This is a genomic window from Lysobacter dokdonensis DS-58, assembly GCF_000770795.1.
Lineage (GTDB): Bacteria > Pseudomonadota > Gammaproteobacteria > Xanthomonadales > Xanthomonadaceae > Noviluteimonas > Noviluteimonas dokdonensis.
Window position 1 is genome coordinate 1 of the sequence record NZ_JRKJ01000018.1, and the last position, 55,379, is coordinate 55,379.

Below are 55,379 nucleotides of genomic sequence, written 5' to 3' on the forward strand. Positions count from 1 at the left end.
GAAACCCGCCGCAAGGCGGGTTTCTTTTTGGGCGAAGGGACGCCACCGCCGGTTATCCTTCGCGACATTCGACCCAAGCGACGCACCATGCCCGCACTCGCCTCCAGCCTCGATCCCCGTTCGCAGGACTTCCAGGACAACGTCGCGTATCACCGCGCGTTGGTCGAAGAACTCGATGCGCGACTGCAGCGCGCGGCCGAAGGCGGCGGCGCGAAGGCGCGCGACAAGCACACCGAGCGCGGCAAGTTGCTGGTGCGCGACCGCATCACCGCCCTGCTCGACCCCGGCTCGCCGTTCCTTGAAATCGCACCGCTCGCCGCCGAAGGCATGTACGACGGCGCGGCGCCCGCCGCGGGCATCGTCGCCGGCATCGGCCGCGTGCATGGGCAGGAAGTGGTGATCGTCGCCAACGACGCGACGGTCAAGGGCGGCACGTATTTCCCGATGACGGTGAAGAAGCACCTGCGCGCGCAGGAAGTCGCGCGCGAGAACAAGTTGCCGTGCGTGTACCTCGTCGACTCGGGCGGCGCGTTCCTGCCGTTGCAGGACGAGGTCTTCCCGGACAAGGAACACTTCGGCCGCATCTTCTACAACCAGGCGCGGCTGAGCGCGGAAAACATCCCGCAGATCGCCGTGGTCATGGGCTCGTGCACCGCGGGCGGCGCGTACGTGCCGGCGATGTGCGATGAGTCGATCATCGTGCGCGAGCAAGGCACGATCTTCCTCGGCGGCCCGCCGCTGGTGAAGGCCGCCACCGGCGAAGTCGTCGATGCCGAATCGCTCGGCGGCGCGGACGTGCATACGTCGGTGTCGGGCGTGGCGGATCATTTCGCCGAAGACGACCGCGATGCCTTGCAGATCGCGCGCAACCTCGTCGCGCATCTCAACCGCAGCAAGACCGTGCCCGTCGCCACGCAACCGGCGCGCGAGCCGTTGTTCGCCAGCGAGGAGTTGTATGGCATCGTGCCGAAGGACACGCGGCGCCCGTTCGACATCCGCGAGGTGATCGCGCGCATCGTCGACGGCAGTGAGTTCCAGGAATTCAAGGCGCGCTACGGCAAGACGCTGGTGTGCGGCTTCGCGCACATCCACGGTTATCCGGTCGGCATCATCGCCAACAACGGCATCCTGTTTTCCGAGAGCGCGCTCAAGGGCGCGCACTTCATCGAACTGTGCAACCAGCGCGACATCCCGCTGGTGTTCCTGCAGAACATCACCGGCTTCATGGTCGGCCGCAAGTACGAGAACGCGGGCATCGCGAAGGACGGCGCGAAGATGGTGACGGCGGTTGCGTGTTCGCACGTGCCGAAGTTCACCGTCGTCATCGGCGGCAGCTTCGGCGCGGGCAATTACGCGATGTGCGGCCGCGCGTACGGCGGGCGCTTCCTGTGGATGTGGCCCAACGCGCGCATCAGCGTGATGGGCGGCGAACAGGCGGCGAGCGTGCTCTCCACGGTGAAGCGCGACGGCATCGAAGCCGCGGGCAAGACGTGGTCGCCCGAAGAGGAAGAAGGCTTCAAGGCGCCGATCCGCGACCAGTACGAATCGCAGGGCAATCCGTATTACGCAAGTGCGCGCCTGTGGGACGACGGCATCATCGATCCGGCCGATACGCGCCGCGTGCTGGGGCTGGGCCTCGCCGCTGCGCTCAATGCGCCGATCGAGAAGGGCCGATTCGGCATTTTCCGAATGTGATCGATGCACCGATGAATACGGGAAACCGTGAAATCAAGCTGTCCGCTGCCTGAAGAAAGCGCCCTTCGGGGCAGCGTCAAAACCGCGTGACGAGTGCTAGCCTCGACGTTCCCTCAAAGCAGCAGGATTCCGCGCCATGGCCCTTTGGAAAGATCAGGCTCCCGCCAAGCCCGCCACCGGCAACCCGCCTCCGTCGTCGCCGGAACCGGTCCGCATCCAGCCCGAAGCCGTCGCCACGCCGACGCCTGCCGCAACGCCTTCGCCGTCCGCCGCGCCCGCCGCGCGTCCCGTGCGCCAGGTGAGTGAATCGATCATCGCCGCCGACCTCACCATCGAAGGCAAGATCCACGGCACCGGCCACGTGCGCATCGCCGGCCAGTTCAAGGGCGACGTCAACGTCGAAGGCGACCTGACCATCGAGAAGGGCGCCAAGCTCACCGGTGGCGTCAAGGCGCAGAAGATCATCATCGCGGGCGAACTCGACGGCAACGTCGAATCCGCGCAGCGCGTCGAGCTGCTCGAAAGCGGCGTGCTCAACGGCGACCTCAAGGCCACCTCGTTCACCGTCGCCGCCGGCTCGCGCATGCGCGGTTCGGTCGAATTCGGCTTCGGCGACAAGGCCGACCGCAAGGGCGACGAAGCCTGAGCATGAGCGTTGCCGCGCGACCAGGCACGCCAGGCGCCACGCGCACCTGTCCGCACTGCAAGGCGACGATCCTCGAAAGCGCCAGCGTGTGCCCCGCCTGCCGGGGCCACCTGCGTTACGACGACGCGGCGATCGCGCGCGCGAAAACCGCGATCCAGCCGCTGCAGATCGAAGGCACGATCTCGCCCCCGGATGGCGACACCATCTACGAATACTCGATGGTGTTGTCGATCAAGAACGACCGCGGCGAGGAAGTCGCCAGGCAAGTGGTCGGCGTGGGCGCGTTGCAGCCCGATGAGAAGCGCACGTTCTCGGTGTTCGTCGAGATGACCGAGGCGACGGGGGCGAAGGCGAAGCGGCGACACTAGTCAGTGCGACGAGCACCCGTCGCAACTGCCGCACCCATCCGCCGGCTTCACCGCCGGCGCGATCCAGACGCCCACCTTCCGCATCCACTGCGGGCGCGATTGCCGCACCAGCGGCACCGCGCACGCGACGCGCAACTTACGCACGCCCGCGGGCCAGCGCGAATTGAGCACGTACACGCCACTCGCGGCGACGGCGATGCCGACCGCGACGTACTGGATGGCGACCCCTGCGTGCATCAGCCGCCTCCCAACGCGACGGCGACCTGATAGGTCACCAACGAGGCGAGATACGCCAGCGCGAACAGATATCCCGCGCTGATCGCCATCTGCTTCCACGACCCGGTTTCGCGCTTGATGGTGGCCAGCGTCGACAGGCACTGCGGCGCGTAGATGTACCAGACGAGCAGCGACAACGCGGTGGCCAGTGACCAACCGCTCGCGATGATCGGCGAGAGCGCCGCGCTCGCCGCCGCATCGTCGGCGGCCTGCAACGCGTAGACGGTGGCGAGCGACGACACCGCCACTTCGCGCGCCGCCAGGCCCGGGATCAGCGCGATGCAGATCTGCCAGTTGAAGCCGATCGGCGAGAACACCGTCTGCATCGCGCGGCCGATGTGGCCGGCGAAACTGTTGGTGACATCCGTACCGCCGTGCGGGAAATACAGCAGCACCCACAGCAGCACCGTCATCGCCAGGATGATGCCGCCCACGCGCTTGAGGAAGATCATCGCGCGTTCCCACAGGCCGAGCACGAGGTCGCGCGGATGCGGCATGCGGTAGGACGGTAGCTCGAGCATCAGCGGATGCTCGCTCTTGTCGCGACGCCACTTCTTCATCACCCACGCTACTGCGAGCGCGCTGAGGATGCCGGCGGCGTAGAGCGCGAACAGCACCAGCCCCTGCTGGTTGAACCAGCCGATCTTCTTCGCGGGAATGAACGCGCCGATCAGCAACGCATACACCGGCAGGCGCGCCGAGCACGTCATCAACGGCGCGACGATGATCGTCGCCAGTCGATCGCGCGGATCCTGGATCGAGCGCGTCGCCATGATCCCGGGGATCGCGCACGCGAACGACGACAGCAGCGGAATGAACGAACGGCCCGACAAGCCCGCCTTCGCCATCGTGCGATCCAGCAGGAACGCCGCGCGGGGCAGATAGCCGGATTCCTCGAGCGCGAGGATGAAGAGGAACAGGATGAGGATCTGCGGCAGGAACACGATCACGCCGCCGACGCCCGAGATGATGCCGTCGGCGAGCAGGCTGTTGAGCGGGCCGGCGGGGAGCGTCGTGCGCGCCCATTCGGCGAGCCACGACGTGCCGGCGTCGATGCCGTCCATCAACGGCGTCGCCCACGCGTACACGGCCTGGAAGATCAGGAACATCACCAGGCCCAGCGCGACGAGCCCGAAGACCGGATGCAGCAACCAGCGATCCAGCGCATCGTCGATTTCCGCCGTGCGGCGCGGCATCGTCACCGCGAGCGACAGCAGGCGGCGCGTTTCGGCATGCAGCGCATCGGGATCGACATCCGCCGCCGTCGACGCGACGCCCTGCGCGTTCGGCGACATCGAATCGAGCATCGACACCAGCGCACGCGCGCCATCGCGGCGCACGGCGATCGTCGGCACGACCGGCACGCCGAGTTCGCGCTCCAACGCGGGCAGGTCGACTTCGATGCCGCGACGCTTCGCCGCGTCCATCATGTTCACCGCGAGCACCATCGGCCGGCCGAGCGCGCGCACTTCGAGCGCGAAGCGCAGGTGGAGGCGCAGGTTGGTGGCATCGACGACGCACACGATCACGTCGGGCGCCGGTTCGCCGGGATAGAAGCCGCGGCACAGGTCCCGCGTGATCGCTTCGTCCAGGCTCGCCGCGTGCAGGCTATAGGCGCCCGGCAGATCGAGCAACGCGTACGAGCGGCCCGACGGCGCGTGGAAGCGGCCTTCCTTGCGCTCGACGGTGACGCCGGCGTAATTGGCGACCTTCTGCCGGCTGCCCGTCAGCAGGTTGAACAGCGCCGTCTTCCCGCAGTTGGGATTGCCGACGAGCGCCACGCGCAGCGGCGTTGCGAGCGCGGCGCTCACGCCAGGGCCTCGTCGCGGCGCACGACGATGCGATCGGCTTCCGCGCGGCGCAGGGCGAAGCGTGTAAATCCGACCTGCACCAGCAAGGGCTCGGCGCCGAGCGGACCGGCGGCCAACACCTCGACGGCCTCGCCCGCGACAAAGCCGAGTTCGCGCAAACGGCGCGCGATGGCGTCGTTGGGCGCATGGTCTTCGACGCGTTCGACGGCGGCGGCGATGCGGCGCGGCAGGTCGGTCAGCCTCACGGGGCGGGCATCCGGGCAAATAGGAATTGTTCTCAAGAATACCACTGGTGCGGGCCGGCTTATCATTCGGCCTCTTTCCCGGACGGACGGCCCGATGCGCGACAGTTTGCAGTTGCTCCGCGAGGGCGCCCTCGCCCGCCTGCGCCTGGCCCGGCCGCAGCTGCACAACGCGTTCGACGCCGCCCTCATCGCGGACCTGACGGAGACCTTGGCCGAAGTCGGGGCCGACGCCTCCGTCCGCGTTCTCGTACTCGAAGGCGAAGGCGCTTCCTTCTCCGCCGGCGCCGACCTGAACTGGATGCGCGGCATGGCCGCGGCCAGCGAGGAGGACAACCGCGCAGACTCGCTGAACCTCGCGCGCCTGATGCGCACGCTCGACGAACTCCCGAAGCCGACCATCGCCCGCGTCCACGGCGCGGCCTTCGGCGGCGGCGTGGGCCTGGTCGCCTGCTGCGACATCGCGATCGCCACCGCCAACGCCACCTTCGGCCTGACCGAAGCCCGCCTCGGCCTCCTGCCCGCCGTCATCTCGCCCTACGTGATCGCCGCCATCGGGCCGCGCCAGGCGCGGCGGTGGTTCGCAACGGCGGAACGGTTCGATGCGACCGAAGCGCACCGCATCGGCCTCGTGCACCAGGTCGTCGCCGACGAGATCGCGCTCGACCACGCGGTGCGCCAACAGGTCGAACTGCTGATGCAGGCCGGCCCGGTGGCCGCCTCCACCGCGAAGGCGCTCGTGCGCCGCATTGCGAACCCGCACGCCGCCCACACCCTCGATACGGAGAATGCGGCGCTCATCGCCGGGCTCCGCGTCTCGCCCGAAGGCCAGGAAGGCCTCGCGGCATTCCTCGACAAGCGCAAACCCGCCTGGACTCAACACTGATGTTCGATACGGTCCTCATCGCCAACCGCGGCGAAATCGCCTGCCGCGTGATCCGCACCTGCCGTCGCCTCGGCATCCGCACCATCGCGGTGTTCTCCGAAGCCGACGCCGATGCGCAGCACGTGCGCCTGGCCGACGCCGCGTATCCGATCGGCGGTCCGCGTCCGCAGGACAGCTACCTGCGTGGCGAGGCGATCATCGAGGTCGCCAAACAATCCGGCGCGCAGGCGATCCACCCCGGCTACGGGTTCCTGAGCGAGAACGCCGACTTCGCCGATGCGGTTGAAGCCGCGGGCATCACCTTCATCGGCCCGAAGGCCGCCTCGATGCGCCGCATGGGAAGCAAGGCGGGCGCGAAGGAACTGATGCAGGCGGCGCACGTGCCCGTCGTCCCCGGCTACACCGGCGCTGATCAAGCGCCCGACCTGCTCGCGCGCGAAGCGGCGCGCATCGGCTTCCCGCTGATGATCAAGGCGGCGCACGGCGGCGGTGGCAAGGGCATGCGCATCGTGCGCGTGCTCGACGAATTCCTCCCCGCCCTCGAATCCTGCCAGCGCGAAGCCCGCAACGCCTTCGGCCGCGACCGCGTGCTGCTCGAACGTTACGTCACGCGCCCGCGCCACATCGAAATCCAGGTCTTCGCCGACACGCACGGCAACACGCTGCACCTCAACGAACGCGAGTGCTCCGCGCAGCGCCGCTACCAGAAGGTGCTCGAGGAATCGCCGTCGGTGATCCTCTCGCCCGCGATGCGCAAGCAGATGGGCGATGCCGCCGTCGCCGCGGCGCAGGCGATCGACTACGTCAACGCCGGCACGGTCGAATTCATCGTCGAGTCCGACGAAAGCGGCACGCCGACCGGTTTCTACTTCATGGAAATCAACACGCGCCTGCAGGTCGAACACCCGGTCACCGAACTGGTGACGGGCCTGGACCTCGTCGAATGGCAATTGCGCGTCGCGGCGGGCGAACCGCTGCCGCTCGCGCAGGACGCGATCCGCCAGGACGGCCACGCCATCGAAGTGCGCCTGTATGCCGAAGACCCGGAAGCCGGCTTCCTGCCGGGCTCGGGCAAGCTCGAACGCCTGCGCCTGCCGGAGACGAACGCGCACGTACGCATCGATTCGGGCGTCATCGCCGGCGACACGGTGACGATCTTCTACGACCCGATGATCGCCAAGCTCATCGTGCACGACGCCGATCGCGCCTCGGCGCTGGCCCGCATGCGCGATGCGCTGTCGCAATGCGAGATCGGCGGGCCGAAGTCGAACATCGAATTCCTCGAACGCCTCGTCCGGCATCCGGCAGTGGTCAACGGCACCATCGACACCGCGTATCTCGATCGCCACCTCGACGAATTCATGCCGCAGGCCGAAGTCGACCGCGGCCTGCTGCTCGCCGCCGCGACCGCGCAATTGCTGTCGCAGGAAGGCGCCGCGCGCGACGCGGCCGCCGCATCGACCGATCCGACCTCGCCCTGGGCCATCGCCGACGGCTGGCGCCTCGGGCACGCGGGCAAGCGCGACCTCGCCTTCCTGCATCGCGGCGATCGGCTGCTGGTCTCCGCACATGGCAGCGGCGGGAACTACCGCATCGAGCACGACGGGGCCACGCACGACGTCGCCGGCGCCCGCCTGTCCGACGGCGAGCTGAGCGCGCGCTTCGACGGTGAGAGCCGCCGATTCACCATCGACCTCGACGCCCAGCGCACGGTCGCGCACGACGGCCAGCGCCGCCTGCGCCTGGAGCCGGTCGGGGTGTATCGTCGGGATGCGGGTGCGTCCGGCGATGGCGGCAACCGTGTCCTCGCACCGATGCCCGGCCGCGTTGTCGTCGTGAAGGCGCGCGCGGGCGACGAGGTCCGCGCCGGCGAGGAGGTCCTGGTGATCGAAGCGATGAAGATGGAACTGAGCCTCAAGGCGCCGCGCGACGGGCGCATCGGCGAAGTGCGTGCGGCCGCCGGCGATTTCGTCGACGCCGACGCCGTCCTCGTGACGCTGGAAACCTGAGCCCATGTCCGACGTCGTGCGCATCGTCGAAGTCGGCCCGCGCGACGGGCTGCAGAACGAGAAGACGCTGATTCCCACGCCGGCGAAGATCGAGCTGATCGATCGCCTGACGGCCACCGGTTTGTCGACGATCGAAGCCACGAGTTTCGTCAGCCCCAAGTGGGTGCCGCAACTCGCCGACGCCGCCGACGTGTTCGCCGGCATCACGCGCAAGCATGGCGTGCGCTATCCGGTGCTGGTGCCGAACGAACAGGGCTACGACCGTGCGCGCAGCGTCGGCGCCGACGAAGTCGCGGTGTTCACCGCCGCATCGGAAGCCTTCAACCAGAAGAACATCAACGCGACGATCGACGAATCGATCGAGCGTTTCCGCCCCGTGCTCGAGCGCGCGAACCGCGATGGCGTTCGCGTGCGCGGCTACGTCTCCACGGTGCTCGGCTGCCCGTACCAGGGCGAAGTCCCCGTCGCGGACGTCGTGCGCGTCGCCAAGCGCATGCATGACTTGGGCTGTTACGAGATCTCGCTCGGCGACACCATCGGCGTCGGCACGCCCGCCAAGGCGCGCGCGATGTTGCGCGCGGTGGCGCAGGAAGTGCCGATGCACGCGCTCGCCGTGCATTTCCACGACACCTACGGGCAAGCGCTGCCGAACCTGCTCGCGTGCCTCGAAGAAGGCGTCCGCGTCGCCGATGCGTCGGTCTCCGGCACCGGTGGCTGCCCGTACGCGAAGGGCGCGAGCGGCAACGTCGCCACAGAGGACGTCGTGTACATGCTGCACGGCATGGGCATGCAGACTGGCGTCGACCTCGACAGACTCGTCGACACCGGCCGCTGGCTCGCCGCATTGCTGGGGCGCGCCAGCAGCAGCAAGGTCACGCAAGCGCGGGCCGCTGCGTGAAGGACGACGCGCTCCGCCGGAAGCTTGCCGATGCGGAGGCCGCGCTCCAGGCCGCCAACGCGGCGCTCGAAGTGGAACGCAATCGGTTCCGCGCCTTGTTCGACGCAGTGCCCGACCCCGTCAGCATTCTCGACTGGGAAGGCACCGTGCTCGACCTCAACAAGGCGGGCATCGCGGCCTACAACCGCCCGCGCACCGACATCGTCGGCAAGAACATCGACACGCTCAATCCCGACCTCCCGCGCGACCACCTCGCGCCGGTGTGGGAAGTGCTCAATCGCGGCGGGACGTACGTCGTGGAAGTCACCAACATGCGCGCCGACGGCACGCGCTTCCCCGTCGAAGTGCACTCGGCCGGGTTCAGCGATGGCGGCGAGACGCGGATCGTCGCCGTCGCGCGCGACCTCAGCAAACGCCACGAAGCCGAAGTCCGCTATCGCGAACTGATGGAAGTCATCGACAAGGGCATCCTCGTGCGCAAGGCCGACGGCCGCGTGGCGTACGCCAACCCCGCCGCGATGCGCATCCTCGATATCCCGAAGGGCGCAAGCCTGGAAAAGGAACTCGCGCTCGACCACTGGCGCATCTTCGACGAACACGGCCAGGAACTCGACGACCAGGAACTGCCCTCCTTCCGCGCCCTGCGCACGGGCACGATTTCGCCGAGCACGGTGCTGGGGTTCCTCAACCTCAACACGCGCCGGTTGGTGTGGCTGTCGATCACGTCGGTGCCCCAATTCGCGCCGGGGCAGGATCATCCGCAACAGGTGCTGTCGCTGTTCTCCGATGTCACCGCGTTCAAGCGCGACATCACGCTGTTCGATCGCGTGCAGGACCTCGCGCACGTCGGCGGCTGGGAATGGGACGCCAACAGCGAGCACGTCTATCTCACCGGCGAGGCGCAGCGCATGCTCGGCCTGGCGCGCGCGTCGGCGAGCATCAGCGAACTGCAGGCGTGCCTGCGCGAAACCGAACGCAAGCGCTTCCACGATGCGCTGACGCGCGCGGTGGAGCACGGCGAAGGCTTCGAGATGGACTTGCAGGGCATCCGCGCCGACGGCCATACGCTGTGGATCCGCATCATCGGTGAATCCGAGGCCGCCGATCCCACCGGCACGCGCCTGACCGGCACGTTCCAGGACATCACCGAAACCAAGCAGGCCGAAGAAACCCTGCGCGTGCAGGCGCGCACCGACCCGCTAACGATGCTGCTCAATCGCGACGCGGTGCTGGAAGAACTGGAGGCGCGGCTGTCGGACCGCTCGCACAGCGACGTCGCCGTGCTCTACATCGACCTCGACCGCTTCAAGGTCGTCAACGATGTCCTCGGCCACGCGGCCGGCGACCAGGTGATCGCAAGCGCCGCGCGTCGCATCCAGCGCGCGGTGGCCACCGAAGGCCTGATCGCCCGCTTCGGCGGCGACGAATTCCTCGTCGTCTGCCAGACCGGCGACGACCCCGAACGTCCGCAACGCCTCGCCGCATCCATCCTCGACGCCTTCGGTGACGCCTTCCGCATGGCGGGAGAAGAATTCACGATCACCGCGAGCGTCGGCATCGCGCGCGCGCCGGAGCACGGCGATCGGCCGCAGCTGCTGATCCAGAACGCCGACGTCGCGATGTACGACAGCAAGCGCCGCGCGCGCAACGGCTGGCAGGATTTCAGCGCCGCACTGGCCGAGCAGCAACAGCAGCGCCTGCAGATGGAGACGCACTTGCGGCGTGCGGTGGACAACCGCGAGTTCAAGCTGGTCTACCAGCCGCAGGTCGAACTCGCCACGGGGCGCATCATCGGCGCGGAGGCGCTGATCCGCTGGCGCAACGACACGCTCGGCGAAATGCGGCCGGATCACTTCATCGGACATGCGGAGAACACCGGCGACATCGTGCGCATCGGTGGTTGGGTGCTGCGCGAGGCGTGCCAGCAGATGCGGCGCTGGCGCGACGAAGGCCTGCCGATCGAGCGCGTCGCGGTGAACGTGTCGTATCGCCAGTTCCTCGCCGAGGATCTCGCGGAAACCGTCTCCGAAGCGCTGGCAAGCGCGGGCCTGCCCGGCGACGCGCTCGAACTCGAATTCACCGAGCGCGTGCTGATCGAAGACGCGCCCGACACGCTGACCACGTTCGCCGGCCTGCGCATGTTGGGCGTGTTGTTGAGCATCGACGATTTCGGCGAAGGCTACAGCGCGCTCAACTATCTGCGCCGCCTGCCGATCCACGGCCTGAAATTGAGCCAGCAGTTCCTGACCGGCGTCCCGCACAACACCTCGGACGTCGCGATCTGCCAGGCCGTCGCCGGCATCGCACAGAGCCTCGGGCTCGGCCTGGTGGCCGAAGGCGTCGAGAACGACGCGCAACGCCAGTTCCTCATTCGCCTGGGCGTGAAGATCGGCCAAGGCTTCCTGTTCGCACCGGGCCTGACGCCCGACGAACTCGCATTGCGCATCGCGCACCATGAACCTTCGAGAGCCCATGCCTGACGTGTCCGTTCGCCTCATCCACGCGCGCGACGATGCGCGCATGGCGGAAATCATCCGCACCGTGATGCCGGAGTTCGGCGCGTGCGGCGCGGGGTTCGCGATCAACGATCCGGAAGTCGACTGGATGAGCCGTGCGTACGCGCAGCCGCGAAGCGCGTACTGGGTGGTCGAGCGCGATGGCGTCGTCGAGGGCGGCGGCGGTGTCGCACCGCTGGAAGGCGGCGACCCCGACACGTGCGAGCTGCGCAAGATGTACTTCCTGCCGACGTTGCGCGGCCTCGGCGCGGGCGCGGAAGTGATGCGCCTGTCGCTCGACACCGCGCGCCAATTCGGTTTCAAGCGTTGCTACCTCGAAACGCTCTCCGGCATGGATGCGGCGATGAAGTTGTACGAGCGCACCGGTTTCAAGCGCATCGACGCACCGATGGGCGATACCGGCCACGGCGGCTGCAACACGTTCTACCTGCTGGAGCTGTGACGATGCGTCGGATGCTCGCTGCATTGCTGGCGTTCGCGACGGTGCAAGCCTTCGCCGCCGATGCACCGAAACCGGCGTACCTGCTGCAGCCCGATCGCGTGTGGACGGGCGAAGGCGCATCGCACGCCGGATGGGCGGTGCTGGTGCGCGATGGCGCGATCGTTGCGGTCGGTGATGCATCGAAGATCGACGCCCCGGCGGACGTGCAACGCATCGCCCTGCCCGGCACCACGCTGGTGCCCGGGCTGATCGACCTGCATTCGCACGTCTTCCTGCATCCGTACAACGAAACGCTCTGGAACGACCAGGTGCTGAAGGAACCGACGGCCGAACGCGTGTTGCGCGCGGCGCGCCACGCGCACGACACCTTGCAGGCCGGCTGGACCACGCTGCGCGACCTCGGCACCGAAGGCGCGAACTACGACGACGTCGCGGTGAAGCACGCGATCGAGAAAGGATTGATCGACGGCCCGCGGTTGTTCGTCGCCACCAAGGCGATCGTCGCCACCGCGAGCTACGGGCCCGGCCCGCGCGGATTCCGCGACGACCTCGACCTGCCGCGCGGCGCGCAGGAAGTCAGTGGCGTCGACGCCGGCATCGCCGTCGTGCGCGACCAGGCGGGACACGGCGCGGATTGGATCAAGTTGTACGGCGACTTCCGCGTCGGCTCCGATGGCGGCATGCGCCCGACATTCACCTCGGCGGAACTGAAGGCGATGATCGACGCCGCGCATCTCTCCGGCCGTCCCGTCGCGGTACATGCGATGACCGACGAGGCGGTGCGCATGGCGGTGGACGCCGGCGCCGACACAATCGAACACGGATACGAAGTGTCGGAAGCCACGTTCCGTCGAATGAAGGAGCGCAACGTCGCGTGGCTGCCCACGCTCACGGCGACCGAGGCCTACGGCGAATACTTCGAACATTACGTGCCGGGCCAATCCGGACCGACGCAGGAAATGCGCGACGTCGCGGCGGCCTTCGCCCGCGCGCGCAAGGCCGGCGCGACGATCGCCTGCGGCAGCGACGTCGGCGTGTTCGCGCACGGCACCAACTATCGCGAACCCGAATGGCTCGTGCGCCTGGGCATGACCCCGGCCGAAGCGATGGCCGCGTGCACGACCGTGGCCGCGAAGGTGCTTCGCCAGGATGCGACGTTCGGCGCGATCCGCGTGGGCCTGCGCGCCGACCTGGCCGCATTCACGGGCGACCCGACGCAAGACATCGGGGCGCTGCGGCACCCGGTGTTCGTCATGAAGGACGGCACGGTCGCCCGCGCCCCTTAGGGTAAAATCCCGCTTCTTTTCCGCCCGCAGGGACTCCCCCATGCAGCTCTCCTCCACCCGCGCCCTGATCACCGGCGGCGTCTCCGGCCTCGGCTTCGCAGTCGCGCAGCACCTGGTCGCCAACGGCGCGAAGGTCGCGCTGTTCGACGTCAACGAAGAGAAGGGTGCCGCCGCCGTCGCGCAACTCGGCGCAGGCAACGCGCAGTTCTTCAAGACCGACGTCAGCGACGAGGCGGGCGTGGTCGCCAACGTCGCCGCCGCGAAGGACTTCCTCGGTGGCCTCAACGCCGCGATCAACTGCGCCGGCATCCTCGGCGCGGGCCGCGTGCTCGGCAAGGAAGCGCCGATGCCGTTGTCGCAGTTCTCCACCACGGTGATGGTCAACCTCGTCGGCAGCTTCAACGTCGCCAAGGCCGCGGCCAACCTGATGCAGCACAACGACGCCGGCACCGACGGCGAGCGCGGCGTGATCATCAACACCGCATCGGTCGCCGCCTATGAAGGCCAGATCGGCCAGGCCGCGTATTCGGCCTCGAAGGGCGGCGTGGTCGGCATGACGCTGCCGATGGCGCGCGAACTCGCGCGCTTCGGCATCCGCGTGATGACGATCGCCCCGGGCATCTTCTGGACGCCGATGGTCGACGGCATGCCGGAGAACGTGCAGCAGTCGCTCGCTGCCTCGATCCCGTTCCCCTCCCGCCTGGGCAAGCCCGAAGAGTTCGCCGACCTCGTCGCGTACATCCTCGGCAACACCTACCTCAACGGCGAAACCATCCGCCTCGACGGCGCCACGCGCCTCGCACCGAAGTGATCCCATGAAGGCTTACGACATCAAGAAGGGCAACGTCGTCGAACACAACGGCGGCGTGTACCAGATCCGCGACATCGAACGCAGCTCGCCGCAGGGCCGCGGCGGCAACGTGCGCTTCCGCTTCGTCATGTACAGCATCCCGGGCGGCACCAAGCTCGATGCGAGCTTCGACGGCGACGACAACCTGCGCGAAGTCGAGATGAGCCGCCGCGAAGCGACGTATTCGTACAAGGACGGCGATGCGTTCGTGTTCCTCGACGACGAGGACTACACGCCGTACACGCTCGACGCCGACGCGGTCGGCGACGCCGCCGGCTACATCGTCGACGATCTCACTGGCATCTATGTGCAGCTGATCGAAGACGCGCCCGTGGCGATCCAGTTGCCGCAGAGCGTGGCGATGGAAGTGATCGAAACGCCGCCGGAACTCAAGGGCGGCACGGCCACCAAGCGCCCGAAGCCGGCGAAGCTGCAGACCGGCCTGGAAATCATGGTGCCGGAGTACATCGGCAACGGCGAGAAGGTGTGGGTCAATACGACGACGGGCGAGTTCGCGGGTCGCGCCGAGTAAGCCACTTCCGGGCCATCCGCCGGACCGAGTCGTCCATCGACTCGTCGTCCACCAGCGACGCGATCGCACGCCATGCCAGCGCGTGCGATTCGTCGCTGACGACGAACTCCTCGCTCCCATTCGCACGCACGACGTATCGCACGTCGTAATGGACATGCGCCGGCACGCCCTTGTGTTCGGGGATCTCGTGCGCGTCGAGGTCGAAGATCCCGGCCTCGACCGACAAGTCCGACAGCCCCGATTCCTCCTGCGCCTCGGTCAGCGCCACGCGCGCGAAATCGCGCACGCCGTCGGCGTGCCCGCCCAGCTGCAACCAGCGATCGAGCTTGCGATGGTGCGTGAGCAGCACGCGCTCGCCCGTGCGGTCGACCAGCCAGGCCGAGGCGGTGAAGTGGCCCGCCAGCCGCTCGCGCACGAACGGATCCTGCGCATCGTCGAGCAGGGCGAGGAAGCGGCCGACGGTGGCCGCTTCGGCCGGCCAGCGCGCGCGATAGTCGGCCAGCGACAGGCGTGGTGCTTCTCCGGCATTCGGATCGAGGGACATCGGCTGCGGATCATTGGGGGGAAGACGGGATTATCGCCGCCCCCTGACGTTACTTGTGCGCCCGCGCCGCCGCGGGGTATGTTCGCGGGCGGCCCACGCCACCGCCGTTTCCGGCACCCGTGGGGCTCACTAATCAGCTCTCCGGGGAGAACCAAATGCTGTTCTGGCGTGTCAAGCCTCTGGATTTAATCCTGAAGACAGCCGAGAAGAAGGCGCTCAAGCGCCAGCTCGGCGCCTTCCAACTGACGATGCTCGGCATCGGCGCGATCATCGGCACGGGCATCTTCGTGCTGACCGCCGAAGCGGCGCAGAAGGCCGGTCCCGGCATGATGGTGTCGTTCGTGATCGCAGGCTTCGTCTGCGCGGTCGCGGCGCTGTGCTACGCCGAGCTCGCGGCGATGGTGCCCGTCTCCGGCTCCGCCTACACCTACTCCTACGCGGTCCTCGGCGAGTTCGTCGCCTGGCTCGTGGGCTGGGCCCTCATCCTCGAATACGCCGTCGCGGCAAGCGCAGTGTCGGTCGGATGGTCCGGCTACCTGGTCGGCCTGCTCAAACACTCGGTCGGCATCGAGATCCCGGCCGCACTGGCCACCGGCCCCTACGCCGGCGGCATCGTGAACCTCCCGGCGATCTTCATCGGCCTGCTGGTCACCGCGCTGCTGATCCGCGGCACCAAGGAAAGCGCGGTGTTCAACGCCTTCCTGGTGACGGTCAAGGTGCTCGCGCTGTGCGCATTCATCGCGCTGGCGATTCCGGTGATGAAGGACACGAACTTCCACCCGTTCGCGCCTCTGGGCAACGCCGGCATCGTGGGCGCCGCGGCGTCGATCTTCTTCGCGTACGTGGGCTTCGACGCGGTCTCCACCGCCGCCGAGGAAACCAACAATCCGCAGCGCAACATCCCGATCGGCCTGATCGCCTCGCTGGTGGTCTGCACGATCTTCTACCTGCTCGTCGCCGCCGGCGCCATCGGCTCCTACGGTGCGCAGCCGGTGTTCGCCGCGGATGGTTCGCCGCTCTCGCCGGGTTCGCTCGAACTCGCCGCGCGATGCAAGGAACTGGCCGGCGACAACATGCCGCTGGTGTGCTCGAGCGAAGCGCTGGCGCACGTGCTGCGCATGATCGGCCACCCGATGGTCGGCAACCTGCTCGGCCTGGCCGCGTTCATCGCCCTGCCGTCGGTCATCCTGATGATGATCTACGGCCAGACGCGCATCTTCTTCACGATGTCGCGCGACGGCCTGCTGCCGCCGGTGCTGAGCAAGGTGCATCCGCGCTTCAACACCCCGCACATCGTGACCATGATGACGGGCCTGGCGGTCATGATCGCCGCGGCGTTCCTGCCGGTCGGCAAGCTGGCCGACATCTCGAACTCGGGCACGCTGTTCGCGTTCCTCGTGGTCTCGCTGGCGGTCATGATGCTCCGCCGCAGCGATCCGACGCGTCACCGGCCGTTCCGCACCCCGCTGGTGTGGATCATCGCCCCGATGTCGGTCATCGGCTGCATGGTGCTGTTCTGGTACCTGCCGCGCGACGCCAAGCTGGTCTTCCCGATCTGGGCGGCGATCGGCCTGTTCTTCTACTTCATCTACGGCTACCGCAAGAGCCACATGAAGCCGGGCAACGCGCCGGTGGACGATGGCCCGACGCTCGAAGCCGCGCCGGTCTTCCACGAAGGTCCGGAACCGGGCCCGTAAGCGAAGCCACATGGCGACACCGGAACGGCGCGGGCAACCGCGCCGTTTCCTTTTGCGGCAACGGCCCGTTTGCGGCGGCTGAACACGCATTCGGTAAACTCCCCCGCATGAACGCCCCCCTCCCCTTCGACCGCGAAGCGCTGCGGCGCGCGGCCGGCGAGATCGTCGCCAACGTCACCGAACTCGCCGCCCGCGGGTGGACGCCGGCCACCAGCAGCAACTTCTCGCGGCGCATCGATGCGCACCATGCGGCCATCACCGTCTCCGGCCGCGACAAGGGCCGCCTGAGCGACGCCGACATCATGGTCGTCGACCTCGAAGGCCAGCCGGTGGCCACGGAGCACCGCCCCTCCGCGGAAACGCTGTTGCACACGCAGCTCTACAAGCGTTACCCCGAAGTGGGCTGCATCCTGCACACGCATTCGCAGAACCAGACCATCGCCTCGCGATTGTTCGCCGGCGCCGGGCAGATGCGGCTGGACGGCTATGAACTGCTGAAGGCCTTCCGCGGCAACGACACGCACGAAGCCGAAGTGATCGTCCCCGTGCTGCCGAACTCGCAGGACATGCACACGCTGGCCGCGCAGGTGGACTGCCTGCTCGACCGCCAACCGATGTGGGGGTATCTCATCGACGGCCACGGGCTGTACGCCTGGGGCACCGACATGGCCGAAGCGCGCCGCCACCTGGAAGCGTTCGAATTCCTGATCGGCTGCGAACTGGAACTGAGGAAGCTGCAACGATGAGCCGCCTGCGGATTTTCGAAGAAGACCATCCCGACCAGCCGGTCGTCGTCGCGCGCACACTCGAGGAGATCGCGCGCGAACTCGCGCCGATCAACGTGCAGTTCGAGCGGTGGGAAGCTTCGCAGCCCGTCCAGGCTGGCGACTCTCCCGAAACGGTCATGGCCGCCTACAAGGCCGACATCGACCGCCTGGTCTCCGAGCGCGGCTTCAAGACGGTCGATGTCGTGAGCATCGCGCCCGACAACCCGAACCGCGCGGAGATGCGCAAGAAGTTCCTCGACGAGCATTTCCACAAGGAAGACGAGGTGCGTTTCTTCGTCGACGGCTCGGGGCTGTTCACGCTGCACGTCGACGGCCGCGTCTACGAGATGCTGTGCGAGTCCGGGGATCTGATCGCGGTGCCCGATGGCATGACGCATTGGTTCGACATGGGGCCGGAGCCGCGCTTTGTCGCGATCCGGTTCTTCACCGAGCCTGATGGCTGGGTCGGGCATTTCACCGGCACCGACATCGCGCAGAAATTCCCGCGCTACGAGACCGGGCAGGCGCGCGAGTGATGGGCGCGCGCATCCTGACCGACATCGAAGGCACCACCAGCAGCATCTCCTTCGTGCGCGACGTGCTGTTCCCGTACGCGCGCCGCGCGCTGCCGGGCTTCGTGCGCGAACACGGCGACGAGCCGGACGTGCGGCGTTGGCTCGACCAGGTTGCCGTCGAGAACGGCGGCGTGTGCAGCGACGATGTGATCGTCGAAACGCTGCAGGGCTGGATCGACGAAGACCGCAAGCACACCGCGCTCAAGGCCTTGCAGGGCATGGTGTGGGACGCGGGCTACCGCAATGCCGACTTCACGGCGCCCCTGTATCCGGATGTCGCGCCCGCATTGCGGGCATGGCGCGATGCGGGTGTGCCGCTCGCGGTGTATTCGTCGGGCTCGGTGCCCGCGCAGAAGCTGTTGTTCGGGCACACCGATGCGGGCGACCTGACGGGCGTGTTCGACGCGTGGTTCGATACCGCCGTGGGCCACAAGCGCGACGCCGACAGCTACCGCCGCATCGCCGCGGAATACGGCGGGAATGCGGGAGACATCGTGTTCCTGTCCGACATCGTCGAAGAACTGGACGCCGCACGCGAAGCGGGCATGCGCACGGTGTTGCTGGATCGTCGTGCGGATTACCCGACGCCGCGCATGGGTAACGCGGCCAATGGGCACACGCGGGTGGAATCGTTCGCCGACGTCACATTCTAGGGTCGTCGAGACGATACGTCGTCGTGGCCCGCACTTCCCCCCGCCACGTATCGAACGCGCGCACTTCCACCGTGTGCTCACCCACGTCGAGCTTCGTCGGCAATGCCCCGCGCCACAGATGCGTCGACGGATCGGCTTCCGGCGAGCGATCGAACCCGCGCAGCGCCTCCGCCTGATCGTCCAGCACGTTCTCCGCGACCAACCGGGGATCCGGCTGCAGCACGCGCCGCATCGGCATCCAGTCGCCGTCGTCGATGCGATATTCCACGCGCGTGCCCGCGTGGCCCATGTAGACATTCGCGTACACGCCCCACGCCGGATAGGCCCCGCGACGCAACGCCTTCGGCGCATGCAGCCCGATCTGCGTGTCCGCAGCATCGCGCGCCGGATGCCAGGCGAGCGCGTAGCTACCGTCGGCCTTGACGTCGAGCGTCGCGAAGCCGTTCGGCGTGCCGTCGCTCATCGTCGCATCCGGAATGCCTTGCGCATCCGGCACGCCCGACCAGAACGCACCGCAGGCCGCGCCGACGTTGTACTCGTGCAGCGGTTGCGCGCCGTCCCAACCGTCCTTCGCGCCATGGAAGTAGTGCTGCTGGTTGTGCGTATGCGCGCTGAGCAGCAGCACATGCGGGAACGGCCGCAGCAACGCGAACAGGCGCTTGCGATCGGCCGAACGGAACGTCTCCCACCCTTCGACCTGCGAGGTGTCGAAGAACGGAATGTGCGCTGCGACGATCAGCAGCTTGTCGCGCGGCACATCGCGCAGCCAGCGCTCGATCCGGGCGAACTGGTCGTCGCGGATGCCACCGACGTAGCCCGGCGTCTGCTTCGGACGCGCGACGACATCGTCGAGCACGATCACGTTGGCCGCATCGAACTTGCGCAGGTACGTGTCCGCGCCGAACGCCTTGCGGAAACTCCGGAGCGAGGCCGCATCCGATTCCGCCCCCACGTCCATGTCGTGGTTGCCTGGCGCGAACAACACGGGAATCCCGAGCTTCCTCGTCGCCGCCTTGACCCCCGGATACAACGCCGGCTTGTCGTCGACGATGTCGCCGAGCACGATCGTCGCAACGCTGTCCTTCGCCAAAGGCGTCGCAGGCGCGACGATATCGCGCGAGAAGTAATCCACATCGGCGGCCGACTTGGGCTGCGGATCGCCGAAGACCAGGAAGCGTTGATCGCCGTCCGCCGCGATGGCGACGGAACAGACCAGGCACAACAGGGCGATCAGGATCGGGCGCATGGCGCGATCATGCCACGCGGCGTGCGTCGAGCACTGCCTCCATGTCCTTGAGCCCCAGGCCGCGCACGCGCAGCAGCACCAGCAGGTGGAACACCAGGTCGGCGGACTCGCCGAGCAATGCGGCATCGTCCTGCGCTACCGCGGCCAGCGCGGTTTCGACGCCCTCCTCGCCCACCTTCTGCGCGATGCGGCGCACGCCCTCTTCGAACAGGCGCGTCGTGTAACTGCCGGGCGGCCGCGTGGCTTCGCGCGTGCGGATCAGCGCGTCGAGCGCCGCGAGGGGATGGGCCGCCGAATGCGTGAAGCAACTCGCGCTGCCGGTGTGGCACGTCGGGCCCTGCGGTCGCGCGAGCACGAGGATCGAATCGCCGTCGCAATCGGCCGACAACGACACGAGTTCGAGCCAATGGCCTGAGGTTTCACCCTTCGTCCATGCTCGCCCGCGGCTGCGACTGAAGAACGTCACGCGCCCCGTGGCACGCGTGGCCGCCACGGCCGCGGCATCCATGTAGCCGAGCATCAGCACGCGCAATGAATCAGCGTCTTGCACGATGGCCGGCACGAGGCCACCCTGCTTGTCGAAATCGAGGTTCATGCCGCGCGCACCGCGATGCCCCGCGTGGCGAGCGCGCGCTTGAGATCGGCGATCGCGATCGCGCCGGAATGGAAGACGCTGGCCGCGAGTGCCGCATCGACATCCGCCGCATCGAACGCGTCGAAGAAGTGCGCCACGCTTCCCGCACCGCCGGAGGCGACCAACGGAACGCGGCAGATCGCACGCACGGCCTGCAGTTGCGCGATGTCGTAGCCATCGCGCGTGCCGTCGCTGCCCATGCAATTCAGCACGATTTCGCCGGCCCCGCGCTCCTGCGCTTCGCGCACCCAGTCGAGCGTGCGGCGTCCCGGTGCGCGCATCGCGGCCGGATCGCCCGTGTGGCTGCGCACGCGCCATTCGCCGTCTGCCTCGCGCGTGCTGTCGATGCCGACCACCACGCACTGGGTGCCGAACGCGTCCGCCAGTTCGTCGATCAACGCCGGTTGTTCCAGCGCAGGCGTGTTGACGGACACCTTGTCTGCGCCCGCCCGCAACACCGCGCGCGCGGTGGCGACGTCGCGCACGCCGCCCGCCACGCAGAACGGGATGTCGAGTTCGCGTGCGACGCGCGCGACCCATTCGGTCGACACGCTACGGCCCGCGGGGCTCGCGCCGATGTCGTAGAACACCAGTTCGTCCGCACCCGCGTCGCGGTAACGCCTGGCGAGTTCGACGACGTCCCCCATGTCGACGTGGTCGCGGAAGCGCGCCCCTTTGACGACGCGCCCCTCTCGTACATCGAGACACGGAATGATGCGGCGGCTCAACATGCGAGCGCCTCCGCCAGATCGAAGCGGCCTTCGAGCAACGCGCGCCCGAGGATCGCACCACCGCAACCGGCGCCGCGCGCGGCGCGCACGTCGTCCAGGTCGCGCACTCCGCCGGAGACTTGCACGGCGACCGAGGGCGCGCAGGCGCGCAGCGCGGCGTACAACGCCGGGTCGGTTCCGCTGAGCATGCCATCCCGTGCGATGTCGGTGCACAGCAGATGCCGCAGGCCTTGGTCGCGGTAGAAGGACAGCAGGCCGAGTGCGTCGCTGCCCGCGGTCTGCGTCCAGCCGCGCGTGGCCGGGAGCCAGCGTCCGTCTTCCTCGCGCACATCGAGCGCGACGACGATGCGTTCGGCACCGAACCGTTCGATCCATCGCACGACACGTGCCGGAGTCTCAACGGCGAGCGAACCGATCACCACGCGCGCGGCGCCCGCGTCGAGCAGTGCGGCCACGTCGTCCGACGTCCGCACGCCACCACCGGTCTGCACTTGCAGACGGCCTCCATCGGCAATGCGCCGAAGCAACGGCGCCAACGTGTATCCACCGACACGCGCCGCATCGAGGTCGACCAGATGCAGCCACGTCGCGCCCGCATCGGCGAAGGCCATCGCGCGCGCGAGCGGGTCGGCGTCGTAGCGTGTTTCCTGCGCATAGTCGCCTTGACGCAAGCGCACGACGCAGCCGTCGCGCACATCGATCGCCGGGTAGCAGGTGAACCTCATGCGGCCTCCCTGCGCGCGTCGGCGAAGGCGAGGAAGTTGCGGAGGATGCGCGCGCCCACTGTGCCCGATCGCTCGGGATGGAACTGCGTGCCACAGATCGCGCCGCGCCGCACCACTGCGGCGAACGGGCCGCCGTGCGTAGCGCTGGCGATGCACGCATCCGTCACCGGCGCCGCGTAGCCGTGCACGAAGTAGGCTTGCGCATCGGGCGCCAGGCCGGCGAGCAGCGGGTCGCTGTTGCGCGCATCCAATCGGTTCCACCCCATGTGGGGAACGCGAATGCCGGGCGATGGCGCGAGTGCGCGCACGACGCCAGGCAACAGGCCGAGACACTGCGCACCCTGCTCTTCCGAGGCGTCGAACAGGAGTTGCATGCCTAGGCAGATGCCGAGCAACGGGGCATCGAGCTCGGGCAGTGCCGTGTCGAGTCCGCGGGCGCGCAGCAGTCGCATCGCGGTGCCCGCAGCGCCCACGCCGGGCAGGATCACCGCACGCGCGTCGCGCAGGCCGTCGGCGTCGCGCACGATCCGCACGTCGGCGCCGAGGCGCTCCAGCGCGATGCGCACGGAGCCGAGGTTCGCGCCCCCCGCATCGATGAGCGCGATCACAGCGTGCCCTTCGTGCTGGGAAGCGAGCCGTCGACCCGCGCGATCGCCTGCCGCAATGCGCGCCCGACGGACTTGAAGCACGCTTCGATCTTGTGGTGGTCGTTGTCGCCGCGCACCTGCAAGTGCAGGTTCAGACCCGCGCCTTCGCACAGCGAGCGGAACAGGTGCGGCACGAGTTCCGTCGGCAATCCGCCGACCTGCTCGCGCGCGAACGCGCCTTCGAACACGAACACCGGTCGCCCCGACCAATCGAGCGCGGCGGTGGCCAGCGCTTCGTCCATCGGCAACATGAAGCCGTAACGCGCGATGCCGCGCTTGTCGCCGACCGCTTCGCGCAAGGCCTGCCCCAACGCAAGCGCGCAATCCTCCACGGTGTGGTGCTCGTCGATGCGCAGGTCGCCTTCGCATCGCAGCGCCAGCGCGAATCCACCGTGCTTGCCGAGCTGCTCCAGCATGTGGTCGAAGAAGCCCAGCCCGGTGGACACGTCCGGATCCCGCGCGGTGTCGAGGTCCACCTCTACCGCGATGCGCGTCTCCTTCGTCTCGCGCACCACGCGCGCGGTGCGCGAACTCCCCAACAGGGAATCGGCGACCATCGGCCAGGTCGCATCGCCGCCGAACTGCGGCGTGCGCAACTGGAACCCGCGGATGCCCAGATTGCGCGCGAACTGCACGTCCGTCTCGCGATCGCCGACCATCGCCGAACGCGCCCAGTCGATCGACCGGTCCTGCAACAGGGGCACGACCAGACCGATGTTGGGCTTGCGCGTCGGCAGGTTGTCCGCCGGGAAGCTGCGGTCGACGAGGATCTCGCGGAAGACGATGCCCTGGCTTTCCAGAACCTGCAGCATCAGTCGTTGCGGACCGTCGAATGCGGCTTGCGGGAATGCATCGGTCCCCAACCCGTCCTGGTTGGTCACCATCACGAAGGCGTAGCCCGAATCGCGCAGCCGCAGCAGCGCGGGAATGCAATCGCGCACGAAACGCACCTTGTCGAGGCGATCCACCTGGAAGTCGGCGGGTTCCTCGATCAGCGTGCCGTCGCGGTCGATGAACAGGATCGGCGTCATGCGAGGGCTCCGCGCAGCGCGGCGAGGAGGCGCGCGTTCTCATCGGCGGTGCCGATGGTGATGCGCAGCGCATCGTGCAATCGCGGCATCGCGCGCATGTCGCGGACGACGATGCCGGCATTGCACAGGGCGCGCCACGCGCCTTCGGCATCGGCGAAGCGCACGAGCAGGAAGTTGGCCTGCGAGGGATAGACACGGCGAACGCCGGGGAGCATGCGCAGCGATTCGCGCAGGCGGTCGCGCGCCTGTTTGGTCGCGGTGATGCGCGATGCCGTTGTTTCGAGTGAGGTCGGCGACAGCGCGGCGACCGCGACCTCCGCACTGCTCGCGGGAATGGGATACGGCGCCTGGCAGCGGCGCAACGCTGCGATCACGTCGGGATCGGCGATGGCGCAGCCGATGCGCGCGCCCGCGAGGGCGTGCGCCTTTGACAGCGTGCGCAGCACGACCAGGTTGCGCAGCGCGGCGACCTCGCGCACGAGCGCAGGCGCCTCGGCGAACTCGACATACGCCTCGTCGACGATCACGAGCGCGCGACCATCGAGGCGACGCGCGAGGCCGACCACGGCTTCTCGTGGCGCAACGCCGCCGGCCGGATTGCCGGGCGAGCACAGGAACACGAGTTTCGCGTGGAGTGCCACGGCGGCCTGCGCGACCGCGTCGAAGTCGATGCGGAAATCCTCGCCGTCGTCGAACAACGGGGCCTCGACCACCCGCGCGCCGTGCAACCGTGCGGACACCGCATACATGCCGAAGACCGGCGGCGTCGCGAGCACGGCGTCGCGCGAGGGCGCGCAGAACGCACGCACGAGCAGATCGATCGCCTCGTCGCTGCCGCGACCGACCAGCAGGCGCGCCGGATCGCAGCCATACAGACGCGCAAGACGCGCGACGAGCCCCTCGGGCTGCGGCGACGGATAACGGCGCACCGCACCGGAAGGATCGGCGCTGCTCCGGTCGCAGGCTTCGTTCGCGTTGAGCCACGCGTCGCCGCGCACCGACTCGCTGCGCGCGGAACGATAGCCGACGAAACCATGCAGGTCCTCGCGCATCAGCAGCAGGGGGTCGCTGGAACGGAACGCGTTCATGCGCATTCCAGCCGCACATCGATGGCGCGCGCATGCGCCTCCAGCCCTTCGGCGCGCGCGAGCGTCGTCGCCGTCGCGCCGATGGCGGCGAGCCCCGCCCGATTCGCCGACTGCACGCTGATCGCGACCTGGAAGCTCGCGACGGACAAGCCGCTGATGGCACGCGCGGCCCCGCCGGTCGGCAGCACGTGATTCGTGCCACTGCAGTAATCGCCGATGGCTTCGGGCGCGAAGCCGCCGAGGAACACCGAACCCGCCGCGTGGACACGCGGCAACCAGGCGCGCGGCGCCTCCACGGACAGGATCAGGTGTTCCGGCGCGTAGTCGTTGCTGACGTCGAAGGCGTCGGCCAACGTCGGCACACGGATCGCGCGCGATTGCGCGAGCGCGGCGGCGGCGATCGCACGGCGTGGCAGCGAGGCGAGTTGCGCTTCGAGTGCCGTTGCGACCGAATCGATAAACCCCGTGTCGTCGCTCACGAGGATCACTTGCGAATCCGCGCCGTGCTCGGCCTGCGACAACAGATCGGCGGCAACGAAGCGCGGATCGGCCGACGCATCGGCGATCACCAGCACTTCTGACGGCCCCGCGGGCATGTCGATCGCGGGCCCGTCGCCGGCCATCGAAACAAGTCGCTTGGCCTCCGTCACGAAGGCGTTGCCCGGGCCGAACAACTTGTCGCAGCGCGGAATCGACGCGGTTCCGAAGGCCATCCCCGCGATCGCCTGCGCGCCACCGACCTTGAACACCCGCGTGATGCCGCACCGTTTCGCGGCCGCAAGCACCAGCGGATCGGCGCTGCCGTCGGCACGCGGCGGCGTGCACAGCACGATGTCGGGACAACCGGCCAATCGCGCCGGAATGCCGAGCATCAACACGGTCGAGGGCAGAGGCGCGCTACCGGCGGGCGCGTACAGGCCCACGCGGCGGATCGGGCGCAGCATGCGCTCGCAACGCACGCCGGGTGCGGTGTCCAATGCATAGGGTTGCGGAACGCCAGCGCGATGGAAGGTTTCGATGCGCGTGGCGGCGTCGTCGATGGCGTTGCGCACGTTCGCCGAGACTTCGGCTGCGTCGAACTCCGCCTGCGTCACTGCGAGCGATTCGAGGCGCGCGCCGTCGAATCGTTCGGTCAATGCGAACAATGCCGCGTCACCTACCACGCGCACCTGTTCGACGATCGCTTCCACCGAAGCGCGCACGCTCGCCGAAGCGACCTGCGCCGGCCGACGCAGCGCTTCGCCACGCGCGGCCGCGGACATCGACGCCCAGTCCAATCGCGTCCATTGCACGGCGGTCACGCGAGCATCCTCTCGACGGGCACCACGAGCAACGCATCGGCGCCCGCGCGCTTGAGGTCCTCCAGCCTTTGCCAGGTGACCGCACCGCGACACACCGCCTGCAACGCCACGCGGTCGGTGCCGTCCACGCGCATCACCGTCGGTTGTTCGGCATCGGGCAACAGCGCCATCAGTGCGGGGACGTTGCACGAGGCGGCCTGGAACAACAGCAACTTGCTGTCGCGCAGGCCCAGCACCGCGTCGAAGCGCCGCAGCAACAACGCGGCGATCTCCGCGCGCGCATCACCGAAGGGCGCGACGGGGCCAGCGAGGACGGCTTCGCTCTCGAGCAATACGTCCGTCGCGCGGAGCTGGTTGGCAGCCAACGTCGCGCCGCTCGACACCAGGTCGCAGATCGCGTCGGCCTTTCCCAGGCGGGGCGCGATCTCGACGGAACCCGACAGCGTCACGACTTCGGCGGCGATGCCCCGCTCGTCCAGCCACTGCGTCAACAACGCGGGATAGCTGGTTGCGATGCGCAACCCATCGAGCGCGAGCGCCTGCGCTTCGCCCCACTGCTGCGGCACCGCGAGCGCGAGCTTGCACGCGCCGAAGCCGAGGCCGCGCCACTCTCGGAACGGCGCCGGCGCACCGGCCAGCACACACTCCCCCGCGCGTTCGAGCAATACGTTGCGGCCGACGATGCCCAGGTCGCACGTGCCGTCGGCCAGCAGCCCGGGAATGTCGTCGTCGCGCACGAGCAGCAGATCGATCGGCATCGTCTCGCCGATGCAGAACAGGTGGTCGCGTGTTTCGCGCCAAGCGTAGCCGCAGGAGGCCAGCAACGCGCGCGCCGGCTCGGCGAGGCGACCGGATTTCTGGACGGCGATGCGCAAACGATCTCGCACCGCCCGGTTCGGGGCGGACAGGGACATGGCGGGGACCTTCAATGCGAGGCGGCGTGGCGGCGCTTGCGGCGGAGGGCGGCGTGATAGCCGCCCGCACCGCGCTCGAGCGTGCGTGCGACGCGACCGACGGTGGTCACGCTGACGCGGGTGCGCTCGTGGATCTCGCGATAAGGAACGCCCTCGATCAGGAGGGGCACGACCTTCCAGCGGTCGGCCATCGATTCCAGCTCCGCCGGTGTGCACAGGTCGAGCAGGAATGCGCGCACGTCCTCGGGCTTCTGCAGGGCGGCCAACGCCGCGGCCAGGCCATCGAGGGCGGCATCGGCTTCGGCTTCCGGCAGGGGATCGGGACGTTGTTTCATCGCGTTAATGTATTAGCGTGTTAATACATTAGGCCACACGGACGAGCTGCGTCAACCCCTTGCCGTCCGGGGATGATGACGGCGGGCGGTCAGTCGCTCAGCGCAGCCCGCACCGCATCCAACACGACGTTCTCGACGACCAGTCTCACCGCCATCGCGACGTCGCCGTCCAGCGCGCGGTCGCGGTGCATCGGCTCGATGCGCGTGCGGATCGCGGCGTGCGCCGCTTCCACGGCGCGCCCGGGGCGGTATTCGTCCGCATCGGAGAGTTCGGCACGCAGCCCGTCGACTTCCTTGAGGAATCGCGTGCGGTCGCCATCGTCCTTCAGCGGGCCGCCCTGCACTTTCGCCGCGAACCCGTCCGCGTCCGCGCGATCGGCCAGCGACCGCGCGGCGTTGATCATGTCGCGCCGCAGGTCGAGCGCCTGCGCGGCCGTCATCAGCTCCAGGCCCAGTACCTTGCCGAGGTCGCCGACCATCGCGAGCACGTGGCGCGCTTCGTTGGCGCCCATCGAGACGTGGTCTTCGGCGTTCGCGCTGGTCGGGATCGAGTACACGGAGGCCGGCATCGCGCGACTGGCGAGGTCGTTGACGATCGCCGCCGCGGTGTATTGCACGATCATCAGGCCCGATTCTGTCCCGTCTTCGTTGCCGATGAGGAACGCGGGCAAGCCATCGTTGGTGGCAGGATCCACGAGCTTGTTGAGGCGGCGTTCGCTGATCGACGCGAGCACGGGAATCGCGGCCTTGACGTAGCTCATCGCCAGCGCGAGCGGCATGCCGTGGAAGTGGCCGGCGGAAATCACCTGCTCTTCCACGTGGCGCGCCTGCGCGTCGGGGAACACCAGCGGGTTGTCGGTCACGGCATTGAGTTCGACATCGAACACGCGCTTGGCCTGCGCGAGGGCATCGCGGACCGCGCCATGCACCTGCGGAATGCAACGCAACGAATAGCTGTCCTGCGGTTGGTGCTTCTTGCCCCCGCGGAACGGGCGGAAGCGGTCGTAGAACTTCTCGCGGCCGTGGCGCTGCGAGAACGCCACCCAATCCCAGCCGATGTCGAACGAGAGCGCGTGCGATGCGTCGTCATCCCATGCCGACGGCGACCAGGCGCGGAACTTCGGCACGAGGTGGTACGGGATGTCGGCGAGCGTCGAGCCTTCGAGCAACTGCCGCAAATGCGCGGCGACGTGTACTTGGCCCGGATGCGGGCGCAACGCGTGCACCTCCTCGGCGAACGCGCCCAGGCGGCCCGCGAACGCGTCGATCGTCATCGCCGCGGCGATGTCGGCGGTATCCAGCAATTCGTCCAGGCGTTGCAACGCAAGCGAACCGCACGCCAGCATCTGCGCGGTGCCGTTGTTGAGCGCCAGGCCTTCCTTGTACGACAGCGACACGGGCGACAAGCCCTTGCGCTTCAGGGCTTCGTGGCCCGGCATGCGTTCGCCGTCGATGAAGGCTTCGCCGCCGCCGAGCAGCACGATGGCCAGGTGCGACAACGGCGCGAGATCGCCCGAGGCACCGACCGACCCCAACTGCGGCACCACCGGCACGATGCCCGCGTTGAGCATCGTCGCCATCGCCTGCAGCGTTTCCACGCGAATGCCCGAATGCCCGCGCAGCAGAGTGTTGATGCGGATGCACATCATGGCGCGCACGACTTCCGGCGCGAACGCATCGCCCACGCACACCGCGTGCGTGACGATCAGGTTGTTCTGCAACTCGCGGTGCAACGAGCGATCCGTGTCCGCCTTGCGCAACGGATGCCCGCCGAGCAGCTTGTCGGCGTTGCTGCCGAAACCGGTCGATACGCCGTAGATGGGCTCCTCTCGCGACACTTGTTCGGCGAGGAATTCCGCCGCGCGCGCCACGGCCTTCAACGCGTCGGCGTCGAGTTCCACGTGCGCGCCATGCGCGACTTCCACCAGCGTGCGCTGCGTGAGCGACACACCATCGAGACGAACGGGCCTCATCGCGTGGTCTCCTGCAATTTCGCCGGAAGATCGGCTTCTTCGAGTTCGAACTGGTCGCCGCTGCGCATGTCCTTCACCGCGACGACGCCACGCGAAGCCTCGTCCTCGCCGCGGATCGCGACGAAGCGGATGCCCGCGCGATCGGCGTACTGCAATTGCTTGGCGAGCTTGCGCGGTTCGAGTTGCGTTTCGACGTTCAGGCCCGCGGCGCGCAGCCGCTGCGAGAGCGCGAGCGCATCGGGCAGCATCGCATCGTCCATCAGCGCGACGAGCACGTCGACGGAACTGGCAGCCGTCGACACCAGCCCGGCCTTCTGCAACTGATAGAACAGGCGCGTCAGCCCGATCGAGATACCGACGCCCGGCAGCTTCGACTTCGTGTAATGGCTCGCAAGGTTGTCGTAGCGGCCGCCCGAACAGATCGAACCGATCTGCGCGTGCGCATCGAGGAAGGTCTCGTAGACGATGCCGGTGTAGTAATCCAGGCCGCGGGCGATCGAGAGGTTCAGCGCGTAGCGGTTCTCCGGGACGCCGAGCGCCTGCAGCTGCGCGAGCACCGCGCGCAATTCCGCGCGGCCTTCCTCGAACAACGCCGTGCCTTGCGGGAAGGCGTCGAGTTTGGCCAACGCATCTGCGTGGCCCGTCGAGCGCACCTGCGAGAACGCCATCAGCGCATCGACCACGTCCCGCGCCAGCCCGTAGCCCTCGCCCGCCAGCGTCGCGCGCACGGCGTCGGGGCCGCGCTTGTCGAGCTTGTCCAGCTCGCGCAACACGGCGGTCTGCCGCTCGCCGTCGCCGATGCCCAGGCCCTCGAAGTAACCGCGCAGCAACTTGCGATGGTTGAAATGGATGGTGAAGTCGCCGATGGCGAGGTGGTCGAACACCGCGGCGATGACCGCCGGGATCTCGGCGTCGAAGCGCGGCGAGAGCGAATCCTTGCCGATGACGTCGATGTCGCACTGGTAGAACTCGCGATAGCGCCCGCTCTGGGCGCGCTCGCCGCGGTAGACGCGCTGCATCTGGTAGCGGCGGAAGGGGAACGCGAGGTCGTGTTCATGTTCGGCCACGTAGCGCGCCAGCGGGACCGTGAGGTCGAAGCGCAGCGCCAGCTCCGGCCGCCCTTCCTTGGCCGCGCTGTCGAGCGCGCCGGTGGACTGGACGAAATACACCTGCCGCTCGGTGTCGCCGCCCGACTTGGTCAGCAGGACGTCTGACAGCTCCATCACGGGCGTTTCAACCGGCAGGAAGCCGAACTGCTCGAAGGTGCGCCGGATCGTGTCCAGCATGCGCTGGAAGGCGATCTGGTCGCGCGGCAGCAATTCCATGACGCCCGATGGCGTGCGGGGCTTGATCGGCGTGCTCAATGCAGGCTCCAGGGGATTTCGGGGCGCCGGCGCCGGGCTTCCGCCCCGGCCGGCCGCAAGCCGCATAGTCTAGCGGCTGCCCGCCGTGCCCCTCTCCCTCGCACTTTCGCACCACGACAGACTTGCCTCGGCCCGACGCGGGCCGCTAGAATTCGCGGCTCGGCTGTCGGGGTGTAGCTCAGTCTGGTAGAGCGCTACGTTCGGGACGTAGAGGTCGCAGGTTCGAATCCTGTCTCCCCGACCAATTTTTCTGGCCGAAACAAAAAAACCGCCGCGAGGCGGTTTTTTGTTGCGCTCACACGCGCGGCGGGTCGGTTTCGCGTTCCCAATGGCGGCGGCCGGCGGCCGCGATGTAGGCGTCGATGGCCTTCGACGCGTTGCCGCCCACCACCACGCCCGGGTCCTGCCCGCCATCCGGCAACGTCGCCGGGATACGGGCTGCATCGAGCAGCGCGTCGCTGTCACCAAGGATCAGCAACGCCTTGCAATGCCGGTACTGTTCCTTGAGGTAGTCGAGCGTGCGCGCATCCATGCGCAGCTCGCCCATGCGGTCCGCGCCGTCGGGCACGATCATGCCGTCGAACAACACGCCCGGTTCGTTCTCCAGCGACACGTCGGCGTCGAGCGTATCGCCCCTGTCGGTCACGCACGGGCCGATGCGCACGCCCATCAGGCGCGGCACCGCGCCGGCGTCGAGCAACGCGCGCTGCACCGTTTCGACCGTCTGGCCGTTCACGCCGTCGGCGACGAGGATCGCGAACTTGCGCGAGCGCACGCCGCCATCACCGGGACGCGCCAGCATCGACAACGCCGGCGATGCATCGACTTCGGATTGGGGGACCTTTGCGATGGCGCGCGGCAACGGTTCGGGAACTTCCATGCCAAGACCGTCGGCCACTTGCGCGGCAAGATCCGCCGACACGTTCGCCAACCCGGCGAGCATGCGCGCACGCACCGCTGGCACCGTCACCTTGCTCAACTCGAACCGGAACGCGCCGGCGATATGCGCTTGTTCGGCGGGCGACTGGCTGTCGAAGAACAACGTCGCCTGGTTGTAGTGTTCCGCGAACTTCTCGGGGTGACCGCGCAGTTCATCCTGCGTCACCGGTTCCGGGAACGACACGAACCCCGCGCTTCCCGCCTGGAACGGGCACCCGCCGCCGAGGCTGTTGGGCTCGTACGACACGCGGCCGCGGTGGATGGCCTGGCGATGCAAACCATCGCGCTGGTTGTTGTGCACCGGCGCGATCGGCGCGTTGATCGGGATCTCGTGGAAGTTCGGACCACCCAGGCGCGTCAGTTGCGTGTCGACGTAAGAATGGATGCGCCCGGCGAGCAACGGGTCGTTCGTGAAGTCGATGCCCGGGATGACGTGCGCCGTGCAGAACGCCACCTGCTCGGTCTCGGCGAAGAAATTGTCGGGATTGCGGTTCAACACCATGCGTCCGATGGGCTGCACGGGGACCAGCTCTTCCGGAATCAGCTTCGTCGAATCGAGGATGTCGAACGAATAGCGCTCGGCTTCTTCCTCGGTGAACAACTGGACGCCGAGTTCGTACTCCGGGTACTCGCCGGCTTCGATCGCTTCCCACAGATCGCGGCGATGGAAGTCGGGATCCGCGCCCGAGATCTTGACCGCTTCCTCCCACGCCAGCGCATGCGTGCCGAGTTTCGGCGTCCAGTGGAACTTGCACAGCGTCGCCTCACCCTGTGCGTTGACGAAGCGGAAGGTGTGCACGCCGAATCCTTGCATCATGCGGTACGACCGCGGGATCGCGCGGTCGGACATCAGCCACATCAGCATGTGCGTGCTTTCGGGCATGAGCGAGACGAAGTCCCAGAACGTGTCGTGCGCCGAAGCCGCCTGCGGCATCTGGTGATGCGGCTCGGGCTTCACTGCGTGCACGAGGTCGGGGAACTTCATCGCGTCCTGGATGAAGAACACCGGCATGTTGTTGCCCACCAGGTCCCAGTTCCCTTCGTCGGTGTAGAACTTCACCGCGAATCCACGCACATCGCGCGCGGTGTCCTTCGAACCGCGTTCGCCCGCCACGGTGGAGAAGCGCACGAATACCGGCGTGATCTTGCCCTTCGCCTGGAACGGCGCCGCGCGCGTGATGTCGGTCAACGGTGCGTAGCATTCGAAAAACCCGTGCGCGCCGCTGCCGCGCGCGTGCACGATCCGTTCGGGGATGCGTTCGTGGTCGAAGTGGGTGATCTTCTCGCGGAGGATGAAATCCTTGAGCAACGCCGGACCGCGCAAACCCGCTTTGAGCGAATGCTGATTGTCGGAAACGGGGACGCCCTGGTTGGTGGTCATGCGGCGCGCGGTTGCGTCGGTGCGCACGGGATCGAGCGGACCGACGGCAACGGGATCGCCGTTCCCGGCGCGCGTGCCGAGCTTGTCCGATGTGTTGACCTCACTCAGCGAGCTCGCGGTGACATCGTCGCTCGGCGCTTCGACGCCCTCGCCTTCCTGCGGCGCGTGCGCGTTGTCGTAGCCGTATTCCAGTGGCTTGTTGGCATTGAACGGCATTGCCTCGGCGGTGGCCTCCACGTCCGCAGCGCGCTCGGCGATGCGATCGCCCGTGCCCTTCGGCACGCCGCGCGCACTGCCGCTGTCGGTGTTGCGGGCAGCGGCTCGGCCGGCGGTGCGCGAAGCGGGCGTGGAGGAAGACGGCTTGCGACGGGCCATGTGCGTGTTCTCGATTCGTGGAATCGGCACGGTACGAATCGTTTCGTGCACGCGATGTCCAAGTGTGCTCAAGCCCCGGATGGGCTGAACGATTCAGCAGCAGCGACGAACGGGCGTTCAGCTGCACCCGGAGCGTCTAGCATCGGGTCATGCGCCGCGATGACACACCCGCTGCCGAGAACCGACGCCTCGCCACCGCGCTGGCGGAGAACCGGCGCCTGCGCGCGGAGACGCAACGCAACCTGGATACGGCGCGGATCTGGTCCGAGGCGGTCGCGCACAACATCCACGAAGCGCCGCGCTGGGTGTGGACCATCCCACCGCGACCGAACGCCGGCGACGAGCGGGACTCGACGCGCTGACGCGTCGCTGAATCGCTCATTTTCAGCCTTGCGCAACATGCAAGGTCTACACATCCGTCGCGGCAGCCTCGCAGGCAGTCAACACACGCGAGGTCAACGATGCTTCCGCCCGGCTTCCAGTGGCAACGTGGATCGTCTTCGTGGGGCACCGCGTCCTGGCTCGTCGCCAACGGACAACCCGTCGGCATCGTGAGCACGCTCGACGAAATCTGCTACCTCTCGCACCCGAGCAACCAAGGCTTCGGTTGGACTACCGAGCGCGCCGAATCGCCGGAAGATGCCATCGTCGCGCTCGAACGCTGGGCGCAAGCCAACGCGCGCCGGCCGTGGATGCCGGCGCGGAGCCGCGCAGCCTGAAAGTTGACGCTTCGTCCACTGCACTTCGCGCACCATCGGGGCTTGCAAACGGACGGAGGACACCATGGCACGCGACATCCTGAAGACGCTGAAAGACGAGCACGACCAAGTGCGCGAGATGTTCGAGCAGGTCAAGGACACGACCGACCGCGCGGTGAAGACCCGCGTCGAGCTGCTCGACAAGATCGAGAACGCGCTCATCCCGCACGCGAAGTGGGAAGAACAGGTGTTCTACCCTGCGTTCAAGGAACGTGCCGATCGCGAAGGCCTCCAGACGCACGCCGAAGCGCTCGCCGAGCATCACGCGGTGGAGAACTCGGTGATTCCCGAGGTGCACATGGCCGAGCCGGGCACGCCGGAATTCGCGGGCCGTTGCAAAGTGTTCGGCGAGTTCGTCGACCACCACGCCAAGGAAGAAGAGAAGACCATGTTCAAGATGGCGCGCGAGATGTTCAGCGCCGAAGAACGCGCGCAGATGGACGAAGACTACGAGGCATGGAAGGCCTCCCCGGATGCCGAGAAGATGCTCGTGGCCGAGAAGTCGAAGGCGGCCAGCGGCGGGCTCGCGGCGCAGGCGACGCGCCAGTAACGGCAATGGCAGAAGAAACGCGTCGACCTACCGACTCGTTCTTCCGCCGCAACGGGCTGTCGCTGGTCGCGGCCGCCCTGATGATCGGATCGCTGGTCGGTCAGTTGTTGACAGGCCATGCGGTGTACAACGAAGAGCGCGGCGAGCTTGGGCTCGCCGCGCTTTCGTTTGCGCAGTACCTCGTCAGCGGACATGCGCTGTCGTCGACTTTCGAAAACTGGGAAAGCGAGTTCCTGCAGATGGGGATGTTCGTCTTGCTGACGGTCGTCCTGCGGCAGAAGGGCTCGTCCGAGTCACGCCCGATGCGCGCCGAGGACGAGAATCCGCGCATCGACCCTGGTCCGACGCCCTGGCCTGTCCGCAAGGGGGGCCTCTGGAAGTCGCTTTATGGGCATTCGCTAGCCATCGCCTTCATGGCGCTGTTCGCCCTCTCCTTTGCCCTGCACGCATTCGGCAGTTGGGAACGCGACGGCGTCGAGCGCATGGCCAGGCACGAAGCATCGCTTGCCCTGGGTGATTACGTGCTGTCGTCACAATTCTGGTTCGAGTCCTTCCAGAACTGGCAGAGCGAATTCCTCGCGGTGCTGTCGCTGGTGCTGCTGAGCATCTGGCTGCGGCAGAAAGACTCTCCGCAATCCAAACCACTGGAAGCACCGCACTCGCAAACCGGGGAATGACGGCGTCAGCCGATCCACGCTTCCCTGACGAATTCGCGGATCTCGGGCCACGTGAGCGCGCTGTCCGAGATTTGCGACCAGGCCTCTTCCGCGTAAGGCTCGACGTCGAGCCATGCGTATTGGCAGGCGACACGACGCAACGCCTGTACGAACGTCGCGACCTGCTCGCATTGCTGGAGCAGATCGTGACTCAGTAGCTCGTCGGTGCTCACCCTGCGGAATCTCATCGGGGCCGCGCCTGCTCAGCGCTGTCCTTGCAGCTTCCTGGCGTGGTCGAGGTGCATCGACACCGCCGCGCGGGTCTTGGTCAGGTGCGCCTTGACCTTCGCGTCCCTCGCCTTCGGCAGCAGCTCGTTGTCGAGCTTGGCGAGGACCTGCGCGTGGCCTTCGACCATGCCGTCGATGTACGCCTTCTCGAAGGCCTTGCCTTCAAGCGGCGTGAGTTTCGCCATCAACGCGGCGTCGGCCTTTTTCTGGAGGTCGACCGCGCCGTCGCGCGCCAGGCTCGGCGCCCGCAGATTCGGGGTCGCCGACAGGCTCGTGGTGGCCGACAGGTTCGCGGTGTGATCCCGCACCATCATCTCGGCGTACACCTTCACCTCGCCGGTCACGCCCTTCTTCAGCGCGAGCTTGGCCGCGTCGATCTCATCCTGGTCGACGGTCGCAAGCACGCTGAGCGCGGTGGAATCCCGGCTTTCGCGCTGGACAGCTTCTTGCGCCATCGCGGCCGGCAAGGCCGCCGCGCAAGCGGTGGCGACGATCGTGGAAAGCAACGTCGTGCGAATCCCGTGGGTCATGGTCCTTGCCTCCTCGAGCCTCGTTGAACCGACGCGTTCGCCGGCGAATCGAAATTGCGCGCGGGCAAGTCTTCGATACGTGAATCGCGACACGGGCGCGGCGGAAAATCTTTCTCGCCTGAATCACGGCCGCTGTAGCGCTGGTTTGATCGTCCTCCGTGCAGTCTGCCTCGAACCCATGAGGAGACGACACCAATGAAAGCGCTGACATGGCAAGGCAGCCACGACGTACGCGTGGAGACCGTGCCCGACCCCACCATCCGAGACGCCGAGGACATTCTGCTGCGCGTCACGGCCACCGCGATCTGCGGCTCGGACCTGCATCTGTATCGCGGCAAGGTACCCGGCATGAAGGACGGCGACATCCTCGGCCATGAGTTCATGGGCGTGGTGGAGGAAGTCGGCCCCGGCGTGTCGCGAGTCAAGAAAGGCGACCGCGTCGTCATCCCCTTCACGATTTCCTGCGGCGATTGCTTCTTCTGCCAGAAGTCCCTGTACGCCGCGTGCGAAACCACCAATCCGTCGCGCGGGGCGATCCTCAACAAGAAGGACGTGCACTCGGGCGCGGGCTTGTTCGGCTACACGCATCTTTACGGCGGATATGCCGGCGGCCAGGCCGAGTTCGTCCGCGTGCCGAAGGCCAACGTCGGTCCGCTCGTCATTCCCGAAGGCGTCGCCGACGAGGAAGTGTTGTTCCTCTCCGACATCCTGCCGACGGGCTACCAAGCCGTCCTCAATGCAGCGGTCGGCGAAGGCTCGACGCTCGCGATCTTCGGCGCCGGTCCGGTCGGACTGATGTCCGCCGCCTGCGCGCGCCTGCTCGGCGTCGAGCGCATCTTCATGGTCGACCAGCATCAGTATCGCCTCGACTTCGCGAAGGAGACGTACGGCGTGGAGCCGATCAACTTCGACGTCGACGACGATCCGGCGCAGGTGATCGTCGAGCGCACGAATCATCGAGGCGTCGATGCGTCCATCGAAGCTGTCGGTTTCGAGGCCAAGGGCAGCGTCGTCGAAACCACGCTGACCAACCTCAAGCTCGAAGGCAGCAGCGGCAAGGCGCTGCGACAGTGCATCGCGGCCACGCGCCGCGGCGGCGTGGTGAGTGTGCCGGGCGTGTACGCCGGATTCATCCACGCATTCCTGTTCGGCGATGCATTCGAGAAGGGCCTGACGTTCCGCATGGGCCAGACGCATACGCAACAGCACATGCCCGCGCTGCTGGACTTCATCCTCGATGGCAAACTCGCGCCGAACGTGATCATCTCGCACCGCATGGCGCTGGCCGAGGCGGCGGAAGCGTACAAGATCTTCGACAAGGCGGAGGACGATTGCCGCAAGGTCGTGTTGCGGCCGCATTGAGCGAGTGGAACGCCTCAAACGAAGATCGCCGCCCTCTGGGCGGCGATCTTCTGTTCGTCGGCCTGGATCCCCGCTTCGCGGGGATGACACGCGTCAGGGCGTGGCGAAGGCCTTTTTCAACTGCGCACCGGCGAACTTTTCGGCGTCCTTCGCCTTGTCCACCGCCGCGCCCATGCCGAAGAATTCGTGCGTGACACCGTCGTATTTCTGCACGGTGGCGTCGACGCCCGCGGCCTTCAACGCATCGGCCAGCGCTTCGCCGTCCGAACGCAGCGGGTCGATCTCCGCCAGGATGATCGTCGCCGGGGCCACGCCCGCGAGGTCCTTGCGCTTGGCGATCGCGATGCGCGGGTCGGCGGTCTGGTCGGCATTGTCGAACGTGTGCTTGACGAACCACTCCATCATCGGCTTGTTCAGCGGCTTCGCATTCGCGTTCTGCACGTAACTCGGCGAATTCATGTCGTTGTTGGCGACCGGATAGACGAGCACCTGGTGCACCGGCGCCTGCAGCTTCTGGTCGCGTGCGGCGATGGCGATGTCGGCCGCCATGTTGCCACCGGCGCTTTCGCCGACCACGGCGATCTTCTTCGCATCGCCACCGAGTTTGGCGGCGTTGGCGAGCACCCATTTGTACGCCGCGAGCGTGTCTTCATGCGCGGCGGGGAACTTGTGCTCCGGCGCCTGGCGATAGTGCGTCGAGACGATGATCGCGCCCGATGCATTCGCCAGCGCGCGCGGGCTCGCATCGTACGTATCGAGATTCGCGATCACCCAACCGCCGCCGTGGATGTACAGCACGACCGGCATCGGGCCCTTGCCTTCCGGCGTGTAAATGCGAATCGGGATCGGGCCGCCTGCGCCGGGGATCGTGCGGTCTTCGACTTTCGCCACCGGTTCGGGCGTCGTCGGCTTGCCCTGCGATTCCAGCAACGCTTTCACCGCATCGGCCGGAGACGGTTGCATGCGTGCTTCGTCCGGCGTGAGCGTTTCGATCGGCTTGCCGCCGAGTTTCGCGAGCTGGTCGAGGACGGCCTGCATTTGCGCGTCGGCCTTCGGCGGCGTGGCGTTTGCAGCGGGCGACATCGTCGATGGTGCCGCGGGTGCACCGGCCATCGTCGAAGAGGCCGGCGGCGTCGATGCCGCGTCGTTGTCGTTGCGATGGCACGCGGTGGCGAGTGCGGCGGCGAGTACGCCGACCGTCAGGATTGCATGGCGCATTGGAGGTCCTTTTCGTTGCATGGGGAAAGTCGTGCGCTCACTTCATGGGCTTCTGATCCTGGTCGTAAGTGCCGATCAGTTCGCCCTTCGCGATGACGTGGCCTTGCGCCGCCTTCAGGAGCTGGTCGCGATCCGCACCGATGGGAAGATCCAGCGTGGTGTCGAGCGCCAACACCTGGAAGTGATAGTGGTGCGCCGGGTCTTCCGCTGGCGGGCGCGGGCCGAGGTAGCCGGCATTGCCGCGGCTCGTCTTGCCCTGCATCAGGCCTGGGGGATCGGGAAGCTTCAGCGATTCGTGCAGGCCTTCGGGCAACTGCGTGACGTTGCCCGGGATATTCCAGGCGACCCAGTGCACGAACGGCGTGATCGGCTTGGCGTCGGGGTCTTCCATGATGATCGCGTACGACTTCGCGCCGGCGGCCGCCGTCCAGGACAATGCCGGCGATACGCCGTCGTAGTACTCGCTGTGCTTCTTCGGGATCGGGGCGTTCGGCTTGATCGTCGGCGACGTGACCTTCAGCGCGCCCGAGGTTTTCGTTTCGTCGCGCTGCATCGCGATCGGCACGCCGACGCCCATTTTCGCCTGCGCTTCCATCGGGCCGGCCGGTGGCGTCTTCGCTTGTCCCATCGCCTTGCCGTTGGCGGACACGCGATACAGCACGCCGTTGACGTCATCGCCGACCAGCAGCGCGCCGTCCTTCGCCATGGCGATGCCCACCGGGCGGCCGAAGTAGGCCTTGCCGCCGTCGGTGAGGAACCCTGTCATGAACGGTTCGATCTTCGTGGGTGCACCATTCTCGAAATCGACGCGTACCACTTCGTAACCCGACGGCTTGCGACGATTCCACGATCCGTGCATCGCCACGAACGCATCGCCCTGCCCGTCGAAGGCCATCTGCATCGGCGCTGCGTGCGCGGTGTAGCCCATCACCATGGGCTCGCTGCTCTTCGCCCATTCCTCGCGCGTGATGCCGCCCGGCGGCGGCGCGCCCTGCACGTTGATTTCGTTCTTGCCGTAGACGTAGGGCCAGCCGTATTTCTTGCCCTTCGCGAGCTTGTTGAGCTCTTCCTTCTGCACGTCGTCGCCGAGATCGTCGATGCCGTGGTCCACGCCCCACAGCTCACCAGTAGACGGCTCCCAGCCGAATCCGATGGTGTTGCGGAGCCCACCGGCAAACACCGTGCGCGTCTTGCCGTCGGGCGACATGCGCACGATGGTGGCGTGCTCGGGATTGGATTCGTTGCACGCGTTGCAGGTCGAACCGATGCTGACGTAGAGCATGCCGTCGGGGCCGAAGGCGAGCGTGCGATTGGGGTGTTGCCCGCCATCGGGCAGGTCGCCGGCGAGCATCTTCAGCTCTCCCACGCCGCCGTCGGGTTTCAGGTCGCCGACGAAGACTTCCTTCACCGTCGCCACGTACAGCTTGCCGTCGTGGATGGTGATCCCGTGGGCGCCCGCGCGATGCAGTACCTCCACCGGTGTACCGTCCGCACGGCCGTCGTTGTCCGCGTCCTGGAGCATCACCACGTCGCCTTCGTCGCGGCGCGACACATAGACGCGACCATCGGGGGCGACGGCGAGGATGCGGGCATTGCCGAGGTCTTTCGCGAACACCCCGACCGTGTAACCCGACGGCACGCGCAGCTTCGCGATGTTGTCGGACGTCGCTTGCGCGCGCGCCGGTTTGGTGACCGAGGTCTGTACGTCGACGTTCGCGGGTTTGTCCTGCGCGACCGCGGCGCCCGCCCATGCAGCCAGGCATGCGAGCGTCAGTGCGTTCCTTCGAAACATGGGCAACTCCTGTCGTGGTCGCGGCATGTTGGAAATCGGCCAGTCCAAGCGAAGTGATCCCCGCACCTGAATCGCGGAAAGGTTTTCCGCGCCGGTATGGAATCGAGTCGAACTCGACGGCGTTTGCCGTGACACCGGCTGACGGCGGATACGCGGAATCCACTCCGGCAGACTCCGATGACGCCACCCCCGAACGAGACGCGACCGGCCAAGCGCCGAACTCCCGCGGCATCGCAGGAGGCGCATGGGGAGCCGCCGTCGCACGAGTCGCACCTGCCTCTGATCGTCGGGCTCGGTGCCTCGGCAGGCGGGCTCGAAGCATTCAGCACCTTCTTCCAGCACGTGCGGGCGGACGAGAACATCGCCTATGTGCTGGTGCAGCATCTGTCGCCCGATCACACGAGCATCCTCGGCGAATTGCTGCAACGCCATACCTTGGTGCCGGTGCAGGAAGCCACCGATGGCACCGCCGTGCAGCCGGGCCACATCTACGTCATTCCGCCGGATGCGACGCTCACGATCCACGAAGGCCTGCTGCAACTGAGCAAGCCCGCGCCGCCGCGGCAATATCGCTGGCCCATCGACAGCTTCTTCGAGTCGCTTGCCGAAGACCAGGGCGAGAACGCGGTGGGGATCGTGCTCTCCGGCGCTGGCAGCGACGGCGCGCGGGGCCTGCGGGCGATCAAGGAACGCGGCGGCCTTGCCCTCGCGCAAGCGAGCATCGATCACGTCGCGATGGCGGGCATGCCCGCGAGCGCTGCCGCGACCGGCATGGTCGACGACGTGTTGCCGGTCGACCGGATGCCCGCGCGCCTGGTGGCGCATTTCGAACACCTGCGCTTGTCGCGGGCGACGAAGGCCCCGACGGCACGCGCCAGGACCTGGCCGCGCACCTGCACACCATCACGGGCCTGTTGCGCGCCCACGTGGGCCACGACTTCAGCCAATACAAGGAAAAGACGCTGGTTCGCCGCATCCAGCGGCGCATGCAGGTGGCGCAGGCCGATTCGGTCGAGGCCTACATCGCCTTCCTGCAGGGCAATCCGCGCGAACTCGACAACCTGTTCCGCGAGTTGCTGATCGGCGTGACCGAATTCTTCCGCGACCCCGACGCCTTCGACGTCCTGCAGGAGCAGGCGATCCCGATGTTGCTCGAGGATCGTACGGCGGCCGACACGCTGCGCGTGTGGATCCCCGCGTGCGCGACGGGCGAGGAAGCGTATTCCATCGCCATCGCCCTCTCGGAGGCCATCGCGCATCGCCGCGGCGGGCCGAAGGTGCAGATCTTCGCCACGGACATCGACGACCGCGCGATCAACAGCGCGCGCGCCGGGCGCTTCCGCGGCCCGTTGCCGGGCGTGTCGCCGGAACGGCTGGAGCGGTGGTTCGTGCAGGACGGCGATTACTACGTGGTGGTCAAGCCGATCCGCGAAATGATCGTCTTCTCACCCCACAGCGCGATCAAAGACCCGCCGTTCTCGCGCGTGGACCTGATCTCCTGCCGCAACCTGCTCATCTACCTCAATTCCGAATTGCAGGAACAGGTGCTCCGCACGTTCCACTACGCGTTGCGTTCGGGCGGCGTGCTGATGCTGGGGCCATCGGAAAGCCTGGGACGCAGCACCACGATGTTCTCGGTGCTCGACAAGAAGCACCGCCTGTACGTGCGCCGCAGCGAGAGCCGCGGTGCCTTGCCGATGGCCGCGCCGCGCCGGCTCACGCCGGTGGACACCGGCGCCCGGGCGTTCACGCAAGCACGGGGCGGCGTCGCCGAGGACATGATCGACCGCAACGCGCGCCGCGCGCTGGAACGGCACGGCCCCGCGTACGTCGTGATCGACTCCAACCACGACATCCTGCGCTTCTTCGGCGACACCGGGCGCTACCTCGGCCCGAGCACCGGTACCGCGAGCCTCAACTTGTTCGCGCTGCTGCACAAGGGATTGCGCGCGCCCGCGCGCAGCGCGTTGCAGCAGGCCCTCGCGCGCCAGGCGGTCGTGCAGGAAGGCCAGATCAGCGGGCGCGGCAACGAGCGCATCCCCGTGCGCCTCATCGCCGAACCGATCTTCGAACAGGAAGAGAGCCGCGACGAGCGCCGCACGAACCTGTGCGTGCTGATCTTCAAGGAACTCTCGCCGGCCACGAAAACGCCGGAGTCCGTCCCCTCGGCCGAAGGCGCCCGCGCCGCGAAGGGTGACACCCGCCGCGCCCAGGAACTCGAGCTCGAACTGGCGACGACGCGCGAGCAACTGCACACGGCCATCGACGAGCTCGAAACCGCCAACGAGGAGATGAAGTCCGCCAACGAGGAATACCAGTCGGTCAACGAGGAACTGCAATCCTCGAACGAAGAACTGGAAACCTCCAAGGAGGAAATGCAGTCGATCAACGAAGAACTGCAGACGGTCAACGTCGAGCTCAACAGCAAGAACGAAGCGCTCGGCCGCCTCAACAGCGACCTGCACAACCTGCTGGAAAGCACGCAGATCGCCACGTTGTTCCTGGATTCCTCGTTGCACGTCAGCGGCTTCACGCCGGCGATCAGCGACCTGTTCCACCTGCGCGAAGGCGACCACGGCCGACCGATCACCGAGATCACCGCGCGCATCCCGTATCCGCAGCTGAAAGCCGACGTCAAGCAGGTCTTGCGCACGCTGGCGATGGTCGAGCGCGTGCTGCCGGGAGGCGTGGACGGCGCGGTGTATCTGCTGCGCATGCGTCCCTATCGCACGACCGACAACGTCATCGACGGCGTTGTGCTCACCTTCATCGACATCACCGAGCGGCAACAGCACGAGTACGAACGCGGGCGGTTGGCGGCGATCGTCGATTCGTCGTGGGACGCGATCATCGGCCATTCGCGCGACGGCACGATCACGACCTGGAACGCCGGCGCCGAGCGCATGTTCGGCCATGCCGCGACGCGCGCGATCGGGCATTCGCTGTTGATGCTGGTGCCGCCGGACGGACAAGACGAATTGAAGTCGCTGCTCGCCATCAGCGCGGGCGAACAGCCGATGACCGAAGAACGCCTGATGAACTGGCTGCGCCAGGACGGCGCGCCGCTTGCAGTATCGGTGCGCACCTCGCCGGTGCTCGACCAGTCCGGCGCCGTCATCGCCGGCTCGACCATCGTGCGCGACATCACCGAGCCCAAGCGCACGGCGTTCCGATTGCAGGAGACCGAGCGACGCCTGGCGGACGTCGTCGCCCAGACCACCATCGGTGTCGCGCAGGTGACGCTCGACGGCAACGTGGAAACGGTGAATCCGCGCTTCTGCGAAATCCTGGCGCGCTCCAACGACGCGGTGCTCGGCCGGCACTTCCGCGACTTCACGGACGCGCAGGACGTCGACGAAAGCGAGCGCCTGTTCGCGAAGCTTGTCGCCGACGGCGCGCCGTTCCAGGTCGAGCAACGCTACGTGCGGCCCGACGGCACGCGCGTCTGGGCCAACACGCACGTCTCGCTGATCCACGGCGAAGACGGCCTGCCCCGTCGCGCGGTGGCGATGGTGCTGGACATCACGCAGCGCAAGCTGGCCACGGAGCATCGCGAACTGCTGCTCCGCGAGCTCAACCATCGCGTGAAAAACACGCTCGCAACCGTGCAGGCGATCACCACGCAGACGCTCGCCAACGCCGACGATCTCGGCGGGTTCAAGTCGGATTTCTTCGCGCGCCTGCAGGCGCTCGCGCGCTCGCACGACTTGCTCGCGAAGGAAAGCTGGCAGGGCGCGGATCTGTCCGCGCTGTTGCTGGAGGAACTCGCGCCCTACGCGACCTCCAGCGGCGTCGCGCCCGATATCGACGGCGATGCGGTGCGCCTGTCCGCGCGGGAAGCGCTCGCCCTGGGCATGGCCTTGCATGAGCTCGCGACCAACGCGGCGAAGTACGGCGCGTTCTCCGATGCGAACGGCAAGGTGCGCGTGCGCTGGCAGGTTTTGACGCGCGACGGTGCGCGCTGGCTGGAATTGCGCTGGGAGGAACGCGACGGCCCGGCCGTGACGACGCCTTCACGCCGCGGGTTCGGCACGCGATTGGTGAACGACGGTATCCGACATGAATTGGGCGGCAACGTCTCGCTCGACTTTGCACCGGCCGGCTTGACGTGCATGATCGAATTTCCGCTCAAAGACGACTCCGTCTCGTGATCGAACCGGCTGCCCAGCCCGATCCACGAACACCCCGGACCCGCCTGCTGATGGTGGAAGACGAAATGTGCCTGGCAATGGTGTTGAGCGACCTGCTCGAAGGCGAGGGTTACGAAGTCGTGTCGGCGGGCCGCTTGTCCGATGCGCAACGCCTCGCGTCGCAGGACTTCGACGTCGCGATCCTCGACATCAACCTCGGCGGCGATCTCGTCTATCCGGTGGCGCGCACATTGCGCGAACGCGGCGTGCCCTTCCTGTTCGCATCGGCGTACGGGGCGTCGGTGTTGCCGGCGGAATTCAGCCACATGCAGGTGGTCGCAAAGCCCTATGCGGCCGAACGCATCACGAGTGCAATCGCCGGCTTGCTCGCCAGCGAACGCGCGGCCCGCTAATCGCGCAGGCGCTCGAGTTCCAGTCGCAACATCTCCGCATTGGCATCGGCCCACATCGCGAGCCAGTGCACGGCCGCCGCGCGGGTGGTCGTCACGCGCGTGCCGCGGAATTGCCACGGGCGATACAACCGCGTGACCGCGTACCATCCGCGATCGCTGTGGTCGGGGATCGCTTCGGCGATCGGCAGCCGGTTCCGCGGGACGTACACCATGCGCGCGCTCGAGTCGCGCTCCCAGAAGTCCCGCACCTCCCAATCGAACCCTTCGGGGAGCGGCACGCCGCACGTCGGGTCGTAGCCCAGGCGCAATGCGAGGTCTGGTTGCAGCACCACGTAGAAGTGATCGTCGAACGCGCCTTCGATGCGTTCGACGAGGTCGGCGGGCAGGCCGTCGGTATCGAACGTTCCGCAATGCCGCAACGGGCCGTGCCCGCGCTCGGCTTCGCGCGAGGCCTTCATGCAATCGGGCACGAGGACCAGCTCCCCTCGCCCGGTGTACACGCTGCATCGCATGTTCATTCCCTCCGGGGCCGATGATCGTCGCGTCCGCCGCGATAAGCCGGCGTGAACATTTTCACGCCGCCTGCGCATCGCCTGCACGTGCATGAATGCGCGCGGTGAACTGTATTCACCCCGGGCGCGGAATCCGGCACCATTTCCATGCGTCGACTCTTTCGCGATTCGCACATGGCCCCCATCGATCCCCGCGTCATCGTCATCGTCACCTTCGTCGGCGGCCCGCTGCATGGTTTGCAGCAGGCCCTGGATTCGCCGGCGGAACAGTTCTGGCGCGACCTGCCCAACGGGTCGGCGCTGCTTTACGGGCGGCGCTGGATGTCCGCCGACGACGGGGGCGATTCACCCGCGCATGCGGTGTACTCGCCCGTGGGTATGTCGGAACACGCGTTTCGCGAGCTGTTGCCGACGGTCGAACTGGAACTGCGCGACCAACCCGTCGCCGCGTTCTCCAACGAAGCCAACAAGCAATCGCGCGGCACCTCCTGAAACCCTGCACGGAACGGATTCCATGCCCCATACGCTCCATCATCCCGACCCTCGGACCGTCGAAGTCCGCTACACCGGCGTCGTCGGTTACGCCGAGCGCACGCTCGCCGTCGAACACACCGCGCGCGAAGCCCACGCCAGGCAGGCGGACCGGCTGCTGATCGATTTCACCAGCTGCGCGACGATCGAGGAAGACAAGGCGCATCGCGCCGACTACATCGCGCGCACGATCACGCTGTTCACGATGAAGAACGCCCGCGTCGCATTGGTCGGCGTGCCCGCGGAATTCGCGTGGCCCGCCGAACTGGCGTGCGAAATCCGGCACATTCCGGCGCGCACGTTCGATACGCGCGAGGATGCGCTGGAGTGGTTGGCGTTGGACCGGGTGGAATTGGACGCACCCGACGTCGTTTGAGTCAACGCGCGTCCGGATACACCGCGGCGCGCATCGGGCGTACGCGCACCACATCGCCCACGCGCGGCACTTGCGCCTGCTGCGCATCGCCCAGGTCCAGCTCCATCGTGCGCGGTTGCCCCGCGCATTCGAGTTCGACCGTGATGCGGTCGGCGCGACGGAACAGATCGACCACCTTGGCCGCGAAACCGTCTCCTTCGTTGACGATGGCGAGCTCGTGCGGCCGCGTCATCAGGATCGCCGCGCCCGTGTAGTCGCCTTCCATCGGCAGCGCGAGCGATTGACCCGCCATCCGGAACACGCCGTCGTGCACCTGGCCTTCGATGCGGTTGGCGCGGCCGATGAATTCGAAGACGAACGGCGAGGCCGGCGCGCGGTGGATGTCTTCGACGGAGGCGACCTGTTCGATGCCGCCATCGCGCATCACGACGACGCGGTCGGCCAGCTCGAGCGCTTCTTCCTGGTCATGCGTGACGAAGAGCGTCGTCTGCCCGGTGCGCTCGTGCAGGCGGCGCAGCCAGCGGCGCAATTCGACGCGCACCTTGGTGTCCAGCGCGCCGAAGGGTTCGTCGAGCAGCAGCACGTTCGGCTTGATCGCCAGTGCGCGCGCGAGTGCGACGCGCTGCTTCTGCCCGCCCGACAATTGGTCCGGATAGCGCGTGCCGAGCTCGGGCAACTGGATCAACGCGAGCAGTTCCTCCACGCGCTTGGCGATCTCCACCTTCGGTGGCCGCTGGCTGCGGGGGCGGCTGCGCAGGCCGAAGGCGATGTTTTCCGCGACCGTCATGTGGCGGAACAGCGCGTATTGCTGGAAGACGAAGCCGACGTTGCGCTGGCGCAGGCGCATCGACGTCGCATCGGTTTCGCCGAAGTGCAACGTGCCGGCGTCGGGATGCAGCAGGCCCGCGATCACGCGCAGCAACGTGGTCTTGCCGGAGCCCGAGGGCCCGAGCAACGCGACCAGTTCGCCCGAGGCGATGTCCAGGTCGACCCCGTCCAGCGCCGCGACGCCGGGATAGTGCTTGCTGATGCCTTTGAGGTGCAGGTCCATGCGGCTCAGTGTCTCCGATGCGTCCGCGCCAGTGCATCGCCGTGGCGCGCTTCGAGCCAGAAGCGCACCACCAGCGTGACGAGTGCGAGCCCCGCGAGGAGCGAGGCCACCGCGAAGGCCGCGGTCGCGTTGAATTCGTTGTAGAGGATCTCGATGTGCAGCGGCAGCGTGTTGGTCAGGCCGCGGATGTGGCCCGAAACCACCGACACCGCACCGAACTCACCCATCGCCCGTGCGCCGCACAGCAAAACCCCGTACAGCAGCGCCCACTTGATGTTCGGCAATGTGATCCGGCGGAACATCTGCCACGGGCCCGCGCCAAGGGAGCGCGCGGCGAGTTCCTCTTCCGCGCCCTGCTGTTCCATCAGCGGAATCAGTTCGCGCGCGACGAACGGGAAGGTGATGAACAACGTCGCGAGCACGATGCCGGGCCGAGCGAACAGGATTTCCAGGCCGAAGCGATCGATGACCGGCGCGAACCACCCTTCCCGTCCGAACAACAACACCAGGCACAGGCCCGCGACGACAGGCGACACCGCGAACGGCAGGTCGATCAGCGCCAGCAGCAACTGCTTGCCGCGGAATTCGAAACGCGTCACGGCCCATGCGGTCGCCAGGCCGAAGAACGCATTGAGCGGGATGACGATCGCGGCCGTGATCAGCGTGAGTTCCAAGGCGGCGCGCGCGTCGGGTTCGGTGAGCGCGGCCCACCACACGCCGACGCCCTCGGAGAACGCCGCGCCGAGCACCATCGCGAGCGGCATCACCAGCAACAGCGCCATGACGATCACGCCAAGTGTCGTCAGCCCGATGCGCAACCAGCGCGGCGGCCGCAGCGGATCATCCATCGCGGCGCTTTCCGGCGGTCAGTGCGGGGATCAATGCGTTGATCGCGAGCAGGCACACGAACGAGGCGGCGAGCAGCAACGCGGCGATCGCGACCGCGCCGTCGTAGTCGTATTCCTCCAGGCGGATCGTGATCAGCAGCGGCGCGATCTCCGTCTTGAACGGCAAGTTGCCCGCGATGAAGATCACCGACCCGTATTCGCCCAGCGCACGCGCGAAGGCGAGCGAGAAGCCCGTCAGCAGCGCCGGTGCGAGTTCGGGCAACACCACGCGGCGGAACGTGGTGAAGCGGCTCGCGCCGAGCGAGGCGGCGGCTTCTTCCTGGTCGCGCCCCAGCGTTTCCAATACCGGTTGCAACGTGCGCACCGCGAACGGCAGCCCGATGAACACCAACGCGATCACGATGCCCGCCGGCGCGTACGCGATCTTGATGCCGTGGGGATCGAACAAGCGCCCGACCCACCCGTTCGGCGAATAGATCGCGGTCAATGCGATGCCCGCCACCGCGGTGGGCAATGCGAAGGGCAGGTCGACGAGCGCGTCCATCAATCGGCGTCCGGGAAACTCGTAGCGCACGATCACCCACGCGACCAATGCACCCGCGAGCGATGCGATCACCGCCGCGATGGCCGATGCACTGAAACTCAGGAACAACGAGGCACGCACGCGCGGATCGGCGAGCACGTGCATCCAACCCTCTCCGCCCAGCCCCGCCGCACGCACGACGAGCGCGGCGAGGGGCAACAGCACGATCAACCCGAGCCACGCCATGCCCAGGCCGAGGCTCAACCCGAAACCGGGCAGCGGATGGCGCATCCGCCTCCGCAGGTCGGTCACGACGGTCGACATCGTTTCAGCGCCCCGGTTTGTAGATGCGGTCGAAGAAGCCGCCGTCGGTGAAATGCGTCTTCTGCGCGTTCGCCCAACCGCCGAACGCAGTGTCGATCGTCACCATCGGCACCTTCGGGAATCGCGCGAGCGCGGCGCGCGGCAGGCCCTTCGGCAGCGCAGGCCGATAGAAGTGGTTCGCGACGATCTGCTGTCCCTGCGGCGTGTAGAGGAAGCGCAGGTAGGCTTCGGCCTGCTGGCGCGTGCCGTGTTTGTCGACGTTCTTGTCCACCCACGCCACTGGCGGTTCGGCCTTGATGCTCAGCGAAGGCACGACGATGTCGAACTTGCCGCGCGTCTGCGCGTCGTTGGTGGCGAGCAGCGCTTCGTTCTCCCATGCGATCAGGACATCGCCCATGCCGCGTTCGACGAAGGTCGTCGTCGCGCCGCGCGCGCCGGTGTCCAGCACGGGCACGTTGCGGAACAACTTGGCCATGTAGTCGACGACCTTGCCACCGTCGCGATACTCGCGCGACGCCCACGCCCAGGCGGCGAGGTAGTTCCAGCGCGCACCGCCCGACGTTTTCGGATTCGGCGTGATGACGGCGACGCCCGGGCGCGCGAGGTCGTTCCAGTTCCGGATCTTCTTCGGGTTGCCCTTGCGCACGAGGAAGACGATGGTCGAGGTGTACGGTGCGCTGTTGTAGGGCAGGCGCGACTGCCAGTTCGCGGGCAGGAGTTTGGCCTTCTGCGCGATGGCGTCGATGTCCGCGGCGAGCGCGAGCGTGACGACGTCCGCGCCGAGGCCTTCGATCACCGCACGTGCCTGCTTGCCCGAGCCGCCGTGCGAGGTGCGCAGGTTGAGGTCTTCGCCGGTCTGTTTTTTCCATTGCGCGGCGAAGGCGACGTTGACGTCTTCGTAGAGTTCGCGCGTGGGGTCGTAGGAGACGTTGAGCAGCGTCGTACGCGCCGACGCGGTGCCGGCGAGCAGGACGAGTGCGAACGTGGCGAGGAAAGGTTTCATTCGTGACCGTCGGGGGAGTGGAAAGCGGGGCATACGGTTGCGCAGGTTCGTCCGGGCGCCATTCGGGATGCGTGATGGCCTTGGCCCATCGTCCTCTTGCACCGCCCATCGCGTCGGCGTATTGCTGCCCCGACCAAGCGACGGAGAGCCGGGCATGCGTCTTCGGGGATCGATGTTGTCGTTGGGCGCGCTGGCCGCGCTCGCCGCGTGTTCGAACAACGGGTACGTCACGTTCCGTGGCGCCCTGCTCGTCCCGCCCGCCGGGCAGCAGGGCGAATGCCGCCTGTCGCTGCCGCAGTTCAAGGACACGCCGGACGAAGGCGACTACACCCGCGAGATCCACGGGCAATTCCAGCAATCCTTCCCCATCGATGCGCAGACCCGCGATTACGAGGTCGAGATCGCCTGTGCGGGGTACGAGCCCCTGCGCCGGACGGTGCACCTGGACCAGGGGGAGTTCGGGGTCGACTTGGGAAATCTGGTCCTCGAAAAGCGCTGAGGTCTTTCGCGTCAGCCACTTGACGCGCAAACGCGAATCACTATCATTTGCCGCTAGACAGGCTCGGCGGCAAATGGATGCTTTGGCACGCGCGGACATCGCAGGCCCCACCCGGCACGCAGCAGGCGTTGCCCACCCCGGCGCAGCTGGCCGGCCTGGGCCCGGTGCTGTGCCTGTCGCGGGTGCAACCCGGCGGCGCGCTGGCCGGATGGGCCCAGGCCGCGCGGTCCGAGGTGGCATGCGCCGTCGAGCGTGAAGGCCCCTGCGAGGCAATCCATTTCGTCGATCTCCGCGGCCGCCCCTGCTGGCGCCTCTACCTGCTGCCCGACAGCGACTTCCTGGCCTGGGATGCGCTGATCGCGCCGCTGCGCAAGCGCGTCGACCGCGCATGGCACGCCGCGCGCGGCCATCGCCTCGAGCGCCGCCTCCATGTCGAACGCTGGTCGGCGACCGTGCTGTCGCTGCGGGCCACGTGGTCGCACGTCGACGAGCGCCTGGCGCTCGCGGCGGATCGGTGTTTCGTCTCCCCGCTCGGCCTGTCGATCGCGCATCGAATCGCGCGCAACGAAGGCATCCCGCTCGACGCCCCGAATTCCACCGATTGCTGCTGCGCGCACCACGCGTGGCGATGACCGCCTTTCCGGCAACTACAAGAAGGATCGGCCTACATCGTTGCGCCGGTGATGCTGACGGCGCTGGCCTGGTCGTTGTGGCTTACGCGGATGACGAAGGGTTGGCGAGACGGCGGCGCAATTCGGTCAATCGCATGTCCCCCGCTCCACCCGGCGAAACACGCGCCGCCAGACTCGCCGAAGGATCGCCTTCCGCCCACTTCGCCGGATCGGACGCCTGCTTGTACGCCTCGCGGAACGGCACGCCCTCGCGTGCGAGATCGACCGCCAGGTCCGTCGCATACATCGACGGATCGAGCGCCTCGCGCATGCGGTCGACGTTCCAGTCGAGGTTGCGCAACAAATCCGGCAACAACGCGAGCGCGGCCAGGCCCTTGCCGAAGCCATGGAACAGTGCACCCTTCGAAATCTGCAGGTCCCGGTGGTAACCGCCCGGCAACGACAGCAGGTGTTCGATCTCGCTGCGCGCGGCCGCAACGCTGGCATAGGTGCCGCGCATCAGCTCGACGACATCGGGGTTGCGTTTGTTCGGCATGATCGAACTGCCCGTCGTGTACTGCGAGGGCAGGCGCACGAATCCGTACTCCGCCGTCGTGAACACGCTCAGGTCCCACGCCAGGCGGCGCAGGTCGAGCATCGCGCTCCCGAGCGTTTCCAGCGCGGCGATCTCGAACTTCCCACGCGAGAGTTGCGCGTAGAGGGGCGAGACCTGCATGCGCGCGAAACCCAACGCTTCGGTCGTGTGCCCGCGATCGAGCGGGAGATTCACGCCGTACCCGGCGGCCGTGCCGAGCGGATTGGCATCCACCCACGCGCGCGTGTCGGTGGCGCGTTGCGCATCGTCGATGAACGCTTCGGCCCACCCCGCCCACCACATGCCCGCGGAAGAGACGACGGCGCGTTGCAAGTGCGTGTATCCCGGCATCGGAATCGACGCCTCGGCCTCCGCGCGATCCAGCGCGATGCCCGCCACTTCGCGGCACAACGCCTGCACCAATGCGAGCTTGTCCTTCAGCCACAGACGCGTGGCGACGAGGATCTGGTCGTTGCGGCTGCGGCCGGCGTGGATGCGACGCCCCGCGTCGCCGAGGCGCTCGGTCAGGCGCGCTTCGATGGCCGAATGCCCGTCCTCGAAGCGCGCATCGAGCACGAACGCACCGCTGCGGAAATCCTCCGCCAGCGCGGTCAACTCACGTTCGAGCCCCGCGAGCTCATCGCTCGTGAGCATTCCGATCCGCTGCAACCCCTGCGCATGGGCGCGGCTGGCGGCGATGTCGTGCAGGAAGAATTCGCGATCGAGCAGCACGTCGTCGCCGGCGAGGAACGATTGAATCTGCGCGTCGACCCGGACGCCCGGCTTCTGCCACAACAGGTCGCTCATGCGGCCTCCGCGTGCGCATCGAGGGGAATGCCGGCGAACTCGTCGAAACCGAACGCCAGGTTGAGGTTCTGCATGGCCTGCGTGGCCGCGCCCTTGAGGAGATTGTCCTCAGTGGCGACGACGACCAGGCGATGCCCGTCCTCCGACAGCGTGAAGCCGCCGATGTCCACGTGGTGGCGGCCGGCGATGCCGCTGACCCACGGCGCGTCGTCGACGACGCGCACAAGCGGTTCGCTGGCATACGCCTCGCGATAACGCGCACGCACGGCGTCGCGATCGAAGGCGGTGCGCAGATGCAGGTTCGCCGTGATGGTCAGCCCGCGGAAATGCGGCGCGACGTGCGGCATGAATTCGATCGGATGCCGCAACCGCGCACTCACCTCGCGCTCGTGCACGTGGCCCGTGAGCGCGTACGGCATGAGGTTGTCGAGCAACTTGCCCGGATCGTTCTTGTCCGAGGGCGTCGTGCCCGCGCCGGAGTAACCCGAGACACCGAAACATTGCACCGGCCCGTCGAGGAACTCGCGCATCGGCGCGACCGCCAGTTGCATCGCGGTCGCGTAGCAGCCCGGGTTGCTGATGCGGCGCTGGCCTGCATGCTTCGCACGCGTCAGCTCCGGCAAGCCGTAGTACCACTGCGGGTCGAAGCGGAAGTCCGCCGACAGGTCGACGATCACCGGATCGACATCCGCGAAATCGAACGCCGCCACGTAGGCGGCGGCTTTCCCATTCGGCAGCGCGAGCACCACGGCGTCGGCGCCCAGCGCCGGAATATCCTCGAGCGCAGGGGCGCTGTAACGCAGCTCGCCCAGGTACGCGGGCTCGAACTCCGCGACGCGATGCCCCGCCCGCTCGCGCGAGGAGACGTACGCCAGGTCGAACTGCGGGTGCCCGCAGATGAGCTTGATCAGTTCGGTGCCGACGTGCCCCCGCGCACCGACGATGCCGATGGTCGCCTTGCCGCTCATGCGTGACGCCCCATGCGGCCGATGAGGTTCTGCTTCACCGCCGGCCACTCCGCATCGATGATCGAGAAGTTCACCGTGTCGCGCAGCGTGCCGTCGCGATGGCGGACGTGGTTGCGCGTGATGCCTTCTTCCTTCGCGCCCAGGCGCGCGATGGCGGTGCGCGAGGCGAGGTTGAACCAGCTCGTCTGCAATCCGACCGAGGCGCAGCGCAAGGTTTCGAACGCATGGCCGAGCAGCAACAACTTCGCTTCGGTATTCAGGCCCGTGCGCTGCACGCTCGCGGCATACCAGGTGTACCCGATCTGCAAGCGCGGCACTTCGGGTGCGAGCTCGTAGTAGCGCGTGGTGCCGACGATCTTGCCTGCGCCATCGCGGACGACGAATGCGAGCTGGTCGCCTTTCGCCTGCTTGCCGAGCGCGCCGTCGATGTAGGCATCGACGTCCTTGGCTTCCGGCACGTTCGTGAACCACAGGTCGTACAGCCGGCCATCCTCCACTGCTGCGCGCAGGCCGTCGGCGTGCGCGGGCGTCAACGCTTCCAGGCTGACATGGCGGCCCCGCAAGGTCGGCGGCGTCGTCCAATCGGCGGTCGTCATGCCGCATCCTCCAGGGTGGCGGGCCTTGCGGCGCAATGATCGACGCAGCGCGCGATTTCGTCGAGCGATTCGACCCCGTACCAGTACACGTCCCAGCGCGGCTGCTTCAGGCACCCGTCGCTTTCGGAGAAATAGAACGCGTTGACCGGATTGCCGCGGCGCGAGCGCCAGAACATGCGCGGGTTTTCCTCGCGCATGACGTTCCAGACCGCACGGCCGAGGCCTTCGCCCTGCGCTTCGTCGAGGACGGCGAACTTGTCGAGGTACACGCCCGCATCCTCCTGCGTGAGGATCACCGCGACGCGGTAATTCTCGCTGACGTACGCACGATGCAGCGTCGTGCGCTCGAAGTAATCCGGCAACAGCTTGCGTCCGAACGCGGACTCGATGAGCGTGCGCATGCGCGGCAGGTCGAGTTCGTCCCAGCGCGTCGCCGACAGCACGCGTTCGCCACGCCGCACCAAGGTGCCGGAGCCGGTGTGCGTGAACAGTTCCTTCGCCAACTCGGCCGGCCGAGTGATCGACACGGATGTCGACAGCGGCAGCGTGTCGAGCAACGCCTTGATCTGTTCGATCTTGACCTTCATGCCGCCATGGATCCACGGCTGCGCGATCAGATGTTCGTACTCGGTCGAGAGATTGATCGAGTCGATCACGTTGCCCGCATCGTCCAGCAGGCCGCCCGTGCCGGTGAGGAACACGATCTTGTACGGTTGGAGCTTCTGCACGAGCTCGTTCGCCGCGAAGTCGGCGTTGATGTTGAGGATCTGTCCGCCGGCGGTTTCGCCCAGGCTTGCGATGACCGGGATCGAACCGGCCTGCAGGCTCGCCTGGATCGGCGCGAGGTCGACGCGCTTCACTTCGCCCACCAGGCCGAGCGATTCGCGATCGAGATACTCGGCTTCGAACACGCCGCTGACGATCGACGTCGCGCGCGCGTCCTGCGCCTGCAGTGCTTCGACGAGCTTGAGGTTCTGCGCATGGAAGACGCGTCGGACGATCGCCAACGCTTCGGGCGACGTCACGCGCAACCCGTTCACCGTGCGCTTCTCGATACCGGC

At 67.5% G+C, this 55,379-nt stretch carries 56 protein-coding genes, 1 tRNA gene and 1 pseudogene (1 of these 58 running past the window's edge); 28 read left to right on the forward strand and 30 right to left on the reverse strand.

Annotated elements, in window-relative coordinates; genetic code table 11:
• Nucleotides 1-87 precede the first annotated feature (87 nt).
• The 3 genes from LF41_RS11090 (at nt 88) to LF41_RS11100 (ending at nt 2,709) form a co-directional block, all read left to right on the forward strand.
• Entirely contained in the window at nt 88-1,695 is a 1,608-nt protein-coding gene (locus tag LF41_RS11090) for a carboxyl transferase domain-containing protein (RefSeq protein WP_036169675.1), read from the forward strand.
• 136 nt (nt 1,696-1,831) lie between these two features.
• Complete coding sequence (locus LF41_RS11095) at nt 1,832-2,341, forward strand: bactofilin family protein (RefSeq protein ID WP_036169678.1); 510 nt, start codon at nt 1,832-1,834, stop codon at nt 2,339-2,341.
• A 2-nt stretch (nt 2,342-2,343) separates the two neighbouring features.
• Nucleotides 2,344-2,709, forward strand: coding sequence for a hypothetical protein (locus LF41_RS11100; RefSeq protein ID WP_036169680.1), 366 nt, complete (start codon nt 2,344-2,346; stop codon nt 2,707-2,709).
• On the opposite strand, the gene LF41_RS11105 is transcribed toward LF41_RS11100, so the two are convergent.
• The 3 genes from LF41_RS11105 to LF41_RS11115 are packed head-to-tail and all read right to left on the reverse strand — an operon-like array spanning nt 2,710 to nt 5,041.
• The gene (locus tag LF41_RS11105; protein ID WP_036169682.1) at nt 2,710-2,946 is read right to left on the reverse strand and encodes a DUF6587 family protein; all 237 of its coding nucleotides are present in this window, start codon (nt 2,944-2,946) and stop codon (nt 2,710-2,712) included.
• Entirely contained in the window at nt 2,946-4,796 is a 1,851-nt protein-coding gene (feoB, locus tag LF41_RS11110) for a ferrous iron transport protein B (protein ID WP_036169684.1), read from the reverse strand. Before feoB ends, LF41_RS11105 begins: the two co-directional genes overlap by 1 nt.
• Entirely contained in the window at nt 4,793-5,041 is a 249-nt protein-coding gene (locus tag LF41_RS11115) for a FeoA family protein (RefSeq protein WP_036169686.1), read from the reverse strand. Before LF41_RS11115 ends, feoB begins: the two co-directional genes overlap by 4 nt.
• 94 nt (nt 5,042-5,135) lie before the next feature.
• Here LF41_RS11115 and LF41_RS11120 point away from each other — a divergent pair, with 94 nt between their 5' ends.
• Genes LF41_RS11120 through yeiP form a run of 8 tightly spaced genes read left to right on the forward strand, consistent with a single transcriptional unit; the run spans nt 5,136 to nt 14,457 of the window.
• Nucleotides 5,136-5,924, forward strand: coding sequence for an enoyl-CoA hydratase-related protein (locus tag LF41_RS11120; RefSeq protein ID WP_036169688.1), 789 nt, complete (start codon nt 5,136-5,138; stop codon nt 5,922-5,924).
• Entirely contained in the window at nt 5,924-7,933 is a 2,010-nt protein-coding gene (locus tag LF41_RS11125; protein ID WP_036169690.1) for an acetyl/propionyl/methylcrotonyl-CoA carboxylase subunit alpha, read from the forward strand. Before LF41_RS11120 ends, LF41_RS11125 begins: the two co-directional genes overlap by 1 nt.
• 4 nt (nt 7,934-7,937) lie before the next feature.
• Nucleotides 7,938-8,831: a hydroxymethylglutaryl-CoA lyase gene (locus LF41_RS11130; protein ID WP_036169693.1), complete on the forward strand. Its 894-nt coding sequence runs from the start codon at nt 7,938-7,940 to the stop codon at nt 8,829-8,831.
• The gene (locus tag LF41_RS16205; protein ID WP_052116361.1) at nt 8,828-11,311 is read left to right on the forward strand and encodes a sensor domain-containing protein; all 2,484 of its coding nucleotides are present in this window, start codon (nt 8,828-8,830) and stop codon (nt 11,309-11,311) included. The genes LF41_RS11130 and LF41_RS16205 overlap by 4 nt, the downstream gene beginning before the upstream one ends.
• Nucleotides 11,304-11,789: a GNAT family N-acetyltransferase gene (locus tag LF41_RS11140; protein WP_036169694.1), complete on the forward strand. Its 486-nt coding sequence runs from the start codon at nt 11,304-11,306 to the stop codon at nt 11,787-11,789. The genes LF41_RS16205 and LF41_RS11140 overlap by 8 nt, the downstream gene beginning before the upstream one ends.
• Before the next feature lie 2 nt (nt 11,790-11,791).
• The gene (locus tag LF41_RS11145) at nt 11,792-13,075 is read left to right on the forward strand and encodes a metal-dependent hydrolase family protein (RefSeq protein WP_338037853.1); all 1,284 of its coding nucleotides are present in this window, start codon (nt 11,792-11,794) and stop codon (nt 13,073-13,075) included.
• A gap of 40 nt (nt 13,076-13,115) precedes the next feature.
• A complete protein-coding gene (locus tag LF41_RS11150; RefSeq protein WP_036169698.1) occupies nt 13,116-13,886 on the forward strand; it encodes an SDR family NAD(P)-dependent oxidoreductase in 771 nt (256 codons plus the stop codon).
• A gap of 4 nt (nt 13,887-13,890) precedes the next feature.
• Complete coding sequence (yeiP, locus tag LF41_RS11155) at nt 13,891-14,457, forward strand: elongation factor P-like protein YeiP (protein ID WP_036169699.1); 567 nt, start codon at nt 13,891-13,893, stop codon at nt 14,455-14,457.
• On the opposite strand, the gene LF41_RS11160 is transcribed toward yeiP, so the two are convergent.
• Entirely contained in the window at nt 14,417-15,001 is a 585-nt protein-coding gene (locus LF41_RS11160) for an NUDIX hydrolase (protein ID WP_052116362.1), read from the reverse strand. The genes yeiP and LF41_RS11160 overlap by 41 nt on opposite strands.
• A 155-nt stretch (nt 15,002-15,156) precedes the next feature.
• Between LF41_RS11160 and LF41_RS11165 the strand changes: the two genes are divergently transcribed.
• The 4 genes from LF41_RS11165 (at nt 15,157) to mtnC (ending at nt 18,693) form a co-directional block, all read left to right on the forward strand.
• A complete protein-coding gene (locus tag LF41_RS11165; protein WP_036169701.1) occupies nt 15,157-16,698 on the forward strand; it encodes an amino acid permease in 1,542 nt (513 codons plus the stop codon).
• Between the two features lie 107 nt (nt 16,699-16,805).
• A complete protein-coding gene (locus LF41_RS11170; RefSeq protein ID WP_036169703.1) occupies nt 16,806-17,444 on the forward strand; it encodes a methylthioribulose 1-phosphate dehydratase in 639 nt (212 codons plus the stop codon).
• Nucleotides 17,441-18,001 (forward strand): 1,2-dihydroxy-3-keto-5-methylthiopentene dioxygenase, encoded by a 561-nt coding sequence (locus LF41_RS11175; RefSeq protein WP_036169705.1) that lies wholly within the window; start codon nt 17,441-17,443, stop codon nt 17,999-18,001. Before LF41_RS11170 ends, LF41_RS11175 begins: the two co-directional genes overlap by 4 nt.
• The gene (mtnC, locus tag LF41_RS11180) at nt 18,001-18,693 is read left to right on the forward strand and encodes an acireductone synthase (protein ID WP_036169708.1); all 693 of its coding nucleotides are present in this window, start codon (nt 18,001-18,003) and stop codon (nt 18,691-18,693) included. The genes LF41_RS11175 and mtnC overlap by 1 nt, the downstream gene beginning before the upstream one ends.
• Here mtnC and LF41_RS11185 read toward each other — a convergent pair.
• The 12 genes from LF41_RS11185 to hisS form a co-directional block, all read right to left on the reverse strand.
• Nucleotides 18,683-19,939: a calcineurin-like phosphoesterase C-terminal domain-containing protein gene (locus tag LF41_RS11185; RefSeq protein WP_052116363.1), complete on the reverse strand. Its 1,257-nt coding sequence runs from the start codon at nt 19,937-19,939 to the stop codon at nt 18,683-18,685. The genes mtnC and LF41_RS11185 overlap by 11 nt on opposite strands.
• Before the next feature lie 7 nt (nt 19,940-19,946).
• Nucleotides 19,947-20,534, reverse strand: a complete 588-nt coding sequence (gene hisIE / locus LF41_RS11190; protein ID WP_036169712.1) for a bifunctional phosphoribosyl-AMP cyclohydrolase/phosphoribosyl-ATP diphosphatase HisIE — start codon at nt 20,532-20,534, stop codon at nt 19,947-19,949.
• Nucleotides 20,531-21,304: an imidazole glycerol phosphate synthase subunit HisF gene (hisF, locus tag LF41_RS11195; RefSeq protein WP_036169713.1), complete on the reverse strand. Its 774-nt coding sequence runs from the start codon at nt 21,302-21,304 to the stop codon at nt 20,531-20,533. Before hisF ends, hisIE begins: the two co-directional genes overlap by 4 nt.
• Complete coding sequence (locus tag LF41_RS11200) at nt 21,298-22,029, reverse strand: 1-(5-phosphoribosyl)-5-[(5-phosphoribosylamino)methylideneamino]imidazole-4-carboxamide isomerase (protein ID WP_036169715.1); 732 nt, start codon at nt 22,027-22,029, stop codon at nt 21,298-21,300. Before LF41_RS11200 ends, hisF begins: the two co-directional genes overlap by 7 nt.
• Entirely contained in the window at nt 22,026-22,637 is a 612-nt protein-coding gene (gene hisH, locus LF41_RS11205; RefSeq protein ID WP_036169717.1) for an imidazole glycerol phosphate synthase subunit HisH, read from the reverse strand. The genes LF41_RS11200 and hisH overlap by 4 nt, the downstream gene beginning before the upstream one ends.
• Nucleotides 22,634-23,707, reverse strand: coding sequence for a bifunctional histidinol-phosphatase/imidazoleglycerol-phosphate dehydratase HisB (gene hisB, locus LF41_RS11210; RefSeq protein WP_036169720.1), 1,074 nt, complete (start codon nt 23,705-23,707; stop codon nt 22,634-22,636). Before hisB ends, hisH begins: the two co-directional genes overlap by 4 nt.
• Nucleotides 23,704-24,795 carry a histidinol-phosphate transaminase gene (gene hisC, locus LF41_RS11215; RefSeq protein WP_036170026.1) on the reverse strand — a complete coding sequence of 364 codons (1,092 nt, stop codon included), beginning with the start codon at nt 24,793-24,795 and terminating at the stop codon, nt 23,704-23,706. The genes hisB and hisC overlap by 4 nt, the downstream gene beginning before the upstream one ends.
• A complete protein-coding gene (hisD, locus tag LF41_RS11220) occupies nt 24,792-26,057 on the reverse strand; it encodes a histidinol dehydrogenase (protein WP_036170028.1) in 1,266 nt (421 codons plus the stop codon). Before hisD ends, hisC begins: the two co-directional genes overlap by 4 nt.
• Nucleotides 26,058-26,092: 35 nt before the next feature.
• Nucleotides 26,093-27,004 (reverse strand): ATP phosphoribosyltransferase, encoded by a 912-nt coding sequence (hisG, locus tag LF41_RS11225; protein WP_036170030.1) that lies wholly within the window; start codon nt 27,002-27,004, stop codon nt 26,093-26,095.
• Nucleotides 27,005-27,021: 17 nt separating this feature from the next.
• Nucleotides 27,022-27,345, reverse strand: coding sequence for a YerC/YecD family TrpR-related protein (locus LF41_RS11230; RefSeq protein WP_036169723.1), 324 nt, complete (start codon nt 27,343-27,345; stop codon nt 27,022-27,024).
• A gap of 89 nt (nt 27,346-27,434) precedes the next feature.
• Nucleotides 27,435-29,318, reverse strand: a complete 1,884-nt coding sequence (locus tag LF41_RS11235) for an HAL/PAL/TAL family ammonia-lyase (RefSeq protein ID WP_036169725.1) — start codon at nt 29,316-29,318, stop codon at nt 27,435-27,437.
• Nucleotides 29,315-30,643, reverse strand: a complete 1,329-nt coding sequence (gene hisS, locus LF41_RS11240; RefSeq protein WP_036170031.1) for a histidine--tRNA ligase — start codon at nt 30,641-30,643, stop codon at nt 29,315-29,317. The genes LF41_RS11235 and hisS overlap by 4 nt, the downstream gene beginning before the upstream one ends.
• Nucleotides 30,644-30,849: 206 nt before the next feature.
• On the opposite strand from hisS, the gene LF41_RS11245 reads away from it, so the two are divergent.
• Nucleotides 30,850-30,926 (forward strand) — tRNA-Pro (locus LF41_RS11245).
• A gap of 51 nt (nt 30,927-30,977) precedes the next feature.
• On the opposite strand, the gene LF41_RS11250 is transcribed toward LF41_RS11245, so the two are convergent.
• Nucleotides 30,978-33,377, reverse strand: a complete 2,400-nt coding sequence (locus LF41_RS11250; RefSeq protein ID WP_036169728.1) for a catalase — start codon at nt 33,375-33,377, stop codon at nt 30,978-30,980.
• 149 nt (nt 33,378-33,526) lie between these two features.
• Between LF41_RS11250 and LF41_RS11255 the strand changes: the two genes are divergently transcribed.
• The 4 genes from LF41_RS11255 (at nt 33,527) to LF41_RS11270 (ending at nt 35,362) form a co-directional block, all read left to right on the forward strand.
• A complete protein-coding gene (locus LF41_RS11255) occupies nt 33,527-33,739 on the forward strand; it encodes a hypothetical protein (RefSeq protein WP_036169730.1) in 213 nt (70 codons plus the stop codon).
• A 99-nt stretch (nt 33,740-33,838) separates the two neighbouring features.
• Nucleotides 33,839-34,096, forward strand: a complete 258-nt coding sequence (locus LF41_RS11260) for a hypothetical protein (RefSeq protein WP_036169732.1) — start codon at nt 33,839-33,841, stop codon at nt 34,094-34,096.
• 64 nt (nt 34,097-34,160) lie between these two features.
• A complete protein-coding gene (locus LF41_RS11265) occupies nt 34,161-34,685 on the forward strand; it encodes a hemerythrin domain-containing protein (protein ID WP_036169734.1) in 525 nt (174 codons plus the stop codon).
• A 5-nt stretch (nt 34,686-34,690) separates the two neighbouring features.
• Nucleotides 34,691-35,362: a DUF6766 family protein gene (locus LF41_RS11270; protein WP_036169737.1), complete on the forward strand. Its 672-nt coding sequence runs from the start codon at nt 34,691-34,693 to the stop codon at nt 35,360-35,362.
• Between the two features lie 5 nt (nt 35,363-35,367).
• On the opposite strand, the gene LF41_RS11275 is transcribed toward LF41_RS11270, so the two are convergent.
• Together LF41_RS11275 and LF41_RS11280 are read right to left on the reverse strand one after the other, a co-directional pair.
• Entirely contained in the window at nt 35,368-35,589 is a 222-nt protein-coding gene (locus LF41_RS11275) for a hypothetical protein (protein WP_152599994.1), read from the reverse strand.
• Between the two features lie 15 nt (nt 35,590-35,604).
• The gene (locus tag LF41_RS11280) at nt 35,605-36,159 is read right to left on the reverse strand and encodes a DUF4142 domain-containing protein (RefSeq protein ID WP_052116364.1); all 555 of its coding nucleotides are present in this window, start codon (nt 36,157-36,159) and stop codon (nt 35,605-35,607) included.
• A gap of 195 nt (nt 36,160-36,354) precedes the next feature.
• Between LF41_RS11280 and LF41_RS11285 the strand changes: the two genes are divergently transcribed.
• The gene (locus LF41_RS11285) at nt 36,355-37,521 is read left to right on the forward strand and encodes a zinc-dependent alcohol dehydrogenase (protein WP_036169742.1); all 1,167 of its coding nucleotides are present in this window, start codon (nt 36,355-36,357) and stop codon (nt 37,519-37,521) included.
• Nucleotides 37,522-37,614: 93 nt separating this feature from the next.
• Here the strand turns inward: LF41_RS11285 and LF41_RS11290 are convergent, their stop codons facing one another.
• Together LF41_RS11290 and LF41_RS11295 are read right to left on the reverse strand one after the other, a co-directional pair.
• Nucleotides 37,615-38,739, reverse strand: a complete 1,125-nt coding sequence (locus LF41_RS11290; protein ID WP_084073562.1) for an alpha/beta hydrolase — start codon at nt 38,737-38,739, stop codon at nt 37,615-37,617.
• 37 nt (nt 38,740-38,776) lie between these two features.
• Entirely contained in the window at nt 38,777-40,531 is a 1,755-nt protein-coding gene (locus LF41_RS11295) for a YbhB/YbcL family Raf kinase inhibitor-like protein (protein ID WP_052116365.1), read from the reverse strand.
• Nucleotides 40,532-40,708: 177 nt separating this feature from the next.
• On the opposite strand from LF41_RS11295, the pseudogene LF41_RS17210 reads away from it, so the two are divergent.
• The 3 genes and pseudogenes from LF41_RS17210 to LF41_RS11305 all read left to right on the forward strand — a co-directional run.
• Nucleotides 40,709-41,335, forward strand: a pseudogene (locus LF41_RS17210) (chemotaxis protein CheB); the annotation flags it as partial.
• Between the two features lie 110 nt (nt 41,336-41,445).
• Nucleotides 41,446-44,682: a CheR family methyltransferase gene (locus tag LF41_RS16215; RefSeq protein WP_161786954.1), complete on the forward strand. Its 3,237-nt coding sequence runs from the start codon at nt 41,446-41,448 to the stop codon at nt 44,680-44,682.
• A 50-nt stretch (nt 44,683-44,732) separates the two neighbouring features.
• On the forward strand, nt 44,733-45,074 hold the full coding sequence (locus tag LF41_RS11305; RefSeq protein ID WP_036169745.1) for a response regulator: 342 nt from the start codon (nt 44,733-44,735) through the stop codon (nt 45,072-45,074).
• On the opposite strand, the gene LF41_RS11310 is transcribed toward LF41_RS11305, so the two are convergent.
• Nucleotides 45,071-45,592: a hypothetical protein gene (locus LF41_RS11310; protein WP_036169747.1), complete on the reverse strand. Its 522-nt coding sequence runs from the start codon at nt 45,590-45,592 to the stop codon at nt 45,071-45,073. The two genes, LF41_RS11305 and LF41_RS11310, sit on opposite strands and share 4 nt — an antisense overlap.
• Before the next feature lie 168 nt (nt 45,593-45,760).
• Here LF41_RS11310 and LF41_RS11315 point away from each other — a divergent pair, with 168 nt between their 5' ends.
• Together LF41_RS11315 and LF41_RS11320 are read left to right on the forward strand one after the other, a co-directional pair.
• A complete protein-coding gene (locus LF41_RS11315; RefSeq protein WP_036169749.1) occupies nt 45,761-46,078 on the forward strand; it encodes a hypothetical protein in 318 nt (105 codons plus the stop codon).
• A 22-nt stretch (nt 46,079-46,100) separates the two neighbouring features.
• A complete protein-coding gene (locus tag LF41_RS11320; protein WP_036169752.1) occupies nt 46,101-46,493 on the forward strand; it encodes an STAS domain-containing protein in 393 nt (130 codons plus the stop codon).
• A gap of 1 nt (nt 46,494) precedes the next feature.
• Here the strand turns inward: LF41_RS11320 and LF41_RS11325 are convergent, their stop codons facing one another.
• Genes LF41_RS11325 through LF41_RS11340 form a run of 4 tightly spaced genes read right to left on the reverse strand, consistent with a single transcriptional unit; the run spans nt 46,495 to nt 50,275 of the window.
• Nucleotides 46,495-47,544 (reverse strand): sulfate/molybdate ABC transporter ATP-binding protein, encoded by a 1,050-nt coding sequence (locus LF41_RS11325; protein ID WP_036169755.1) that lies wholly within the window; start codon nt 47,542-47,544, stop codon nt 46,495-46,497.
• 5 nt (nt 47,545-47,549) lie between these two features.
• Entirely contained in the window at nt 47,550-48,392 is an 843-nt protein-coding gene (gene cysW, locus LF41_RS11330; RefSeq protein WP_036169757.1) for a sulfate ABC transporter permease subunit CysW, read from the reverse strand.
• A complete protein-coding gene (gene cysT, locus LF41_RS11335; protein WP_052116368.1) occupies nt 48,385-49,239 on the reverse strand; it encodes a sulfate ABC transporter permease subunit CysT in 855 nt (284 codons plus the stop codon). Before cysT ends, cysW begins: the two co-directional genes overlap by 8 nt.
• A gap of 4 nt (nt 49,240-49,243) precedes the next feature.
• Nucleotides 49,244-50,275 (reverse strand): sulfate ABC transporter substrate-binding protein, encoded by a 1,032-nt coding sequence (locus tag LF41_RS11340; protein ID WP_084073565.1) that lies wholly within the window; start codon nt 50,273-50,275, stop codon nt 49,244-49,246.
• Between the two features lie 121 nt (nt 50,276-50,396).
• On the opposite strand from LF41_RS11340, the gene LF41_RS11345 reads away from it, so the two are divergent.
• Complete coding sequence (locus LF41_RS11345; protein WP_152599996.1) at nt 50,397-50,741, forward strand: hypothetical protein; 345 nt, start codon at nt 50,397-50,399, stop codon at nt 50,739-50,741.
• A gap of 77 nt (nt 50,742-50,818) precedes the next feature.
• The gene (locus LF41_RS11350; RefSeq protein ID WP_036170041.1) at nt 50,819-51,373 is read left to right on the forward strand and encodes a hypothetical protein; all 555 of its coding nucleotides are present in this window, start codon (nt 50,819-50,821) and stop codon (nt 51,371-51,373) included.
• 82 nt (nt 51,374-51,455) lie between these two features.
• On the opposite strand, the gene argH is transcribed toward LF41_RS11350, so the two are convergent.
• The 4 genes in view from argH to LF41_RS11370 are tightly spaced (each overlapping or abutting the next) and all read right to left on the reverse strand, a layout consistent with a single transcriptional unit that may run on beyond the window.
• A complete protein-coding gene (gene argH, locus LF41_RS11355; RefSeq protein WP_036169763.1) occupies nt 51,456-52,754 on the reverse strand; it encodes an argininosuccinate lyase in 1,299 nt (432 codons plus the stop codon).
• Nucleotides 52,751-53,722 carry an N-acetyl-gamma-glutamyl-phosphate reductase gene (gene argC, locus LF41_RS11360; RefSeq protein ID WP_036169765.1) on the reverse strand — a complete coding sequence of 324 codons (972 nt, stop codon included), beginning with the start codon at nt 53,720-53,722 and terminating at the stop codon, nt 52,751-52,753. The genes argH and argC overlap by 4 nt, the downstream gene beginning before the upstream one ends.
• Nucleotides 53,719-54,318 (reverse strand): GNAT family N-acetyltransferase, encoded by a 600-nt coding sequence (locus tag LF41_RS11365; RefSeq protein ID WP_036169767.1) that lies wholly within the window; start codon nt 54,316-54,318, stop codon nt 53,719-53,721. Before LF41_RS11365 ends, argC begins: the two co-directional genes overlap by 4 nt.
• Nucleotides 54,315-55,379: the 3' portion of an acetylglutamate kinase gene (locus tag LF41_RS11370; RefSeq protein ID WP_152599997.1), read on the reverse strand. It continues 261 nt past the right edge of the window; only the last 1,065 of its 1,326 coding nucleotides appear in the window; its start codon lies beyond the right edge, outside the window; it ends in the stop codon at nt 54,315-54,317. Before LF41_RS11370 ends, LF41_RS11365 begins: the two co-directional genes overlap by 4 nt.

What these genes read in the sequence shown, in the direction of transcription:
- LF41_RS11090 (WP_036169675.1), top strand. Translation starts at nt 88, where the DNA reads ATGCCCGCACTCGCCTCCAGCCTCGATCCCCGTTCGCAGGACTTCCAG.
- LF41_RS11095 (WP_036169678.1), top strand. Translation starts at nt 1,832, where the DNA reads ATGGCCCTTTGGAAAGATCAGGCTCCCGCCAAGCCCGCCACCGGCAAC.
- LF41_RS11100 (WP_036169680.1), top strand. Translation starts at nt 2,344, where the DNA reads ATGAGCGTTGCCGCGCGACCAGGCACGCCAGGCGCCACGCGCACCTGT.
- LF41_RS11105 (WP_036169682.1), bottom strand. Translation starts at nt 2,946, where the DNA reads ATGCACGCAGGGGTCGCCATCCAGTACGTCGCGGTCGGCATCGCCGTC.
- LF41_RS11120 (WP_036169688.1), top strand. Translation starts at nt 5,136, where the DNA reads ATGCGCGACAGTTTGCAGTTGCTCCGCGAGGGCGCCCTCGCCCGCCTG.
- LF41_RS11125 (WP_036169690.1), top strand. Translation starts at nt 5,924, where the DNA reads ATGTTCGATACGGTCCTCATCGCCAACCGCGGCGAAATCGCCTGCCGC.
- LF41_RS11130 (WP_036169693.1), top strand. Translation starts at nt 7,938, where the DNA reads ATGTCCGACGTCGTGCGCATCGTCGAAGTCGGCCCGCGCGACGGGCTG.
- LF41_RS11140 (WP_036169694.1), top strand. Translation starts at nt 11,304, where the DNA reads ATGCCTGACGTGTCCGTTCGCCTCATCCACGCGCGCGACGATGCGCGC.
- LF41_RS11145 (WP_338037853.1), top strand. Translation starts at nt 11,792, where the DNA reads ATGCGTCGGATGCTCGCTGCATTGCTGGCGTTCGCGACGGTGCAAGCC.
- LF41_RS11150 (WP_036169698.1), top strand. Translation starts at nt 13,116, where the DNA reads ATGCAGCTCTCCTCCACCCGCGCCCTGATCACCGGCGGCGTCTCCGGC.
- yeiP (WP_036169699.1), top strand. Translation starts at nt 13,891, where the DNA reads ATGAAGGCTTACGACATCAAGAAGGGCAACGTCGTCGAACACAACGGC.
- LF41_RS11160 (WP_052116362.1), bottom strand. Translation starts at nt 15,001, where the DNA reads ATGTCCCTCGATCCGAATGCCGGAGAAGCACCACGCCTGTCGCTGGCC.
- LF41_RS11165 (WP_036169701.1), top strand. Translation starts at nt 15,157, where the DNA reads ATGCTGTTCTGGCGTGTCAAGCCTCTGGATTTAATCCTGAAGACAGCC.
- LF41_RS11170 (WP_036169703.1), top strand. Translation starts at nt 16,806, where the DNA reads ATGAACGCCCCCCTCCCCTTCGACCGCGAAGCGCTGCGGCGCGCGGCC.
- LF41_RS11175 (WP_036169705.1), top strand. Translation starts at nt 17,441, where the DNA reads ATGAGCCGCCTGCGGATTTTCGAAGAAGACCATCCCGACCAGCCGGTC.
- mtnC (WP_036169708.1), top strand. Translation starts at nt 18,001, where the DNA reads ATGGGCGCGCGCATCCTGACCGACATCGAAGGCACCACCAGCAGCATC.
- LF41_RS11185 (WP_052116363.1), bottom strand. Translation starts at nt 19,939, where the DNA reads ATGCGCCCGATCCTGATCGCCCTGTTGTGCCTGGTCTGTTCCGTCGCC.
- hisIE (WP_036169712.1), bottom strand. Translation starts at nt 20,534, where the DNA reads ATGAACCTCGATTTCGACAAGCAGGGTGGCCTCGTGCCGGCCATCGTG.
- hisF (WP_036169713.1), bottom strand. Translation starts at nt 21,304, where the DNA reads ATGTTGAGCCGCCGCATCATTCCGTGTCTCGATGTACGAGAGGGGCGC.
- LF41_RS11200 (WP_036169715.1), bottom strand. Translation starts at nt 22,029, where the DNA reads ATGAGGTTCACCTGCTACCCGGCGATCGATGTGCGCGACGGCTGCGTC.
- hisB (WP_036169720.1), bottom strand. Translation starts at nt 23,707, where the DNA reads ATGACGCCGATCCTGTTCATCGACCGCGACGGCACGCTGATCGAGGAA.
- hisC (WP_036170026.1), bottom strand. Translation starts at nt 24,795, where the DNA reads ATGAACGCGTTCCGTTCCAGCGACCCCCTGCTGCTGATGCGCGAGGAC.
- hisD (WP_036170028.1), bottom strand. Translation starts at nt 26,057, where the DNA reads ATGTCCGCGGCCGCGCGTGGCGAAGCGCTGCGTCGGCCGGCGCAGGTC.
- LF41_RS11230 (WP_036169723.1), bottom strand. Translation starts at nt 27,345, where the DNA reads ATGAAACAACGTCCCGATCCCCTGCCGGAAGCCGAAGCCGATGCCGCC.
- LF41_RS11235 (WP_036169725.1), bottom strand. Translation starts at nt 29,318, where the DNA reads ATGAGGCCCGTTCGTCTCGATGGTGTGTCGCTCACGCAGCGCACGCTG.
- hisS (WP_036170031.1), bottom strand. Translation starts at nt 30,643, where the DNA reads ATGGAATTGCTGCCGCGCGACCAGATCGCCTTCCAGCGCATGCTGGAC.
- LF41_RS11250 (WP_036169728.1), bottom strand. Translation starts at nt 33,377, where the DNA reads ATGGCCCGTCGCAAGCCGTCTTCCTCCACGCCCGCTTCGCGCACCGCC.
- LF41_RS11255 (WP_036169730.1), top strand. Translation starts at nt 33,527, where the DNA reads ATGCGCCGCGATGACACACCCGCTGCCGAGAACCGACGCCTCGCCACC.
- LF41_RS11260 (WP_036169732.1), top strand. Translation starts at nt 33,839, where the DNA reads ATGCTTCCGCCCGGCTTCCAGTGGCAACGTGGATCGTCTTCGTGGGGC.
- LF41_RS11265 (WP_036169734.1), top strand. Translation starts at nt 34,161, where the DNA reads ATGGCACGCGACATCCTGAAGACGCTGAAAGACGAGCACGACCAAGTG.
- LF41_RS11270 (WP_036169737.1), top strand. Translation starts at nt 34,691, where the DNA reads ATGGCAGAAGAAACGCGTCGACCTACCGACTCGTTCTTCCGCCGCAAC.
- LF41_RS11275 (WP_152599994.1), bottom strand. Translation starts at nt 35,589, where the DNA reads ATGAGATTCCGCAGGGTGAGCACCGACGAGCTACTGAGTCACGATCTG.
- LF41_RS11280 (WP_052116364.1), bottom strand. Translation starts at nt 36,159, where the DNA reads ATGACCCACGGGATTCGCACGACGTTGCTTTCCACGATCGTCGCCACC.
- LF41_RS11285 (WP_036169742.1), top strand. Translation starts at nt 36,355, where the DNA reads ATGAAAGCGCTGACATGGCAAGGCAGCCACGACGTACGCGTGGAGACC.
- LF41_RS11290 (WP_084073562.1), bottom strand. Translation starts at nt 38,739, where the DNA reads ATGCGCCATGCAATCCTGACGGTCGGCGTACTCGCCGCCGCACTCGCC.
- LF41_RS11295 (WP_052116365.1), bottom strand. Translation starts at nt 40,531, where the DNA reads ATGTTTCGAAGGAACGCACTGACGCTCGCATGCCTGGCTGCATGGGCG.
- LF41_RS11305 (WP_036169745.1), top strand. Translation starts at nt 44,733, where the DNA reads ATGGTGGAAGACGAAATGTGCCTGGCAATGGTGTTGAGCGACCTGCTC.
- LF41_RS11310 (WP_036169747.1), bottom strand. Translation starts at nt 45,592, where the DNA reads ATGAACATGCGATGCAGCGTGTACACCGGGCGAGGGGAGCTGGTCCTC.
- LF41_RS11315 (WP_036169749.1), top strand. Translation starts at nt 45,761, where the DNA reads ATGGCCCCCATCGATCCCCGCGTCATCGTCATCGTCACCTTCGTCGGC.
- LF41_RS11320 (WP_036169752.1), top strand. Translation starts at nt 46,101, where the DNA reads ATGCCCCATACGCTCCATCATCCCGACCCTCGGACCGTCGAAGTCCGC.
- LF41_RS11325 (WP_036169755.1), bottom strand. Translation starts at nt 47,544, where the DNA reads ATGGACCTGCACCTCAAAGGCATCAGCAAGCACTATCCCGGCGTCGCG.
- cysW (WP_036169757.1), bottom strand. Translation starts at nt 48,392, where the DNA reads ATGGATGATCCGCTGCGGCCGCCGCGCTGGTTGCGCATCGGGCTGACG.
- cysT (WP_052116368.1), bottom strand. Translation starts at nt 49,239, where the DNA reads ATGTCGACCGTCGTGACCGACCTGCGGAGGCGGATGCGCCATCCGCTG.
- LF41_RS11340 (WP_084073565.1), bottom strand. Translation starts at nt 50,275, where the DNA reads ATGCCCCGCTTTCCACTCCCCCGACGGTCACGAATGAAACCTTTCCTC.
- LF41_RS11345 (WP_152599996.1), top strand. Translation starts at nt 50,397, where the DNA reads ATGCGTCTTCGGGGATCGATGTTGTCGTTGGGCGCGCTGGCCGCGCTC.
- LF41_RS11350 (WP_036170041.1), top strand. Translation starts at nt 50,819, where the DNA reads ATGCTTTGGCACGCGCGGACATCGCAGGCCCCACCCGGCACGCAGCAG.
- argH (WP_036169763.1), bottom strand. Translation starts at nt 52,754, where the DNA reads ATGAGCGACCTGTTGTGGCAGAAGCCGGGCGTCCGGGTCGACGCGCAG.
- argC (WP_036169765.1), bottom strand. Translation starts at nt 53,722, where the DNA reads ATGAGCGGCAAGGCGACCATCGGCATCGTCGGTGCGCGGGGGCACGTC.
- LF41_RS11365 (WP_036169767.1), bottom strand. Translation starts at nt 54,318, where the DNA reads ATGACGACCGCCGATTGGACGACGCCGCCGACCTTGCGGGGCCGCCAT.